Source organism: Methylobacterium iners (assembly GCF_022179305.1).
Taxonomy (GTDB): Bacteria; Pseudomonadota; Alphaproteobacteria; order Rhizobiales; family Beijerinckiaceae; genus Methylobacterium; species Methylobacterium iners.
This window is the reverse complement of sequence record NZ_BPQP01000071.1, coordinates 1-55,035: the sequence shown is the minus strand read 5'-3', so window position 1 is coordinate 55,035 and position 55,035 is coordinate 1. Positions and strand designations below refer to the sequence as shown.

Sequence of the window (55,035 nt, the reverse complement as noted above, 5' to 3'; positions counted from 1 at the left end):
ACGACGCCGTCTCACCCTGGACCGGGATGGGCTACCGCGAGCCGATGACCTGGTGGTCGGCCGGCGCCCGGATGATGATGCGGGCCGGGCTCACCTTCACGCGCCCCTCCTACGGCATCGAGAGCGTGAGGGTCGGCAACCGTGAGGTGCCGGTCGAGGAGGAGGCCGTCTTCGCCACGCCCTTCGGCACCCTTCTGCGCTTCCGGAAGGACGTGGACACCGAGCAGCCGCGGGTGCTCGTGGTGGCGCCGCTCTCAGGGCATTTCGCGACGCTATTGCGCGGCACCGTGCGCACCCTGCTCGCCGACCACGACGTCTACATCACCGACTGGCACAACGCCCGCGACGTGCCGCTGGCCGCCGGCCGCTTCGGCTTCGACGACTACGTCGACCACCTCGTCCAGTTCCTGGAGGTCATGGGCGAGGGCGCGCATCTCGTCGCCGTCTGCCAGCCGGCGGTGCAGGCGCTCGCCGCCGCCGCCGTGATGGCGCAGACGAAGAACCGCGCGCATCCGCGCTCCATGACCCTGATGGCCGGCCCCGTCGATTGCCGGATCAGCCCGACCTCGGTGAACGAACTCGCGACCTCCAAGCCCATCGAATGGTTCGAGCGCAACCTCATCGCCACGGTGCCCGCCCGCTACGCCGGCGCCGGGCGGCGGGTCTATCCGGGATTCATGCAGGTCTCGGCCTTCCTCGCCATGAACGCCAAGCGCCACGTGCAGCAGCACGCGGACCTGTTCTGGCACCTGGCCGCCGACGAGACCGAGAAGGCGCGGGCCATCGAGACCTTCTACGACGAGTATTTCGCCGTGCTCGATCTCGACGCCGCGTTCTACATCGAGACGGTCAAGACCGTGTTCCAGGATTACACCCTCGCCAAGAACCAGCTCACCTATCGCGGCGACCCGATCGACATGGGCGCGATCCGGCGCACCGCCCTGATGACGGTGGAGGGCGAGCGCGACGACATCTGCGCGGTGGGCCAGACCATGGCGGCCCACGACCTCTGCACCGGCCTGCCCCCGCACATGAAGAGCCACCACCTCCAAGCCGGCGTCGGCCATTACGGGGTGTTCTCGGGGCGCCGCTGGGAGAGCCAAACCTATCCGCTGGTCAGGAATTTCATCCAGTCGCACGCGTGACACACCGCTGCGGCCGTCCGCAACGCGGGATCAAGGCGATGGTTGGAACTCGCCCTCGCTTGGTGTATGAGCCTGCGCCAAGTGCAGTTTCTGCGCCGATTCGAGACCGTCTGACGGACGTCCCTCCCGGGTCACTTCCTGGGCCAGGGGCGTTTTGCAGTTTCCCTCGCCGAGCGAGGGGGGGGTCGGGTCCGGCGCCGGGCAGGCAGACAACCCCTCTCAGAGGATCAAGACCGTTGCAGGTACTCGTTCGCGATAACAACGTCGACCAGGCGCTCCGCGTCCTCAAGAAGAAGATGCAGCGCGAAGGCATCTTCCGCGAGATGAAGCAGCGCAAGGCCTACGAGAAGCCCTCCGTGCGCAAGGCGCGGGAGAAGGCCGAGGCCGTGCGGCGTGCCCGCAAGCAGGCGCGCAAGACCGCGATCCGCGAGGGCCTGATCGCCGCCCCGAAGCCGAAGCCCCGCTTCGGTGCCGGCGCGCCGCGCCGTCCGGCAGGCTCGCCATTCGCGCCGAGCGCCCCGTCCGTGCCGAGCGCCGGCGCCGTCTGATTGGCGCTGCGGCCCCGCCGCAGCTCGATCCTTCGAGACGATCACGAGAGAAGCCCGGTCGCGCGAGCGGCACGGGCTTTTGTCGTTGGACGAGGTGTCAGGCCGCCCGCGCTGCGACCGTCGCGTGTTCGGCCTGGACCAGCACGTCGAGGGCGCGCCACGGCTTCTGCAGGTAGACCGCCTCGCGCGGCAGGCGGTCGTTCCGGCTCTCGTCGTAGCCCGAGGTGACCACCACCCGCACGTCCGGCCAGCGGTTACCGACGGTCCGCGCCAGGGCGACGCCGTCCATGGCGCCGGGCAGGCGCACATCCGCGAAGAGAAGGGCCACCGTCACGCCCGAATGCTCCAGCACCGAGATCGCGGCCTCCGCGCTCTCGCAGGCGATGACGTCCAGATCCGTCTCCTCCAGCACCGCCGCGGCCAGGTTGCGGATCGCCGCGTCGTCCTCGACCACGAGTGCGACCGGACAATCGGTGCGAGATGAATCCATGAGGTCCTCCGAATCGGGATGCAGCCCGCCGCGCGGCAGGCCTGGGCGTCGGGATCGTGATGCGTGCTGGCGATGATTCTTGACGAGTGATGCTGCGCCGCCACGGACCGGACGGCAAGAGTCCGATTCGGCCCTCCGTCATGCGCGCAGCGCAGCCGGCTCGCCCCTGATTTCGCCGCATCGCTGCCCGAGCATGGCTCGGCGATCGGGAGCGGGCCCGGACCCTGCTCCGACGAGTGTGTCGGCGACGGTGTGTGGGCCCCGCTTTAACGAAGCGTTCACCCCGCAAACCTGAGTGTTACGGCACGATGACGGTTTGAAGGGGAAACGGCCTGCTCCATGCTTGGCAGCGCTGTCCATGACGTGAGGGGTGTCGACCAGCCATGTGCCGCTTTCTCGCCTATAGCGGTGAGCCGGTCTTCCTGACCGACCTGGTCTGCGCGCCCACCCACTCCCTCGTTCACCAGTCGCTCCACGCGGCCGAGGCGAAGACCGAGACGAACGGCGACGGCTTCGGCATCGGCTGGTACGGCGAGCGGCCCGATCCCGGCCTCTACCGCGACGTCTCACCGGCCTGGTCGGACGAGAACCTCGTCAATCTCTGCCAGCAGGTTCGGGCGCGCGCCTTCTTCGCCCATGTCCGCGCCTCGACGGGCACGGCGACGACGCGGGCCAATTGCCATCCCTTCGCGCATGGCCGGCACCTGTTCATGCATAATGGCCAGATCGGCGGCTACCACCGCATCAAGCGCCGCCTCGAGGCGCTGATTCCCGACGCCCTCTACGATCACCGCCGCGGTGCCACCGACTCCGAGGCGATCTTCCTTCTGGCGCTCGCCAACGGCCTCGCCGAGGACCCGATCGGGGCTATGGCGCAGACCCTCGCGACCGTGCGCGACCTCATGCTGGCGGCCGGCATCACCGAGGCCCTGCGCTTCACTGCCGTGGTGACGAACGGGATCGAACTCACGGCCTTTCGTTGGGCCTGCGACGGCCGCCCGCCGAGCCTCTACTACCGCCAGACCGAATCCGGTCTCATCGTCGTCTCCGAGCCGATCGACGGAAGCCGCGAGGGTTGGACCATCGTGCCGAAGGGCGGCACCCTGCAGGCCACCCGCGGCGCCAACGTTGTGGTGAAGGGTCCGGAAGTAGCGGCGAAGAAGGCGCGGATCGCGGCCTGATCCGCGCTGAGGCTCGGCTTCGCCCACCCCAGTCAAGAAGCACCCTTCCCTCCCCTTGTGCGGAGGAGAGTCGCCTGGGCTTGCGGCCACCGTCATGAGCGCCGAAAACGGGCGCCCGCCGGCGGCACCGCCGGCCTAGGCAGGGTTCGCTTCATGGACTGGGACGTCAGACTGCACATTGCCGGGGAATGGACTGCAGGCTCCGCCTCCGAGACGCTGCCGATCCTCAACCCCGCCACCGGCGAGACGCTGGGCCAACTCGCCATCGCCACCCGCGACGACCTCGATCGGGCGCTCGCCGCCGCCGCGCGCGGCTTTTCGGAATGGCGCAAGGTCTCCGCCTTCGAGCGCGCCAAGATCATGCGCCGGGCCGCCGACCTCTTGCGCGAGCGCGCCGAGGACATCGCCCGCACCATCACCACGGAGCAGGGCAAGCCCATCGCCGAGGCCCGGATCGAGACCCTGGCCGGCGCCGACGTGATCGACTGGTTCGCCGAGGAAGGGAAGCGCGCCTACGGCCGCGTCATCCCGGCCCGCGCCGAGGGTGTGATGCAGATCGTCCTGCGCGAGCCGGTCGGGCCGGTCGCCGCCTTCACGCCCTGGAACTTCCCGATCAACCAGGCGGTCCGCAAGATCTCGGCCTCCCTCTGCACCGGCTGCTCGGTGATCCTGAAAGGACCCGAGGACACGCCGGCGAGCTGCGCCGCGCTCGTGCGCGCCTTCCTCGCCGCGGGCGTGCCGAGCGACACCCTTTCCCTCGTCTATGGCGAGCCGGCCGCGATCTCCTCGTACCTGATCCCGCATCCGGTCATCCAGAAGATCTCCTTCACGGGCTCGACCGCCGTGGGCAAGGAGCTCGCGGCGCTCGCCGGCCGGCACATGAAGCGGGCCACGATGGAGCTCGGCGGCCACGCCCCCGCGATCGTGTTCGGCGATGCCGACATCGACCAGGCGGTGCAGGTGCTCGGCGCCAACAAGTTCCGCAATGCCGGCCAGGTCTGCGTCGCGCCGACCCGCTTCCTCGTCCACGATTCCGTCTACGACCGCTTCGTCGAGGGATTTTCGGGGTTCGCGGAGGGCATCCGGGTCGGAAACGGGCTGGAGCCCAAGACTCGCATGGGACCCCTCGTCCATGCCCGGAGGCTCGACGCGGTGGACGCGCTCGTGTCGGAGGCCGTCGCCGAGGGCGCGTCACTGCGCACGGGCGGGCACCGCATCGGCAACAGCGGCAACTTCTACGCGCCGACCGTGCTGACCGAGGTGCCGCTCACCTCCCGCATCATGAACGAGGAGCCCTTCGGCCCCGTCGCGCTGGTGCGCCGGTTCTCGGAGGACGAAGAGGCCTTCGCGGAGGCCAACCGCCTTCCCTACGGGCTCGCCGCCTACGCCTATACGCGCTCCGCCGCCCGCGCGGCGGAGGTGTCGGCCCGGCTCGAGACGGGCATGCTGGGGATCAACCATCACGGGATCTCGCTGCCCGAGACGCCCTTCGGCGGCGTCAAGGATTCCGGCTACGGCAGCGAGGGCGGCTCGGAGGCGATCGAGGGTTATCTCACGACGAAGTTCGTCACACAGGCGCGGGCGTAGGAGCGACGTCGACAGGCGCAGTCGGATCGAGGCTCGCGCCCTTCCCTCCCTCTTGTGGGGAGGGATAGAGGGTGGGGGTGGTTCCGCCTGGCTCAGTCGAGGGTCACCCAGCCACCCCCACCTCCAACTCGTCCCCACATGGGGGAGGAGAGGCCCAACCCTTCCTCAGAACCGCGACCGGCGCTGCGCGTCGAGGCTCCAGGGGCCGGGGCCCGCCGCGGCGAGGTAGAGGAAGATGAAGCAGTACAGGACGGCGAGTTCGCCGCCGTTCAAGAGCGGGTAGAAGCTCCTGGACGCGTGCGCGAGAAAATAGGCCACCGCCATCTGACCCGACAGGATGAAGGCGGTCGGCCGGGTGAACAGGCCGAGCACGATCAGGGCGCCGCCGACGAGTTCGAGGATGCCGGCGATGCCTGGGAGCGACAGCAGGGCCGGCATACCGCGCTCGCTGACGGCGGGAAAGCCGAGCAGCTTCTGCGTCCCGTGCGCCATGAACAGGAGCCCGGTCATGATGCGAAGGACACTCAGCAGGCGCGGCGCCCAGGTGGTCGAGATCGCGTCGAGATTCATGCGGGCCCATCTCCGTCGAAGGCTGCCGGCGGCAGCGCAGCCGGCGCATCCAGCATGAAACGGAGGGTTGCGTCGACCCGGATTGCGGTGCGGCAGGGCACATTCCGGCTGCCGCTCCCCAGGTGATCCCGGGGAGCGGGCGACGGGCCTACGGCTCCTTGAAGCCGTATTCCGGCACGCCCTCCTCGTTGCCGTAATACTTGTAGGGCAGGAACTTGCCCGACATGCTCATCTTCACCCGGTCGCCCTTGTTGTTGGGCTCGCGCTCCATGGTCATGTTGAAGTCGATCGCCGACATGATGCCGTCGCCGAAATCCTCCTGGATCAGCTCCTTCCAGGTCGTGCCGTAGACCATCACAAGCTCGTAGAAGCGGTAGATCAACGGGTCGGTCGGCGGCATCTGCGGGATCGAGCCGCGATAGGGCGCCTCGTTGAGCATGCGCTCCTCCGCCTGGCTGAGGCCGAACAGCTCCGCGGCCTTCTTCGCCTGGGCCTTGGGCAGCTTCATCTGGCCCATGCAGGCCGCCGTGATCAGGATCGGCGAGATGCCGCCAATCTCCTCCTGGATGAACTTCCAGGTCCAGCCCTTCTCGCGCTTGATGTCGAGAAGCTTCTCGGTGAGGTCTTCGCGCTTCATGGCGGTCTCCAGTTTGTTGGATATGTCGCGAGAATCCCCCTCCCCCTTGTGGGGAGGGGAGGGGTGGGGGTGGTTCCGCTGGCCTCGACTGAGGGTCGCCCAGCCACCCCCACCTCCAACTCCTCCCCACAAGGGGGAGGAGAGTGCGCGCGGTTCAGCCGAGCGCCGCCGCGGCCGCATCGGCCTCGGTGAGCGTCAGCCGCACCACCGGCGGATGGCGCTGGTCGTAGCCGGGCGGGCTCTCGTCGCGCAGGGTCTTCGAGCGGCTGACGAGGAAGTCGATGAGGTGGTTGCGGAGCGCATAGTAGCCGGGCTGGCGGTGGAGCCCCGTGCGGGTGCGGTCCTTCGGCAACGGGTTCTCGACGATCTCGGCGACCTTGGCCCCCGGGCCGTTCGTCATCAGCACGATGCGGTCGGCGAGATAGATCGACTCGTCGACGTCGTGCGTGATCATGAACACCGTCTGCCCAGTCTCGACGCAGATGCGCCGGACCTCGTCTTGCAGCGTTCCACGCGTCAATGCGTCGAGCGCCGAAAAGGGCTCGTCCATGAGCAGCATCTTCGGCTCGATCGAGAGCGCGCGGGCGATGCCGACGCGCTGCTTCATGCCGCCCGAGAGCTCGGCCGGGCGCTTGTGCTCGGAACCGGCGAGGCCGACGAGCGCGATGGCCCGGCGCGCCCGCTCCTCGATTTCGGCCCGCGAGGCCTTCCGCCAGCGCGAGGAGACGGCGTAGGCGACGTTGCCGAGCACCGTCCGCCAGGGCAGCAGGGCGTGACCCTGGAAGATGACGGCCCGGTCGAGGCTCGGCCCCTCGATCGCCTTGCCGTCGGCGATGACGACGCCCTCGCTCGGCGCCTCGAGCCCGGCCAGGATGTTGAGCACCGTGGTCTTGCCGCAGCCGGAATGGCCGATCATGCAGACGAACTCGCCCCGGCGCATGGGCAGCCACAGGTTCTCGAACACGGTGGTCTGCTTTCCGCCGGGCGCCGGGTAGCGCCGGGCGATGCCCTCGATCGAGATGAACTTGTCGGAGGACATGCGGCCGGGTTCCGGGAGCTCGGCGGGGCGCATCGCGCGGCGCGCGGGGAAGGGAATGAGCGCGTTCATCGTGGCCTCACTCCGGGAAGGTGACGAGGCGCTGGGCTCGGGCCAGCAGCTGGTCGAGGATCATGCCGACGAGGCCGATGAGCAGGATCGACGTGATCACGTTGGTGATCGAGAGGTTGTTCCACTCGTTCCAGACGAAGTAGCCGATGCCGGTGCCCCCCACGAGCATCTCGGCCGCCACGATCACGAGCCAGGCGATGCCGATGGAGATGCGCATGCCGGTGAGGATGGTGGGCGCCGCCGCCGGCAGGATCACCGTGAAGGCGCGCCGCAGTGGGCCGACCTCCAGGGTGCGCGAGACGTTGATCCACTCCTTGCGGGTGCCGGAGACCCCGAAGGCGGTGTTGATCAGCATCGGCCACAGGGAGCAGATGAAGATCACGAAGATGGCCGAGAGCCCCGAATCCTTGATCGTGAACAGGGCGAGCGGCATCCAGGCCAGCGGCGAGACCGGCTTCAGGATCTGGATGTAGGGGTCGAGCGCCCGGCTCATGAGCGGCGACATGCCGATGAGGAAGCCGATCGGGATCGCCACCAGCACGGCGAGTCCGTAGCCCAGCGCCACGCGGCCGATCGAGTAGGCGAGCTGGATCCCGAGGCCCTTGTCGTTGGGGCCGCGGTCGTAGAACGGGTTCTTGAGGTGGCCCCAGATCGTCGCCGCGACGTCGAGCGGCCCCGGCATGGCCGACTTGCCGGTGGTGGCCGAGGTGCCCATCAGCGCCGCGTATTCCGGGTCCATCGCCTCGGTCTTGGCAAGTCCGCTCGTGCCGATCTGCCAGGCGAGCAGGAAGGCGGCGAGCAGCCCCAGCGAGACGATGAGCGCCCGGAGGTTGAGGGAGGCGGGGGGCATCGCTCAGATCGCCCGCTTGATCGCGAAGGAGTCAAGGTACTCCTTGGGCTTGGCCGGATCGAAGACCTTGCCCATCACCGAGAAGGTCTTGGTGGTGGAGGCGGGCGGGGTCAGCCCGTCCTGCTGCATCCGCTTGACCGCGTCGGTGGCGAGGAACACGCGCTTGGCGACCGCGTCGTAATCGACGTCGCCCTTGATCTGACCCCAGCGCTTCATCTGGGTCATGATCCAGACGGCGAAGGACTGCCAGGGGAAGGGGTCGAAATCGACCCGGTCCGGCACCTTCTTCACGCTGCCGAGGCCGTCGGCGAAGGTGCCGGTGAGCACCTGCTCCACCACCGTGAGGGGCTGGTTGAGGTAGTTCGCCGGCGCGATCGCCGCGGCGATCTCCTTCCGGTTCTCGGCCTTCGAGGCGTAGCTGGTCGCCTCGATGATGGCGCGCAGCAGCGCCGCGTAGGTGTTCGGCGTCTGCGTCACGAAATCCTGCGAGGCCGCGAAGGCGCAGCAGGGATGCCGGTCCCAGATCTCCTTGGAGAGCATGTGGATGAAGCCGACGCCGTCATAGACCGCGCGCTGGTTGACCGGGTCGGGCGCCAGGAAGCCGTCGATGTTGTCCGCGCGCATGTTCGCGACCATGTCGGGCGGCGGAACGCTGCGGATCTGCACGTCGGCGTCGGGGTCGATGCCGGCCTCGGCGAGGTAGTAGCGCAGCAGGTAATTGTGCATCGAGTAGTCGAAGGGCACGGCGAGCTTGAAGCCCTTCCAGTCCTTCGGGTCGCGCCGGTCCTTGTGCTTGAGGGCCAGCGTGATCGCCTGGCCGTTGACGTTCTCCACCGCCGGCATCGTGTAGGGGGTCGGCGTCGAGCCGAGACCGAGCGAGATCGCGATCGGCATCGGCGCCAGCATGTGGGCGGCGTCGTATTCCTTGTTCAGGGTCTTGTCGCGGATCACCGCCCAGCCCGCGGTCTTCACCACCTCCACGTCGAGGCCCTGCTTGGCGTAGAAGCCCATTGGCGAGGCCATGATGATCGGCGTCGCGCAGGTGATCGGGATGAAGCCGATCTTGAGGGCCTTCTTCTCCGGCGCGCCGGCCTGCGCGAGGGCTTCCGCCGCGAACTTGACCGGGAAGAACTGGCTCACCGCCGCCAGCGCCGTCGCCGCACCGACGCTCTTGAGGAAGGCGCGGCGCTGGGCATCCTGCGGGAACAGCGCCCGCATGACGGCGCCCTCCACCACCCGCTCGATCGCCGCGTCGCCCGCCGGCGCCGCATCGTGCTCGGCCTGGGAGGCGTGGGCGCCGCAAGAGCAGCCGCGCTGCTTGAGCGTGAGCTTGGAATCGAACGGATCGTCGAACAGCGCCATCGTGTTTGCCTCGCCCCGCGGTGACGGGAGGGGCTTGGCAAAGCGTGTGCCAGGGACGGGAAAGGCGGCGCCTCCTCGGGGACAAAGGGTTTAGCTGCCTCCCACCGATTACGGATTTTCGTAGTCTACGAGTTGTCGTAGTTCGTGATACGAGATCTCGTAGGCTGATGCGGAAGGCGTAGATCAGCCAATGGAAGGCTCGGATGTCACCGCATGACACATCAGTGAGCGCGGAAATCTCCTCCCCCTTGTGGGGAGAGGTGGGGGTGGTCCCGCTTGGTGAGCGGGCGGGTCACGCAGCCACCCCCACCTCCAACTCCTCCCCACAGGGGGGAGGAGAGGCGCTCGGCCCCGTCTTCCATGGCGCGCCGGAGGCAATGCTGGTGCTCGATCCGAGCGCCGACGCGATCTGCGACGCGAACCCGGCCGCTGCCCGCCTCCTCGGCTACGATCGCGAGACGCTTCGGGCCATGCGCGTCACCGCGCTCCACCCCGATCAGGTCCCGACCCTCATCGTCTTCACCCAGGCCGTCCAGGCCCGGGGCCGCGACTGGACCCACGCGCTGTCGCCCCGCCACGCCGAGGGACATGGCCTAAACGTGGAATACAGCGGCGCGCTCCTGCCGGGCGATCCGAACCGGATCCTCGTCAGCCTGTTCGATCTCGACGAGCGCCGCCGCCGCCTCGTCGACACGGAGGCCGACGCCCACATGCGCGCGGGTCTCACCGAATGGCAGCGCATGGAGCGGATCTTTCGCGACATCGAGCGCGAGAACCAGCTCATCCTGCGCGCGGCGGGCGAGGGCATCTACGGCGTCAACGCGGAAGGGATCACCACCTTCATCAATCCGGCCGCCGAGCGGATGCTGGGCTGGCAGGCCGCCGACCTCGTCGGGCGCGACATGCATTCCACCGTCCACCACAGCCATCCGGACGGCTGCCACTACCCCCACCACGACTGCCCGATCTACGCGGCTTTTCGCGATGGGGCGGTGCATCAGGTCGACACCGAGGTGTTCTGGCGTCGCGACGGCACGCCGATTTCGGTCGAGTACACCTCGACGCCGATCCGCGACCGCGGGCGGCTGCTCGGTGCCGTCATCGTGTTTCGCGACATCAGCCAGAGGCGCGAGGCCGACGAGCGTCTGCGCAACGCGCTCGCCGAGGTCGATTCCCTGCGCGAGCGGCTGGAGTTGGAGAACGCCTACCTGCGTGAGGAAATCCGCGAGGGCGGGCACCACCAGGGCATCATCGGCCGCGCGCCCGCCACCGAGGCGGTCCGCCGCCAGATCGACCTCGTGGCCGGCACCGACGCCACCGTCCTCGTCACCGGCGAGTCCGGCACCGGCAAGGAGTTGGTCGCCCGCGCCATCCACGAGGCGAGCCGGCGCCGCGACCGGCCGCTGATCCGCGTGAACTGCGCCGCGGTCCCGCGCGAATTGTTCGAGAGCGAGTTCTTCGGCCATGCCAGGGGCGCCTTCACCGGTGCCTTGCGCGATCGCGTCGGGCGCTTCGAGCTGGCCGACGGCGGCACGCTCTTCCTCGACGAGGTCGGCGAGATCCCCCTCGACCTCCAGGGCAAGCTCCTGCGGGTGCTGCAGGAGCGCCAGTTCGAGCGGATCGGCGAGGAACGCACCCGGGCCGTGGACGTGCGCCTCGTGGCGGCGACGAACCGCGACCTCAAATCCGAGGTGAAGCGCGGGCGCTTCCGCGAGGACCTTTATTTCCGCCTCAACGTCTTCCCGATCAATGCGGCTCCCCTGCGCGAGCGGCCCGAGGACATCCCGCTCATCGCGCAGCATTTCGTGCGCAACGTGGCCCGGCGCCTCAACCTTCCAGAGCTGCGCCTCACCGAGGGCGACGTCCGCCGGCTCACCCGCTACGACTGGCCCGGCAACGTGCGCGAGCTCGAAAACATCATCGAGCGGGCCGCGATCCTGGCCGTGCGCGGTCGGCTCCGCTTCGACCTGCCCGAGCCGGAAGCATCCGCGACGGTCGAGCCGGCGCGGCCGGCCGCGCTCGTCCCGACGGCGCCACCGACGGAAGCGGAAAGACGCGCTCGCGATCGCGCCGACATCGCAGCGGCGCTCGCGATCAGCAACGGCCGTGTCTTCGGTCCCGGTGGCGCGGCGGAAATCCTGGGGCTCAAGCCGACCACCCTGGCGTCCCGCATCAAGGCGCTGGGCCTGCGCCGGCGATAGCGCCTCACGCCCAGTCATGCACACGAGGCATGGCGTCCGCCGAATACATAGAATGCGCTCGTTTTCGGAAGCAGCTCACGAACTCGTGACGGGTAGAACGCTACCATCTCAACGAGAGAGCGATGACCGAGCGTCGATCCACCCCCCGCGTGAGGCTCTTGCTGCCAGCCCTGTGCTGGAGCCAGTCCCGGTCCGATTTCTACGCGGTGACCGAGGACGTCGCGCAGTATGGCATCCGCTTCAAGGCCGCGGTCGTTCCCACCGTCGGCGAGACCCTGACCTGCAGCATCCGCCATACCGGCTCGCTGGAAACGCGGGTGATCCGCGTGGCCAGGGAGCGCTTCGCCGTCCGCGTGCTGCGCGCCGAGTACCCGCTGCGCCTCGTCGCGCAGAACCTCCTCGCCCTCGCCGAGGAGCAGAACGCCCTGCCCGTCGCCCAGCGCGCGGCCGAGCGGATCGTGCCTGAGATCGCGGACGTGGTCGTCACCACGCCCTACGGCACCATGATCCCGGGCCGGGTCATGAACGTCTCCGCCACGGGCGCCGCAGTCTCCGTGGACGAGCCCATCGAGGTCGGGACCCTCATCATGATCGGCAGCACGCCGGCCAAGGTGGCTCGATGCTTCGATAACGGAATCGGCGCAGCCTTCCTGGCGCCGCTCCAGGGCGGGCAGGTCGACCCGCGGGTGGTCCTGTAAACCTTCGTCGATCCATTAATCTTCCATATATCCCGCACCGTTACGGTCCCCCCGTGTCCTGAGAGCGGTGGCCGATGCACCTGACGAACAGCGCGGGAATCGAGAGCCGGACGACGCCGCTCGCTCCGGTCAGGTCCGCCATGGCCGAGGCCCTGGCCTTTCCCGGGCTGCTGTCGAAGATCGTCCGCAACCTCATCGAGTCCTGGCCCGACGCCGTCTATCGCGAGCCCCTCGTCGAGGGCCGCTTCCTCGGGCGCCGGACGACCTATGTCTGCGATCCGGCGCTGATCCGGCAACTCCTCGTGGACGAGGCCGACGGTCTCCTGCGCGAGGACTTCATGCTGCGCGCCCTCTGTCCCGCCCTCGGTCAGGGCATCCTGACCGCGGATGGCGCGCGCTGGCGGACCCAGCGCCAAGCGGTCGCGCCGATGTTCCGCCACGACCGGATCGCCCACTTCGTGCCGGCCATGGAGGCGGCCCTGAGCGCCACCCGCGAGCGCTTGCGCCAGGGCGATCGTCGCGTCGACCTGCTCGACGAGATGATGCGGGCGACCTTCGCGATCATGGGCGCGACGATGCTGTCGGACGAGCCGGGCCTCGACGTCGAGGCCTTCGGCCGCGCGCTCACCGATTACCTCGATCAGGTGAGCTGGAAGATCGCGGTCACCATGCTCGGCGCGCCGGCTTGGACACCTCATCCCGGGTACCTGCGCGGCCGGCGCGCGGCGCGCACGCTGCGCAGCATGATCGGCGAGACGATCGCCGCCCGCCGGCGCAGCGGCCGCGACGGCGCGGACCTGCTCGGGCTCATGCTCTCCGTCCGTAATCCGGAAGGGGGCGCGGCCATGTCCGACGAGGCCCTCGTCGACAACCTTCTCACCTTCGTCGCCGCCGGGCACGAGACCACGGCGCTGGCGATGGCCTGGACCTTCCGCCTTCTCGCCGAGCACCCGGGCATCGAGGCGCGCGTCCTCGACGAGATCGCCGCGGCCGGCGCCGGCGCGGCGGAGGCGCTGCCCTATACGCGCCAAGTGGTGATGGAGACGATGCGGCTCTATCCGCCCGCGCCGCTCATCGTCCGCCAGACCCTCCGCCCGATCAGGTTGGGCGGGACGACCCTTCCGGCCGGCCGCTCCGTCCATGTGCCGATCTATGCCGTCCACCGCCACAAGGCGCTCTGGACCTCCCCGGAAGTCTTCGACCCCGACCGCTTCGGCTCGGCCGCGAGCGCCGGGCGCGACAAGTACGGCTACCTGCCCTTCGGCGCGGGACCACGGATCTGCATCGGGATGAGTTTCGCGCTGACCGAATGCGTGACGATCCTGAGGATGCTGCTGCCGGTCTTCCGCTTCGAAGTCGGCCCGGGACGCCGGCCGGAAGCGCGCTTCAAGGTCAGCCTGCGGCCGCATGGCGGGATGCCCATGCGCGTCGTCCCGCGCGCGATGCAGTGATCCGCCATGCCGAGCGAGATCTCCCCCACCAGCCTTCAGGCCGCGCGACCCCTCCCCGAGCTCCTGCGGCGGCTCGCATCCGCCGCGGCGCGGCTGGCGCAGCCTTCGGCCGTCCCGGATCGCTACCGGGTGGAGACGCGGTCCCGCCAGCTCGAGGAGGCGATGGCCCTCGCCAACTACCTCGCCGTGACCCACACCATCCTCGCGCTCGCCGTGCTGGTGCTGTTCTGGAACATCGCGCCGGCCTACTACCTGTTCGGCCAGTTCGTCCTCACGATGCTCGTCGTCGTCGTAGCCGCCTGGGGCGCGCGGAGCTACCGCGCCAGGCCGGCCTCGCCCGAGTTGATCGAGAGTGGGCACCGGGCCGCCCGCCTCCTCGCCCTGATGGTCGGAACCATCTGGGGCCTGATGCCCTTCTTCCTGTTCACGCCCTCCGACGGGGACCATCGCACCCTCGTCGTGGTGATGGTCGCGGGCCTGATCGTGAACGCCTACGTCATCGGGCCGATCCTCGCGCTGTCGCTCCTCGTGACGATCCCTCTCGTCGTGGGCAGCTTCACTGCGCTGGTCCTGAACGGCGAGACGATCGCCGGAATGCTCGCAGCCCTACTCACCATCTACGCGGGCTTCGTCCTCGTGAGCGTGCGGCGGATGGCCGATCTCTCGACCCAGCGCATCCTGGACCAGGTCCGCGTCGCGGAACAGAACGAGACGATCGGCCTCCTCCTGAACGACTTCGAGGCGAACACCAGCGATTGGCTCTGGGAGACCGATGCCGACGGCAACCTCCAGCATGTCTCGGAGCGCATGGCGCAGGTCTCGGGCCGCTCGCTGACGGCGCTCCGACGCGCGCCCTTCGAGGCCCTCTTTGCGGACGGTCCCTCCGCGAACCCGCCCAGGGACATCGCCGACCTCACCGGCTTCGTCCGAAACCGGACGCCCTTCCGCGACCACGTGGTCGAAGTGGCGGTCGCCGGCTCACAACGCTGGTGGCGTCTGAGCGGAAAGCCGATCTACGACAAGGCCGAGACCTTCCTCGGCTTTCGCGGCGTCGGCTCCGACATCACGGCGAGCCGGCAATCGGAGGCGCGGATCGCCTACCTGGCGAGCTACGATGCGCTCACGGGCCTTGCCAACCGCACGCTGTTCCACGACCTCGTCACGGCCGAATGTGCCAGGGCGGCGGACAGGGATCGTGCCTGCGCCCTGCTCTACCTCGACCTCGACGGCTTCAAGATCGTCAACGACACCTTCGGGCACGGCTTCGGCGACACCCTGCTCAGGCGGGTCGCTGCCCGGCTGCACTCGACGGCCCCCGATGGGCGTCTCGTGGCACGGCTCGGCGGGGACGAGTTCGCCATCCTCTGTCCGTGCGCGAAGGTGTCCGAGGCGTCCGATCTCGGTCACGCCGTGATCGAGGCGATCAGCGCGCCCTACGTCATCGAGGGCGTGCAGGTGGAGATCGGCGTCAGCATCGGCATCGCGATGGCTCCGGGCGACGCCGCCGAACCGGAGGGCCTGCTCGGCAAGGCGGACCTCGCGCTCTACCGTGCCAAGACGGGCGGCAAGGGCCAGCTCTCGCTCTTCGAACCCGGCCTCGAAATCGCGGTCCGGACCCGAAGGGACTTGGAGGCCGACCTGAAGCTCGCCATCGCGGCGGGCGAGCTCGAGCTCCACTACCAGCCGCTGGTCGGCCTCGGCGACGGCCGCGTCCATTCCTTCGAGGCCCTGCTGCGCTGGAACCGGCGCCAGCGCGGCTTCGTCTCGCCGGCCGATTTCGTGCCGGTCGCCGAGGCGGCGGGCCTCATCACCACGATCGGACGCTGGGTCCTGCTCCAGGCCTGCAGCGAGGCAGCCCGCTGGCCGAGCGACATCAGCGTCGCCGTGAACATCTCGCCCACGCAGTTCCGGAACTCGGACCTCGTAGACGACGTGAAGGCGGCGCTCGTCACGAGCGGGCTCGACCCTGCCCGCCTGGAGGTGGAGATCACGGAATCGGTGTTCTTCGAGATGAACGCCGTCACGATCGCGAACCTGCGCGAGCTGCGGGCACTCGGCATCCGCATCGCGCTCGACGATTTCGGGACGGGCTACTCGTCGCTCAGCTACCTGATCCGGTTCCCCGTGGACAAGATCAAGATCGACCGCTCCTTCATCAAGGACATGGGCCACCGCCACGAATGCCTCGCGGTGATCGAGACGATCCTGGCGCTCGCCCGGAAGCTCTCGATCACGGTGACGGCCGAGGGCGTCGAGACCGTGGAACAGGCCTTGCTCCTGCAGAGAAGCCGCTGCGACGACATCCAGGGCTTCCTGTTCAGCCCCGCCCGACCGTCGGCGGAGATCGACCGCTTGGTCGAGACGCTGCCGCACAAGTTCCGCTCGCTGCTGAACCCGGAAGAGCCCGTCGCGCCGGTCAGGGCCTGCGCCTGACCCGACGCCTCGTCAGCCGGCGCGCGCGGCCAGCGCCGCCAGGGTGCCGGCCGCGTTGCGCAGAGCGGCGTTCAGCCGTGCCGGATGAATCGGCTTGGCAACGAGACCGAGCGGCCAGGCCGCCTGTGCCAGGTCGCGGGTCCCGGGATCGGTATGGGCGGTGACGAAGATCGAGCGCAGATCGTGGGCCTCCCGCAGGGCCACCGCCGCATCGATCCCGCCTTGCCGGCCGTGGAGCGAGATGTCCATCAGGGCGAGATCCAGCTCGACATGAGCGGCGTGGGCCACCGCATCCTCGGCGTTGTCCACGACCGCCGCGATGACGTGACCGCAACTGCGCACGATCTCCTGCAGGGCAAGGCTGATCAGCGGCTCGTCCTCGACGATCATGACCCGCAGCGGCGGGGTGCGTGAGGCAGACCCCGTCATCGTCCCATTGTACACGCGATTGCTCTCCCCGAACCGCCACTCTACCGCAGCGGCGGGCAAGAAGTTTCCTCGTAAAACGGTCAAGCTCATAGAGGGTGGATCGAGGCTTAATGACTTCGACACAATTGCTGAGGAAAGGGCTTGCGGCGTCCGCAGCGGGCTCGTGTATTCGTGTACGGCAAGTCAAAGCCTAATGACCGTCAGCCTGATCCGCCGGCTTAGCCAGATAAAGCCACCTGCCTCAGTAACGCGAGTTCATGAAAATGAAATGAGTGTCGGACCTCGCGTGCTGCCCCTAATCATTAAACTTTCCGCAAAGAACTTAGCTTCCATTGCAACCGCCTGCAACGATTCCGTAATCAGATCCGCATCCTTAATCATCAGGCGCATCTTGTTACGTTTAGTAAAATAAATCTTGTGAGAATGTAAGTGACTTTATGACTGGCTTCTCATGTGTTCCTGACCAAAGCGGTCGTTTGCATACGGGTTTGACCAATGGGAGGGGGCGTCCTTAAGGCGCGCCGAGCAGTCTTCAACAGCAACGCGACAATCACCAGGGGTGCCGGCGGTAACCCTTGCTCGGCCAAGCTACGTGCCACCAGCGGCAAGACATAGGCGGTCAGTAACACCATCTTTTCCCAGCGGAGCCAGCCGGTGCGCTGGGCTTCCGCTGCTACCCAGGCAAGGGGCAGCGATAGGCAAAGCAGGTCGTAATCCAGAAGAAAAGGCGAGCAGAGCGGCGTGGCCGCTGCGAGCACCGCGCCTTCGGCCATGCCACCGGGTCGACGGCTCGCAACGCGCCAGAGCAGCACGTATGTCGCTAAGGCCACCAGGGCCTGCATCAGGTAGGCAGCGCCCAGTCCTGTGCCCAGCACCCGTGCGGCGGCAAAGACGCTCGGCATCTTCCAAGGCTCAACCAAGCCCTGTTCCATGGTCTCGCGTGCCAATGGGGCAATGGACAGAAAGGCCTTCCATGCTTCCCCTCCGAGAAGAGCCCAGGACACCAAGGTCAGCGCCACGGCAGACGTGATTGCGCCCAGCACTACACGCCAGCGCTGCGCGGAAAGCAGCAGGATCGGAGCGGCCAGAAGCAGGTGCGGTTTGAAAACCAGAACACCCATGCACAGACCTGCCATGAAAGGGTGCCGTTGGATTAACAGCATACCCCAACCCAAACACGCTGCGGTGAGAAACGCGTTCTGCCCGTGCCCAGCATTGATCAGGACAGCAGGGAAGCCAATAATGGGAAGTAGCGCCCAACGCTGAGGTAGGATGCGTCCAAGGCAGGACAGCCACAACGTCAGACCAGCTAACAACCACAATGTCAGTGCCCACAGGTAGGGCAACAGGGCCAGTGGCAAGCATAGGAGCAAGAAAACCGGCGGGTAGAAAAAAGCGTAATAGCCAAGCCGCTCTTGAGGAAACAACGCGTTCTGGCTCGCTGCATGCGCCACCGCGTCGTAGGCGGCGGCGGGATAGCCGGACAGCGCCAAGTGCGAGGCCGTCCAGAAGCTGGCGAAATCCGTGCCCAGAGGCCGGCCGAGCGGATCGATGCCGTTTCGGGAAAGGCCGATCCAGCCGAGGACTGCCAGCACGCTGACGACCACCAGGATCCGACACCACGCCCTCGCTCGGGCGGGATGCAACCACTCGGCGTCGGCGAGCTGGTCGACCAAACGGTGCCGGAAAGATGACATAGTCTGTCCTCGCCATCCTCTCCTTAGGGCTGCTTACATCACCACTCGAAACGCTTGGTTACCTTATCGGCCACCCTATGACTGGCCGGCGATGCTGGCCTACTTCGCCCAGCGCGCGATCCCCGGTGTCGAAGCCGTCGGTGACGGCGCCTACCGACGCACGATCGCGCTGGCGAGCGGGCACGCTGTCTTGACCGTGAGGCTCGGCGAGGGCGATGCGCTGAATGCGACGGTCGTGGGGATCGATGGCGAGGCGCTGCCGGCCGTCGCCGTCCGGCTTCGGCAGATGTTCGATCTCGATGCCGATCCCGCGGCGATCCGGGCCGGGCTCGGCCGGGACCCGCTCCTGGCGGACCTGGTGATCTCGCGGCCGGGCCTGCGGGTGCCCGGCGCATGGGACGGGTTCGAACTCGGGGTGCGGGCCATCCTCGGGCAGCAGGTCTCGGTGGCGGCCGCGACGCGCCTCGCCGCCCGCCTCGCCGCCGCATTCGGCAGCCCCTTCCAGGGCGCCCCGCCCCTTCCCGGGCTGACGCATGTCTTCCCGACCCCGACCGAACTCGCAGGCGCGGATGTCGCGAAGGCCCTCAACATGCCCCGGGCGCGCGGCGCCGCGATCAGCGCCCTGGCGAATGCCGTCGCGGCGACGCCGGACCTTCTGCATCCGGGTCAGGGCCTGGAGCAGGGGGTCGCGCGGCTCAAGGCGTTGCGCGGCATTGGCGAATGGACCGCGCAGTACATCGCGATGCGGGCGATGCGCGAAGCCGATGCCATGCCCGCGGGCGACCTCGGGCTCCTGCGCGCTCTCGACGATGGTGCGGGTCGGCCGAGCCACGCGCAGCTTCTCGCGCGCTCGGCTGCCTGGCGGCCCTGGCGGGCCTATGCCACCCTCCATCTCTGGGCGCACGACGCCGCTCGAAGCGCGACGCCGGGCCTGCCGTCTGCATCCGCCTGAGCTTCGGTATTCGAGAGCAAGCGGCGTGGTGCCGGGTGTGGCACGAAGGGGCATGACGCCCGTCTTGCGGCGGCGATGGACCCCCGCGACATGCCCGTACAGGATGCGACGTCATGCGCAGCGAGGACCAAGCGATTCCAACGACTGGGGAAAGGCCCGACGAGTGGCGGGACCCATCCCGCGAGGCCACGGCCGACGACCCGCGCTGGGAGCCTCTCCTGCGCCGAGACGCGGGGGCGGATGGAACCTTCGTGTATTCCGTGCGCAGCACCGGCGTCTATTGCCGCCCAAGCTGCGCCGCGCGCATGCCGCTGCGCGTGAACGTCGCCTTTCATGCCACGCCCGAATCGGCGGAGGCGGCGGGCTTCCGCCCCTGTCTTCGCTGCCGGCCCAGCGAGGCGAGCCTCGCCGAGCGGCAGGCCGCGGCCATCGCCGCCGCTTGCCGGCTGATCGACGAGGCCGACGCGGTACCGAACCTGAAGACGCTCTCCGCTGCCGCGGGCCTGAGCCCCCATCATTTTCACCGCGTCTTCAAGCGGACCACCGGCGTCACCCCGCGAGCCTACGCCGCGGCAAGGCGGGCCGAGCGCGTTGCCGCCGGGCTGCGCGGAGCCGGCTCCGTCACGGAGGCGATCTACGAGGCCGGCTACAATTCGGCGAGCCGGTTCTACGCCGCCTCGACCGCTCGGCTCGGCATGACGCCGACCGCTTACCGTCGGGGCGGCGCCGGAGCGCTGATCCGCTTTGCCGTCGGCCAGTGCTCGCTCGGCGCGATCCTGGTGGCGGCCACCGAGAAGGGCGTCTGTGCGATCCTTCTTGGCGACGAGCCCGAGGCCTTGACCCACGATCTCCAGGACCGCTTCCCTCAAGCCACGATCGAGGGCGGCGATGCCGGGTTCGAGACCCTGGTAGCGCGAGTGGTCGGGCTGGTGGAGCGGCCGGACGCCGGCGTCGACCTGCCCCTCGACATCGGCGGCACCGCCTTCCAGCAGCGGGTCTGGGAAGCTCTGCGGGCGATTCCCTCAGGCCGGACCGCGACCTACATGGAGATCGCGGCGCGGATCGGCCAGCCCTCCGCCGCGCGGGCGGTCGCGCTCGCCTGCGGAGCGAACGCTCACGCCGTGGCGATCCCCTGCCACCGGGTCGTGCGCTCCAATGGGTCGTTGTCGGGCTACCGCTGGGGCATCGCGCGCAAGCGCTCACTCCTCGCTCGGGAGAGCGAGGCGTGAGCGCTCCTTTGGTGCCGCGTCAGCCACCAGCCCATTCCCCAGGCATCCGATGGCGCCGCTGGTCAGCAGCTGAGGCGTCGACCCTCGCGTCGGCCAAACACTTTGTAATGCGCCGCCCCGGACTCCATCTGGCCCCGGCTCACCGCCCGGCGGACATCCGGATTGCAGCGCAGGTACTCGCCCTCGTCGAACCCGCCCGCACGCTCGTCCCGGTAGGAGCCCCGCCCACGCTCGCGACCGCGGTCATCGTCGTAGCCCCGGCTGCGGCCACCGTACTCGCGCTCACCGCGGCCGCCGTACTCGCGCTCCTCGTAGCCATAGTCGCGACCGCCTCGCTGCGCAGAGGCCGAGTCCATCGCGCTCACTACGCTGAGACCGACTAGCGCCGTAACCCAAAGCATCTTCATCTCGAGCGTTCTCCTATCGGCTGCTGCAAACGTCTTCATGGAAGGATTGGTTCGACCGCCCTACTGGCGGCAGCCACCTGAACCAGACCCCAACACGACTGGTACGCCGGACGATCGAAGGGAACGAGCGCTTCTCGCAAGGATCGCGACCTGCCCGACAGGAGGGACGATCAACGGGCTATCGGCCTCATCCTCCGAACTGCCAGATGCATGAGGACGGCCGCAGCCAGGACGAATGGCGCGGCGACGATCAGTGCCGCCCAAGCCTCCGACCCGATCAGGGCGGCGAGCGCCTTCACGATCGCGCCGAGGAACAGGAACAGCGCCGCGAGGAGCAGGAGGACGCAGGTGGCCAAGAGGGCCAACAGCCCCATGAGGGCGCGGATGTTGCCGTCGACCTCGATGTGCACGAGCGTCAGCGTCTTGACGAGATGCTCGCTCGCCTGACGCAGGGCGGTGGCGAGGAGGCGCAGCGTGCCGTCCGTTGAGTCTATGCGCATGGCGCCCCGCTTCTTCACTGCTCCCGGCGCGAAAGCGCATCGCTCCCAGGGTCGGGAGTCCCAGCAGGGGAGACTGATTGCAACGGGCCCGGGTTCCTGGACCTCAGCAGGGATAGGGAATCAGCCGCGAGTCGCGTCCGATATCCGGCCGATAGCAGAGGCGGGGCTTGCGCGGCAGAACTTCCGGGTGGCGGGACGTCCGGCTGACCCCGTCGCCCGCATGGCGCTGGTGCTGCCACGGCTCGTAACGGCTGCCGTCGCGGTAGGATTGCGCCGCTGAGGGGCCGGCTTGGACGATCAGGATGAGGGCGGAAGTGAGAAGGAAGATGGCAGGCATGGAGGATTCCCGTCCGGTTTCGGTTTCTCCTCAGATGTGGTGCCATCGGTCCGGATTCACCCGCCGCGACCACGCGTCAAGGTGAGCAAGAGGCCTCAACGGTCTTCCCTGCCGGGCTCCCGCTCACCCACCCTGCAGGCTGTCGGCGAAATCGTCGGGCACTTCGCCGAACTGGCCGAGGATCGTCGCGCTCTCCAGTTCGCCGGTCTCGTCGTCGGCAACGATCCGGAGAGCGGCGGTGCCGGGCAGGCGCGTGGCCATCGCCTGCGCCTTCTTGAGCGCTCCGCTCTCGGTGGGCGCCACCTCGCGGTCGCCGGGCGACAACCGCTTGCGCTTGAGCACGAAGGTCTGCACCACGAACGTCGTCTTCATGCCCATGGCACCTGTCCACTCCTCAGGGCGGCGCTCCGATTGCCGCGCGGGTCAGCGCGTCCGCCCCGATGTCGTCGGTGCCAACCATGCCGAGCGCCTCGACGAGTCGACTGCGCGCCCGGCTCACCCGGCTCTTCACGGTGCCGACCGCGACGCCGCAGATCGCCGCCGCCTCCTCGTAGGTGAAATTCTGGGCGCCGACGAGGACCAGGGCCTCGCGCTGACTGTGCGGCAGTTGGTCCAGGGCGGCGCGGAATTCCTGGAGCTCGATCCGGATCTCCTGCTCGGGCAGGCTCGTCAGCCGTCCGGCATGGATGCCGTCGGCGTCCTCCACCTCGCGCTTGCGCTTGCGCTGCTCGGAGTAGAACAGATTGCGCAGGATGGTGAACAGCCAGGCGGTCAGGTTCGTACCGCGTTGGAAGCTGTCGGCTTTGGTCCAGGCCCGGATCAACGTGTCCTGGACGAGGTCGTCGCTGCGGTCGAGATCGTAGGTGAGGGAGAACGCGAAGGCCCTGAGCGCCGGGATCGCGCCGAGCAGAAGGGCCCGCATCTCGGCATCGGCGCCGGAGGGCGTGCCTACGGCAGCGGGCGTCTCCCTCATCGCCCGCTCTCCCCCTCGCCCGTCCCGGCGAGGGTATCGAGCAGGCGCGAAAACCGCTCCGGCAGCGGTTGCTCCAGAACCGGCGCATAGAGGAGGCGGAGGTTGCGCCCGAGACGCGCTCGGGTCTCGGCCGTGAGCGGGGCCGAAGGCTTCGCGACGGCCGTGGCGGGAGGCTCCTGAGCCGGCGGGACCTCGCTGGAGGCCGTCTGGAAATCGCACGTCATCGCTGCCTATGGTTCGGCGAGCGGCCCGCTGTCGGCCGGAGGCGGAGAACCGCGTCTTCCGGCCGGGCGTCTTGAGAAAAGACCGTCGCTGCTTCGACGAACGTGCTAGCGGCTCAAGATTTAACGCGTTCTGAAAAATGCATTCAGCCGTCCTTAATGCAGGACATGCAGCTGCATCCCCGCTTCTCTGGCATATTGCCCAGTATCTAGACGACAATAAGCGTCTCGTAAGCTCGGCAATAACAAAGGTTTATCTGCGCGATCCTGACGCTTTGCTGAACGGAGCGCTTCTCCTCGGGCTTGAACGTCGCATGGCGTCGCCCGGATCGGGTTACAGCAGCCGCGTCCTCGCTGCGGAGAGACGGAGCAATCCTGAGACGATCTGCAGACGCTGCGGAAGGTGGTGCCGGTGGAGAGGATTGAACTCCCGACCTTCGGTTTACAAAACCGCTGCACTACCGCTGTGCTACACCGGCCCGCCTCGCGCTTGCTATCAGCCGGGCCCGACGCGTTCAACCGGCAAGTCGTCGTGCGGACGGCACGTGTCGCGTCGGATGGACGGACTTCAGGCCCTCAGTTCCTCAAGCTTTGTAAACCGGCTCACGATTCCGCGATGGCTTGTGGGATCGGGGCAGGAACTTGTGAAGATTCTTCGCCTAAACCTCGGGCAACCGTCCTTGCAGGGCTCGAAGGCGCGCCCAGAACCATGACCCTCCCGACGATCCGGCGCGGCATCGATGTGCCCGGGATGACGGCGCTGAGGCGCCTCGGCAGCGACACGCGCGGCGTCACCGCCGTCGAGTTCGCGATGGTCGTGGTCCCCTTCGTCGCGCTCATCGTGCTCTTGATGGAAATGGCGCTGGTCTTCTGGATCGGTGCCACCCTCGACAACGCGCTCCAGAACTCGATGCGCCAGCTCTACGTCGGCTCTGCGAGCACGAGCGGCGGCTCGCTCGTGAGTACGATCCACCGCGAGATCTGCGAGGGCGCGCAGGGGCTCGTGAATTGCCAGAACCTCAAGGTCGACGTCGCGGCCCATTCGGCCTTCGGCGAGGTGAAAGTCGTCAGTCCCGTCGACCCCGACACGCGCGAATGGCGGGCGAATTTCGGAGGCCAGCACGGATGCCCGGCCAGAGGCAGCGTCGTGGTCGTCCACGCGGCCCTCGCCCAGCAGAGCTTCTACCGACTCGACTCCGTGCGGACGACCTTCAAGGACGGCAGTCGCCTGATCCAGGCCGCAGCCGTGGTCCAGCTCAACCAGAACCCCGCCGGCGGGGCGGGCTGCTGAGGAATGGATCGCCTCCGCCCAGCTTCGAGATGCCGCTTCCCGCTTCCGGCAGGATCCCTGTGCCGGGCCGGACGGCTCTGGATGCGGCGCTTCGGGCAGGCGCGGGAGGGCGTGGCAATCCTCGAATTCGCGCTGATCCTGCCGATCCTCCTGATGCTCTATATCGGCACGGTCGAGCTCTGCAACGCGCTCGCCAACGCCCGGAAGGTCGATCTCCTGTCCCGCACGATCGGCGATCTGGTCGCCGGGATCTCGACGCCGACCCGCGAGCAGGTCGACGGCATCTTCAGATCCGCCCAGGTCGTGCTCCTGCCCTTCGACGCGACGGGGTCGGAGATGATCGTCAGCGCGGTCGGCGTGTTCGGCAGCGCCGCCGGCGGGCAGATGCGGGTCTGTTCGAGCGTGGCGGCGGGCGCGTCTCCGCGCAGCCGCGGCGACACCCCGCCCGTCGCGCTGCCGGACGGGTTCCGGGTCGAAGGCGTCCGCCTGCTCCTCGTGGAGATCACGATGAACTACAAGCCGATCGCCGCGGAGCTCTTCGCGCGCCTGTTCGGGCAGCGGGTCGACGGCATCGCCTTCTCCAAGCAGGTGTTCTGGCCGATCCGCACCGGACGGCGCTTCGCCAGCCACCATCCCGAGGTGGTGCTGCCGGGCGGGGAGGCCTGCCCGGCCCAATGACGGCGCGAGGCGCGTGAACACTCTCTCAACGCTTTCCCGCCACGGTGGCAGACGATCCTGGGGTCCTCAACCGCGATGCTCGCCCTCATCCTCGACGACGCCGCACTCAACAACGTGCTGATGGCGGAAGCCATCAGGGGCATCCCCGATTGCGAGCCGCGCACCTTCACGAAGCCTTCCGAGGCCCTGGCCTTCGTGCGCGAGAACGCCGAGTCGATCGGCATCGCGATCTCGGACTACGACATGCCGGGCATGAACGGCCTCCAATTCCTGCGCGAGGCGCGGGCGGTCGAGGGCTTCGCGCACGTGCCCGTCGTGATGGTCACCAGCATGGACCAGCGCAGCCTGCGCAAGGAGGCCTTGGAGGCCGGTGCCACCGACTTCCTGGGCAAGCCCTTCGAGGCCTACGAGGTCCGGGCGCGCGTCACCAACCTGCTCGACCTCAACCGCGCCCGCCTCGCCGAGCGCGACCGCGCCGTCTGGCTAGACCGCGAGGTCAAGGCCGCGACGGCGGTGATCGAGGCGCGCGAGCGCGAGATCGTGACGATGCTCATGAAGGCGGCCGAGCATCGGGACACCGAGACGGGCAACCACGTCGCGCGGGTGGCGGCCTACGTCACGCTGATCGCGCGCCAGCTCGGGCTTCCGGAGAGCGAGATCCGGCAGCTCAGCCTCGCCTCGACCATGCACGACGTCGGCAAGATCAGCGTCCCCGACGCGATCCTGCTGAAGCCCGGCCCCCTGACGCCGATCGAGCGAAGCGAGATGGAGCTTCACGCCGAGCGCGGCCGGCGCATCCTCGAGGGCAGCTCCTCGCGCATGGTCCAGCTCGCGGCCGAGATCGCCGCGACCCATCACGAGCGCTGGGACGGGTTCGGCTATCCCTGGGGGCTGCGGGGCGAGGCGATTCCGCTGTCGGGCCGGATCGTGGCCGTGGCGGACGTGTTCGACGCGCTGACCTCCGATCGGCCCTACAAGCGCGCCTGGTCGCGTCAGGACGCTCTCGCCTATCTCCAAACGAATGCGGGAACGCATTTCGACCCGCGCTGCGTGGCCGCGTTCCTGGCCGCGAACGGAGTGGAGATCGACGAGGTGGCCAGCGCCGCCGACGCGCCGATCGCGAGAAGTGCTTAGGATCAGCGGCCGTTCCGCAGAATTTCCGGCTGATCTCGCGAAAACCGCGCAATTCGATTCGAAGATTCGCAAAGGATCCCGCCCATCCTGATGCTCGTGGGAGCATAAGCGATGGTACGTCATCTGGGGGCGCTGGGTCGGGACCGGGGCGGCAACGTGCTGCTGATCTTCGGTCTTGGTCTGCCGGTGCTGATGGGCCTGACCTCGGCGGCCCTCGAATATGGTTCGCTGGTCAAGCGCCGCACCGAGCTGCAGCGCGCCGCCGACGGCGGCAGCATCGCGGGCGTCAACCAGTTCAAGCTCGCCAACACCGACGACGCGGCCGCCATCCGCGCGGCGATCGCCATGGCCCAGGGCCAGGCGCAGGCCTCCACGGACCGCCGGCCGCAGGTCGAGGCCGAGGTGCTGGGCAACCATTCCTCGGTCAAGGTGACGGTCCACGAGAGCGTGCCGCTCGCCTTCGGCAAGCTCCTCAACGTACCGCAGGTGGAGCTCGTCGTGCACTCCACCGCCAAGCTCGCCGGCACCACACGCCTCTGCCTCCTCGCGCTCGACCCAACGCGCCAGGGGGCCTTCCACCTGGAGGCATCGGCCCGGATCACCGCCACCGACTGCTCGCTCTACTCGAACTCGATGAGCGCCAGCGGCATCCAGGCGGAGAACGCCGCGCGCGCCGTCTCCCTCTCGGCCTGCACCGCCGGCGGCTATCAGGGCAGCAGCGCGAACTTCACGCCGCCGCCGGCCACGGGTTGCCCTGCACTGAAAGACCCGCTGGCCAATCGGGCCAAGCCTTCGCCCGGCCCCTGCATCATCCTGCCCGCCTACATGAACCCGAAGAGGGGCGAGGACGGTCCCGACAACCTCGCCTACGGCGCGAACGTGGTGAGCGGCAACGTCACCCTCGACCCTGGCACCTATTGCGGCGGCCTGCAGATCACCAAGGGCGCGCAGGTGCTGCTGCGGCCGGGCGTCTACATCATCAAGGACGGCCCCCTGACGGTCGAGAAGAAGGCCTCCCTCACGGGCACGAACACCGGCTTCTACTTCACCGGCAACCGGGCGGGGCTGCTGTTCGATCAGGACAGCGTCGTCAGCCTCACCGCGCCAAAGGAAGGGGTGCTCTCAGGTCTGCTGTTCTTCGAGGATGTGGACCTGATCGGCGGCGCCGTCGCGCTGCCGCTCCCGAAGAGCGGCAAGGGCGCGGTGCCGCTGCTGCTCGGGGTCGTCAACACCCTGCTGCCGGGCCTGCCATCCGTGACTCCGCTGAGGGAGTACCGGATCATCAGCGACGAGGCGCGCACGCTGCTGGGCACGATCTACCTGCCGGCCGGCCGCCTGATCATCGACTCGAGGAAGCCGATTGCCGACCAGTCCGCCTACACGGTGATCGTGGCCCGGGTGATCAACCTCTACGACGGCCCCAACCTGATGCTCAACGCCCGCTACGCCAGCAGCGACATCCCCGTGCCCGAGGGCGTCGGCCCGAGCTCGTCCGATACGGTGATCTCGCATTAGGGATCCAGGGATAAGTCTCGGACGTCCGTCGAACCGCGAAGAAGCTCGAAGCCATGCCGCTATCGCTGCCGTTCCGTGCCTTCGCCGCCTCGCGCTCGGGGACGACGCTCCTCGTGGTCGCGCTGGCCATGTCGGTGCTGGCCGGCGCCGTGGGTGCGGCGGTCGATTACGGATCCTGGGTCAAGCAGCGCTCGCATCTGCAGGCGGCCGCCGACGCGGCGGCAATGGCGGCCGCGCGCGAGTTGGCCGTCAGCGCCTTCGAGCAGCGGCGCATGCAAACCGTCGCGGAGAGCTGGGCGAAGAAGGCCTTCGTCGATCAGGGCGCCGGGGTCGGACTCACGGTCAGCGTCGCCCCGCAGGACAACGGAACCAGCGTCCAGGTGCAGCTGCGGCACGAGCGCAAGCAGTACCTCTCCGGCATCCTCGCCGTGACGCCGGGGCAGATCGCGGCGACCTCGCTCGCGACCCTGCGGGGCCAGCGCAAGCTCTGCGTCATCGCACTCGATCCCGCGAGCAGCCAGACCATCTACCTCAAGTCGAATTCCTGGCTCACGGCCAGAGATTGCGACATCCATTCCAACGCGACGAGCAGCAGCGGCGTCGAGTCCGACAGCGGCATCCAGGTCACCGCCGAGCGCGTCTGCTCGGGCGGCGGCTTCAAGGGCGCGGGCTCCTTCTTCGCGTCTAAGGTCACCGATTGCCGGAAGATTGACGACCCGATCGCGGATCGCGTGCCGCCCTCAGCCGGCCCCTGTGAGCCGACCAACACCTTCGTGGACAGAGGCAGCGCCGGATCGCGCCACGTGCTCCGGGCCGGCACTTATTGCGGCGGCCTTTTCATCGGCGGCAACTCCTACGTCACCCTGTCGGCAGGCGAATACGTCATCAAGGACGGCCCGCTTGTGATTGATTCGAACGCCGACGTGCGTGGCGACGGCGTCGGGTTCTACCTCACCGGTCCGGGTAGCGTTTTCCAGTTCCTCAGCAACGCTCGGATCAGCCTCGACGCGCCGCGCAGCGGAGCATTGTATGGGCTGCTGTTCTTCGAGGACAGGAGCGCGCCGCTGCTTCGCGAGCACGTGATCAAGACGAACTACGCTTCGAACATGACCGGCACCGTCTACCTGCCGCGCGGCCGCTTCGTCGTGGACGCGACGAACGAGGTCGCCCAGCAATCCGCCTTCACGGTCATCGTGACCCAGCAGCTCCTGCTGACCGCCAATCCGAAGCTCGTGCTCAACACCAAGTATGGGACGACGACGGTCCCGGTGCCCAAGGGACTGGGCCAGACGGACGGCGACATCTATCTCGTGCGTTGATCTCTCCTTGACCCGGGAGCCGTGCCTCGTCTCTTGCGAGGAGAGCGATCGGCGAGCCAGGACTCGGTGTCGCCTAACTCGGGTCAACCTGCGTCGGTGAATGCCGCGGAAACGGCACCGATGCATTGCGGCCCTCGAGCCATAACGATTGCAAAACGTCCTGCTGCTATCGAGGGGGCTGTACTCTGCATTCAGGACCGATCCCGGCCCGGACGCGGTACACGTCCCCGCGTGAACGATGGTCTCGCACCCCTCCAGACGCCCGACGCTCCAGGAATGCGCGTGCACCGGCCTGCGCCCCTTCCTCGCCGATAAGGGCGGGGCGACGGCCGTCGAGTTCAGCCTGATCGCGCTGCCGCTGACCGGGCTGATCTTCGTGATCTTCGAGATCGCGCTGATGTTCTGGATGGGGCACGCCCTCGACAACGCCGTCGAGGTCGGCGCCCGCAAGATCTCGAACAACACGATGCCGCCTCGGACCGCGGCTGCGGGATCCACGCCGAGCGACGCGGTGCGCGCCGAGATCTGCGCCAATGTCGGCGGACTCCTCCCCTGCGACCGCGTCAAGGTCGATCTGCGGACCTTCACCACGCTGGGCACCGCATCGGTCACGCAGCCCGTCGACCCGTCGACCCAGGATTGGCGCGGCGGCTTCGGCACGACCTACGAATGCCCGCGCGACGGAGCCATCGTCGTCCTCCAGGCCGCCTTCGAGTTCATCGGCTTCTCCAGCCTGAGCCTCGGGCAGACCGAGCTCGCCAACGGCAACCGCGTCATCCAGTCGGCCTTCACCTTCCGGATGGAGAACGGCCTCGGCCTTCCGGCCCAGTGCGGCGCGAAGTGAGGCGCCCGGCGCTGCGCGACGCGTGCCGGTTCGACAGGGCCTCCACCCTGGCCTCCCGGTTCGCGGCCGGACGGGACGGGATAGCCGCCGTCGAGTTCGCGCTCCTCGCTCCGATCCTCATTCTCCTCTTCGTCGGCGCCGTGGAGCTGTCCCACTTCGCCAACAACGTCCGGAAGGTCGGCTTCCTGACCCGCGCCGTCGGCGAGGTCGCGAGCCAGGGCGAGACCATCGACTCACGCGGCGCGCAGGAGATCTTCGGGGCCGCGGCGCTGATCCTGCCGCCCTTCGACGGGGCGAGCGCGAAGATCAAGCTGAGCACGATCGGGGTCGCGAGCCGGGATGGCGCCTCGCAGGCCACGGTCTGCTCGGTCGCGGCGAGCGGCAATACCGAGCCGCGCTCGGTCGGCGAGGATCTCACCTCCCTCTTCCCGGGCGAGGAGGAAGGCGCTCGCTTCCTCTACGTCGAGGTGGAGATGCCCTATCGGATCTTCTTCGTCGGCGAGATCCTCAGCGCGGAGGAGGGCGGCGACACGTTGCAGATCAAGAAGGCTCTGAAATGGCCCGTCCGCAAGGGCGTGCGCAAGAATAGCCGCTACCCCGAGATTGTCCTGCCGACCGGCCGCGCCTGCGAGACGTGACCCTGGATCCGGTGCGCAGGCTTAACAGCGTCCTCACCAACGGCGCGTAGGATCGCGCGATCGATGCCGGCGGCGTGAAGGGTCCGAAAAGCGTGCGCAACCCGTTTCGTCAGCGGACCACCTCCCTCGCCGGCCGGCTGGCGCTCGCGGTGTTCGGGTCGGTCGCCCTCGCCCTCGTCGTGGGCACGCTCTTCGGGCTCTGGCAGGAGGTGGCGCGCTACGCCGACGACAAGCGCGACGCGCTGACCGCGGTGGCGGGCGTCTTCGCCGCCTCCGGCGCCCGCGCCACCGCGACCGGCGACGGCAACGCCGCCCGCGAAACCCTGCGCGCGATCGCACGGCGTCCGGACCTCATCTATGCCGGCATCGAGCGGCCCGACGGCTCGACGCTCGCCGACCACGGCCTCGCGATCCGCCTGGCGAGCGACCTCGACCTCGACCGCGGCGTTTCGGTCCTCGACCTCCTGGGGAGCCGTACGGTGCAGGTCCGTCTTCCCATCGTCGAGGGCGGCCGGCCGGTCGGCAGCATCGTGCTCGTCGCCGACACCGCCGACCTCACCGCGCGCCTCCTGGCGATCGTGCGAGCCTCGCTGCTCGCCTCGGTGCTGGCCCTCGGCCTCGGCCTCGCCGTCTCCTACGCGCTGCAGCGCTCGATCACGCGGCCGATCGCGGAGCTCGCCGAGACCATGGAGAGGGTGCGGGCGGACGCGGATTACAGCCGGTACGCCCGGATCGAGCGCCAGGACGAGGTCGGGGTGCTGGCAGGCACCTTCAACAGCCTGCTGGAGACCGTACGCGAGCGCGACGCGCGGCTCGCCCGCCACCGGGACCGGCTCGAGCAGGACGTCGCCGACCGCACCGCCGACCTCTCCGAGGCCAAGGAGGCCGCCGAGGCCGCCAACACCGCGAAGTCGTCCTTCCTGGCGACCATGAGCCACGAGATCCGCACGCCGCTCAACGGCATGCTGGTCATGGCCGAGCTGCTCGCGCAGGCCGATCTGCCCGACCGCCAGAAGCGCTACGCCGAGGTCGTGGCCCGCTCAGGTCAAAGCCTGCTCGCGATCATCAACGACATCCTCGATTTCGCGAAGGTCGAGGCGGGCAAGCTCGAACTCGAGCGCATCGCCGTGAGGCCGGGAGAGGTCGCCGACATCGTGGTCTCGCTGTTCGGCGAGAAGGCCAGGGAAAAGGGGCTCGACCTCGCGGCCTACGTCGCGCCCGCGGTGCCGCGCACCATCACGGGCGATCCGGTCCGCCTCGGCCAGGTGCTGAGCAACTTCGTCAACAACGCGCTCAAGTTCACGGAGGCCGGCTCGGTGCTGATCCGCCTCGACTTCGCGGGCGGCCGCCTTCGCCTCGCGGTCAAGGACACCGGCATCGGCATCCCGTCCGAGAAGCTGCCGACGATCTTCACTGCCTTCTCGCAGGCCGACCAATCCACGACGCGCCGGTTCGGCGGCACCGGGCTCGGCCTCTCCATCGCCCAGCGGCTGATCGAGACGATGGGCGGCAGCGTCGGCGTCGAGAGCGTGGCGGGCGAGGGCTCGACCTTCTGGGCGGAGATTCCGCTCGATGGCAGCGAGATCGAGCTCGCCCCACCACTTGCTCCCGCCGCCGCGGGCATCGTGGTCGCCGTCGAAGGCGGCGCCACCGCGACGGCCCTCCGCCAGAGGCTCTACGATTCCGGCTTCACGGTGCTTCAGGCCGGCTGCGAGGAGGCCCAGGCGGCGCATTGGATCATCGACGCCTCGGCGCTCGCGACCCTGGCCGCGCGCCCGGGCACCGGCGGCATCGTGTTCGCGATCGCCGGGATGGGCGATCCGGCCGCGGGCGCCGTCATCGACGCCGCCTGGGCCGACGACCTTCTGCGCTGGCCCGTCGTCCAGGAGGAGCTCGACGCCGCCATCGCCGCCCTGTCAGCCGGTCTGCGCCCGAGCCGGAACACCGCACGGCGCCCCGCTGCCGCGGGTGCTCTGCCGCAATTCCCGGCGGCGAGAATCCTCGTGGCCGACGACAGCGCGGTCAACCGCGAGGTCGCGATCGAGGCCCTGGCGCGCTGCGGCATCACCGACATCGTCACGGTGGCGGACGGCCAGGCGGCGGTGGAGGCCGTCCAGGCGAGCCGGTTCGACCTCGTCCTCATGGACGGCAGCATGCCGGTTCTCGACGGCTACGCGGCTGCCCTGGCGATCCGCGCCTGGGAGACCGAGGCCGCGCGTCCGCGGCTGCCGATCGTTGCCCTGACCGCCCATGTCATCGGCAGTGCCGCGACGGCCTGGGAAGCGGCGGGCATGGACGCAACGCTGACGAAGCCCTTCACCCTCGCCGGCCTCGCCGCGCTGCTGGGACGTTTCCTCGATCCGGCGGCCGCCTCCGCCTTCGCGCCCGGCGATCGCGCCGGGATCGAGGCGCGGCCCGAGGGCTCCGGCCTCCTCGACGAGGCGGTGCTCGGAGGACTCGTGGAGATGGCGCGCACGGCGGGCGGCGCCTTCGCCGAGCGCATCCTCGGCCTCTACGAGGAGCACGCGCCCCTCGCCCTGGCGGAACTCCACGACGCTTCCGTCCGGACCGACGTGGCCGCGGCCGCCAGCGCGGCGCACAGCCTCAAGTCGATGAGCCTCAATATCGGTGGACGGGCGATCGCATCCACCCTGGCCCGGATCGAGGGCGAGGCCCGATCGGGCGGCGCCTGCCCGACGCTCGACGCGGTTGGCGAGGTCGAGGACCTCCTGGCGCGCACTCTTGCTGCCCTCAAGGGCAAGCTCGGCCCGGGCGCCGGGGCGGATACCGCCCCGTTGCGCGCCGCGGGATAGGGGTCGCTCCCGCTCCCGATGGCTTCTAGCCGAGCAGCGCGTGCGCGGCGATGGCGCCGGCCGCGCCGACGAGGGCGAAGGCGAGGAGGACGAGGCTGCTGACCTGATCGACCTTGTCGATGGTGTCGCCCTGACGGTGTCTCGGCTCTAACGCGGACATGCATTCTCCTTCGTCGCTGACGCAAGACAACGCCCCAGGACCTCTCTCGGCCCCTGCGGACAGCGACGCAGGGCGTGCGCGGGGGAGCCCTCGGCCGCACGAGCACGTGCCGCCCCGCACAGTCGCCCGGACGGCGGACACGTAGGTTCCGATCATGGGCCGCGGCGCAGATCACCTCTCGCGCAATCCGGACCCTCGCCACGGATCGAGCTTCGGAGATGGTCATGAAAGCGCGCCTGTTCCTCGTCGCCGCTGCCTTCAATGTCGGCCTGTTCACCTTCGCCCAGGCCGCGGGTCCGGCCTCCGACGGCGTGAAGGCCGCACCCGGCAAGGCCGCCTCCTATCGCACGGCCAAGTACAGCGGCGGCGAGGGCGCGACCTGGAAGACGGGGCGCGATTCCCACGGCTTCGCCGGCTCCTACGGCGGCTGCCGGTTCCGCGGTCACACCGGCCCCAACGGGTTCACCCTCGACCGCTCCTGCTGAGCGGCTTCAGGCCGTTCCGATCATGCTGATCAGGGCCTCGGGGCAATCCTCGTCCCGTCCCAGGCACGCCGTCGGCGCCCCCGAATGCCGGGCAACGGCCGCCGCAACGGTCCCGACCGGCACTGGCGCGTCGGCGCTCTCGCTCACCGCGATGCCGAGCAGCGGTACGCGGTGGTACCTCAGGGTCTCGACCGCCGTCAGCGCGTGACTGATCGCGCCGAGATAGCTTCCGGACACCAGGAGCGTCGGCAAGGACAGGGCCTTGAGCCAGTCGAGGCCGGTCGCCTCCGGCGTGACGGGGCTCATCAGCCCGCCGACGCCCTCGATGAGGACGAGGTCCTCGGGCCGGGCGTTGGCGAGTCGGGCCTCGCACCAGGCAATCAGCTCGGACAAGGCGACCGCGCGGCCCTCTTTCGCGGCGGCGAGGTCGGGTGCGAGCGGTGCCGCAAAGCGCCACGGCGAGCACGCCTCCACCGCGGCCTCGGTGACCGCCAAGCCTTGCGCCTCCAACAGGAGCGCGGTGTCGCTGACGGCGAAGTCAGGGTCGGAGAGCGGGGGGACGCCGCTCGCCAGGGGTTTCAGCGCCAGGACCCTGCGGCCCTCGCGCCGCAGGCGGCGCGTGAGCGCGGCCGTGACGTAGGTCTTGCCGATCTCGGTTCCCGCGCCGGCGATGAAGACGCCGCGGGCCGGAACGCCGCTCACTTCTCGACGAAGGCTTTTTCGATGACGTAGTGGGCGGCCTCGCCGTGGTTGCCCTCCTCGTAGCCGAGCCCGGTGAGCAATTCGCGGGTGTCGCGGATCATCTCCGGGCTTCCGCAGAGCATGAAGCGGTCGTTCTCGATCGACATGGCCGGCAGACCGACATCGGCAAAGAGCTTGCCCTGAACCATGAGATCCGTGATCCGGCCCGTGTTGCGGAAGGGCTCGCGCGTCACGGTGGGGTAGTAGATCAGCTGCTGCGCGATGATCTCGCCCAGGAACTCGTGGTTGGGCAGGTCCTGGGTGATCGTGTCGCCGTAGGCGAGCTCCTCGACCTTCCGGCAGCCGTGGACGAGCACGACCTTCTCGAAGCGGTCGTAGGTCTCCGGGTCCTTGATGATGGACAGGAAGGGCGCGAGCCCCGTGCCGGTGCCGAGCAGGTAGAGGTGACGACCCGGCAGCAGGTTGTCGAGGACGAGCGTGCCGGTGGGCTTCTTGCCGACCATGATCGGATCGCCGACCTTGAGGTGCTGGAGCTTGCTCGTCAGGGGCCCGTTCTCGACCTTGATGGAGAAGAACTCGAGCTCCTCCTCGTAGTTGGCCGAGACCACCGAGTAGGCGCGCAGCAAGGGCCGGCCCTCCACCTCGATGCCGATCATCGTGAACTCGCCGTTGCGGAAGCGGAACGAAGGGTCGCGCGTCGTGCGGAACGAAAACAGGTTGTCCGTCCAGTGGTGGACCGACAACACACGCTCCTCGTTGTACTTGCTCATCACCCCGTCCTTGCGTCTCGCGCCGTCCCGGCGTCATCTCGCACCTGCGGCATGCCCGTCAAGGCATGGAAGCCGTGCGGCTGCCACAGGGCGCAACTCTCTGGAATCACTCTTCATCGTGCCGCCCGCTAAAGCGGCTTCAGGCCCGCCTCGATCTCGGCTCGGCGCCCTTCGAGGAAGGGCGGGAGCGAAAGGCGCTCGCCCAAGCTGTCGAGCGGCTCGTCGGCAGTGAAGCCCGGACCGTCGGTGGCGATCTCGAACAGGATGCCGTTGGGCTCGCGGAAGTAGAGGCTGCGGAAATAGTAGCGGTTCACCGGGCCGCTCGTCCTCATGTGCCGCTCCGCCAGACGCTCGGTCCAGGCCTCGTAGTCCTGATCCGGAATGCGGAAGGCGACGTGGTGGACGGCGCCTGCGCCCTGGCTCGCCGCCGGCAGATCGGGCTGGCTCAGGAGATGCAGCTCGGCGGCCGGCCCGCCCTCCCCCATGCGGTAGACCCGGACCTCACCCTCGGGCAGCCCGTAGGAGCGGTCGTGAATCATGCCGAGCACCTCGGTGAGAACGGCCTCCGTCCGCGCGATCCGCGCCACGCTGAGGCGGACCGGGCCAAGGCCGCGGATCTGGTGCTCGGCCGGCACCGGGCTGTGCGCCCAAGGATGCGCTTCGCCCGCGCCGCCATCGTCGACGAGGCTCAGGCGCTGGCCCTCCCCATCCTCGAAATCGAGGGTGAGGCGGCCGTCGCGCTCGATCGGAGGCGCGTGGTTCACGCCCTCTCGGGCGAGGTGCTCCCGCCACCACGCGATCGCGTCCGAGCCGGCCACGCGCAGGGCGGTGCGGGTGATGCTGTTCGTGCCCCGGCGCTCCCGGGGGGCGGGCCAGTCGAAGAAGGTGATGTCGGTGCCCGGCGCCGCGATCCCGTCGGCGTAGAACAGGTGGTAGGCGGAGACGTCGTCCTGGTTGACCGTCTTCTTGACGAGCCGCAGGCCGAGCACGCGGGTGTAGAAAGCGAGGTTGTCCGCCGCACCGGCCGTGATCGCGGTGAGGTGGTGAAGTCCGGTGAGCTGCATCGGGCGGGTCCGTCGGGTGCGCTGATGCCGCTCAGATGGGGCGGCGTCGCCGAAATGCCAAAGCCGCGACCCGGCACCCGCCGGCAGTCTTCAGACCGCGCCGACGAGGAGCCCGAGACCGGCGACGGAGAGCATCGCGCCCGTCAGGCGCAGGGCCGGCGCGCCGAGGCGCCGGCTCAGGCTTCCAACGGCGAGGCCGACGCCGATCCCGGCGGCGTGGAGCCCGGCCGTCGCCGCGAGGAAGCCGAGCCCGTAGGCTGCGCCGGAGGCGGCCTCGGGCATCTCGGCGCCGTGGGCGTAGCCGTGGAAGGTCGCGAAGGCGCCGACGAGGATGATGGCGCCGATCACCGGCAGAGCGCGGCCAAGCGCGAGGGCGGCGCCGAGCACGACCACGGAGAGCGCGATGCCGATCTCGGCACCGGGCATGCCGATCCCGAAGGCCCCGAGCGCGCCGCCGAGCGCCATCATGGCGAGGAACGCCGCCGGCACCAGGAGCAGCGCCCGGCCGCCGAGCTGCGCCGCGATCAGCCCGACCGCGACCATCGCCAGCACGTGGTCGAGCCCGGTGAGCGGGTGCAGGAAACCCTGCGCGAGGCCGGCGGCCTCGCCATGTCCCGTATGGGCGAGGGCCGGCGACGCGGCGAGGAGGGCGAGGAGGGTCGCCGCCGGCCGGAGCCCGCGCGCCGATATCTTGCTCGAGCCTCGCGTCATCGTCCCGCCCTGCCTGGTTGCGTGAGCCTCAGAAATCCGTCGGCCGGCCCGCGGCGACGACGAGCATCTTGCCGTCGGCGAAGGTGCGGGCGGCGGCGCGGCGGATGTCGGCCTGGGTGACGTTCGCCACGAGGTTGTTGCGGCGCGCGATGTAATCCATGCCGAGACCCTCGAAGGCGATCTGCACGAGCTGGTGGGCGATCTTCGTCGAGGTGTCGAAGCCGAGCGCGTAGGAGCCGGTGAGATAGTCCTTGGCCTTCTGCAGCTCCTCGTCGGAGGGACCCTCGGAGATGAGCCGGCCGATCTCCTCGGCGATCACCGTGAGGGCCTCGCCGACGCGCTCGTTCTTCGTCGCGGTGTAGCCCCAGGTCATGGAGCAGGCGCGGTGGCTGACGAGCGAGGTGCCGACCGAGTAGGCGAGGCCGCGCTTCTCGCGGACCTCTTGGAACAGGCGCGAGGTGAAGGAGCCGCCCCCGAGCACGTGGTTTAGGACGTAGGCGGGGATGAAGTCGGGGTCGCGCCAGGGCACGCCGCCCATGCCGAAGCGCAGCACGGATTGCGGCACGTCGATGTCGACGACGATGCGACGGCCGAGATCCTGGATCGCGGTCTGGGGCACCGCCTTGAGCGGGGCGGCGAGGTCGAGCCGGCCGAAGGCCCGGTCGAGGGCGTCGGCGAGGCGGGCGCCGTCGATGGCGCCGACCGCCGCGACCTTGATCCCGCCCCGGCCGATGAGCGCCCTGTGCATGGCGACGAGGTCGTCGCGGGTGATGGCGCTCACGCTCTCGACCGTGCCCGAGGAGGGCCGGCCGTAGGGGTGGCCGGCGAAGGCCTCCTTGAAGAAGCGGCGCGAGGCCATGACGCCGGGGTCGTTCTGCTGGTAGCGCAGGCCGGCGATGGTCTGGGCCCGCACCCGCTCGATCGCGTCGGCGTCGAAGCGGGGCTTGGCGAGCGCCAGGGCGAGAAGATCGATCGCCTCGTCGGCGTGCTTCACCAGCATCTTGAGCGAGCCGCCGATCGAGTCGGGGCCGGCGTGAAAGCTCATCTCGATGGCGCGGGCCGCGAGCCGCTCCTGGAAGGCGTCGGAGGAGAGCTCGCCCGCGCCCTCGTCGAGGAGGCGTGCCAGCATCTGCGCGACGCCGGCCTTGCCCTCCGGGTCCTGGGCGGCGCCGCCCTCGAAGGTGAAGGCCAGCGCGATCAGCGGCACGACGGGGGATTCGACGTGCCAGGCCTCGATGCCGGACGCCGTCGCCACGGGCAGGGCCGCGGTCGGGGACGTCGCGGTGCGGGGAGCGGTGTCGACCAGGTTCATGGCAGCCTCGTTGTCCTCATGGGGGGCGCGGCCTTCAGGCCCGCAGCCTCGATCGCGGTCGCGCTCAAGCGGCATCCCGCGCCTTGGTCAGGTAGCCCGTCACGGAGCGCGCGGGCGTCAGGTAGCGCTCGGCCGCCGCGGCGAGGCGGTCGCGCGTCACGCCCTCGATGTCGGCGGGCCAGCGCCGCACCTCCTCGATGGTCTCGCCGATGGCGAGCGCCGAGCCGTAGATGCGGGCGAGCGAGGATTGGCTGTCGGAGGAATAGACCGTCTCGGCCACGAGCCGGGTCTTGGCCCGCTCGGTCGCCTCGGCGTCCAGCGCCTCGGCCGGCACGCGGCGCAGGGTCCGGTCGACGGCCTCCTCCAGGCTCTCCAGGCTCACGCCCTCGGCGGGGATCGCGTAGACAGAGAAGCGGGTGTCGTCGATCGCCGAGCCCATGTACCAGGCCCCCGCATTCACGGCGATGCCCTGCTCCATCACGAGCTTGCGGTAGAGGTAGGAGGTCGAGCCGCCGCCCAGCACCTCGGCCAGCAGCTCCAGCGCGTGGCAATCGCCGTCGCGGGCGGTGATGCAGGAGGGGGCGAGGTAGAGCCGCTGCAGGGTCGGCTGCTCGACCTTGGGGTCCTCCACCGCGAGGCGGCGCAGCGCCTTCGGCTCGGGCTCGCGGGCCCGGAGGCGGGTCGGCCGCGTGCCCTGCGGCGTGACCCGGCCGTAGGTGCCGTCGGCGAGGCGGCGCACCACGTCGGGCGTCACGTCGCCGGCGACGACCAGGATGGCGTTCTCCGGCGTGTAGAAGCGCTTGTAATAATCCAGCGCGTGCTCCCGGTTCAGCCCCTCGATCTCGTGCATCCAGCCGATGATCGGGATGCCGTAGGGGTGGTGCACAAAGAGCGAGGCGGCCATCGCCTCGGAGAGCTGGGCCGAAGGGTCGGTTTCGACCCGCATGCGGCGCTCCTCCAGGACCACGTCGCGCTCCGGCGCGACCACGGAATCCTCGAGCACGAGGCCGGTCATGCGGTCGGCCTCGAATTCCATCATGGTCTCGAGATGGTCGCGGGCGACGCGCTGGAAGTAGGCGGTGTAGTCGTAGCTGGTGAAGGCGTTCTCCTGGCCGCCGAGCCCGGAGACGGCCTTCGAGAAAGCGCCGATCGGGTGCTTCTCGGTGCCCTTGAACATCAGGTGCTCGAGGAAGTGCGCGATGCCCGACTGGCCGAGCGGATCATCGGCCGAGCCGTTCCGGTACCAGATCATGTGCGTGACGACGGGCGCGCGGTGATCGGGCACGACGACGACGTCGAGGCCGTTATCCAGCGTGAAGGCCGACACTTCCGGACCGCCCGCCTCGGATCGCCCAAACGGCGCCGCTTCCGCCCGTCCCGCATTCGACCAGGCGCGCGGGGGGCGGAGGGCGGGTGTGTCCTTCCTGAACAGGTGCATCTCGTTTTCCTTACGGACCGGTCCGTGGGGACCCTCCGTGGCTCACGCGCCCTTTCGGACGCTTGGGGCCGGGCAAATTCCGTACCGGCGGCCGTGGCAGGCCGGCAACGGATTCAGGCTAGTACCGGCTCGGGTTGCGAATATAGGCGCCCGGATCGGCCTCTTCCCGTTCCCGGCTCGGATTGTAGACGGGCTCGCCGTTGGTCTTGGCGACCTTGCGGGGCGCCTTGCGGTAGCCGGTCGGCGGCTGGGTGAGGGCGTCGCGCTGCGGCTCCTCGATCGTCGGCTCGGTTTTGTCCGGCGCGGTGGCCCCGCGCAGCATCTCGAACGGGTTCAGCCAGTTCGATTCGCGGGTGTCGCCGGGCCGGATCACCGGACCGTCCGGGATCTCGGCGCCGGCGCGCCGGCCCGCCCGCATCTCGTCGATCGAGAGCGTCATGTTGTTGTCGTTCATCCGGCCTTGCGCGCCGCGGACGATGGGCTTGCGCGCCTCGACGGCCGCGCGCTCGCGCTGGGCGATCTCGGGGTCCTTCGGCCATTGCGGCGAGGCCTCGGGGCTGCGCGGCGGCGGCAGGGCCTTGGCGTCGAGCTTGGGCGGCATCACGAGGGGCGCCCGCTCGCGATAGGTGATGCTGGGGCGCTCGGGCTCGATGAGGCCGATCCTGCTCAGCGCATCGCGCATGAACACGCCCTGCTCGGCGCGGGGCGCATCCGGGGAGACGACGGCTCCCAGGGCGATGCCGCCGAAGGCCACGAGGAACGCGCGTTGCCCGATCATGCTCTGCCCACCATTCCGGCCGGTCGCCGGGCTCCGGTGAAGGGCCCGGATGGTCACGTTCGAGCGCGATCCGATCCGACCCTGCCGGCCTGATCCCGGTTTCAGGCGAAGGTATGGCGCCTTGACCACACCGCGCCAGGGCCTGGCGCCAAGGATCCTGTGGTGTGGTTTCCAGATCACGCCCGTGGGGACTTTTGATGAAGGTGGGAACCGTATCGCGAGCGAATGCTTGCCCCCGCCCTTTGTCATTCCGGGGCGCCCCCGGATCTGGCCTTCGGCCAGTCCAAGGACAGGCTCCGGCGAGCCCGGAACCCAGAACCATAGGTCGGTCTTCAGTTTGCTCCGTCAGCGGTTCTGGGTCCCGGGCTCCGCTTCGCGGCCCCGGGATGACAAAGGGTGGAGCGAGCCGAGGATCAACTCTCCCCCGCGTATCGTCCTCGCCGCTCACCCCAACAGCCGGTCCAGCGTGATCGGGATCTCCCGCACCCGCACCCCGGTGGCGTGCCAGACGGCGTTGGCGATGGCGCCGGCCGTGCCCGTGATGCCGATCTCGCCGACGCCCTTGATGCCGAGCGGATTCACGTGCGGGTCGTGCTCCTCGACGAGGATCGCCTCGACCGAGGGAATGTCGGCGTTCACGGGCACGTGGTACTCGGCCAGATTGTTGTTCATGACGCGCCCCGAGCGAGCATCGAGCGTCGCGTGCTCGTGGAGCGCCAGCGAGACGCCCCAGATCATGCCGCCGTAATACTGGCTGCGCACGAGGCGCGGGTTGACGACGCGGCCGGCCGCGAAGGCGCCGACGAGGCGGGTCACGCGGATCTGGCCGAGATCGGGATCGACCTTGACCTCGGCATAGACCGCGCCGTGAGCGTGCATCGCGTAGGCTTTCCGCGAGGCCGGCTCGCCGGCCCCCTGCCCCTTCGCCTCGACGGAATCCCTGCCCGCGCGGGCCAGGATCTCCGAGAAGGTCTCGGAGCGGCTTGGATCGTCGCGGCGGCTGAGGCGACCCTCCGCGGCGGTGACGCCGGCATTGCCGGCGCCGTAGAGCGGCGAAGCCGGATCGTTGGTGGCGAGTGCGGCGAGCGCGGCGACGGCTCCTTGCGCCGCGTTGTGGACGGCCGTTCCCGTCGTGGCGGTGGCGGTCGAGCCGCCGGCGAGACCGCCGTTCGGCATGTCCGAATCGCCGATGCGCAGATCCAGCCGGTCGAGGGGCAGACCGAGGCCGTCCGCCGCGATCTGGGCGAGCACGGTCCAGGGGCCCTGGCCCATGTCCTGGGCCGCGGTCTCGACGAGCGCCGTGCCGTCGGCCCGGATCGTGGCCCGCGCCTCGCCCTGGAACATGCCCGCCGGATAGGTCGCGGTGCCGAGGCCCCAGCCGACGAGGAGCCCGTCGGCGTCGCGCATCTGGCGGGGTTCGAGCGGCCGCGAGGCCCAGCCGAAGCGCTCCGCCCCTTGCGCGTAGCACTCGCGCAGGGCCTTCGACGAGAACGGCCGGCCGCTGAGGGGCTCGACTTCGGCGTAGTTCCGCAGCCGCAATTCGAGCGGGTCGATCCCGAGTTCGAGGGCGAGCTCGTCGAGGGCGCTCTCGAGGGCCACGCTGCCCGGGGCCTCGCCCGGCGCGCGCATGAAGAGCGGCGTCGGGATGTCGGCCCGCGAGGCCTCGTGGTTCGTCGCGATGGCCGGACAGGCGTAGAGATGGCGCGACAGCACGCTCGCGGGCTCGAAGAAGTCGTCGTAGGTGCTCGTCAGGGTGAGCGTGTGGTGGCCGTAGCCGGTCAGCACGCCGTCGCGCTTGGCGCCGAGGCGCAGGGTCTGGCGCGTCGAGGCGCGGTGGCCGACGGGGCCGAACATCTGCTCGCGGCGCGTCACCAGCTTGACCGGTCGACCGACGAGCTTGGCCGCCATCACGCCGAGGATCTGGGGCGAGGAGAGAAACCCCTTCGAGCCGAAGCCGCCCCCGAGATAGGGAGAGTGGATCCGGATGTTCTCCGGGGGCAGCCCGAACAGGGCCGCGAGCCGGGCCTTGGCCGGGTAGAGCCCCTGCGTCGGCGTGTGGAGCGTGAGGCGGTCGCCGTCCCATTCGGCGACGCTGGCATGGGGTTCGAGCGCGTTGTGGTACTGCGCCGCCGTGTCGTAGGTCGCCTCGATCCGGGCCTCGGCGGCCGCGAGCCCCGCCTCGAGGTCGCCCGACCCCATCGCGGCGGGGAGCCCGGCGCCGACCATCTGCGGCGTGAAGCGCTCGCCCGCGCCGAGCACGACGCTGGGCGTCTCGGCCTCGTAGCGGGGATTCAGGAGGAGCGCCCCCTCCGTCGCCGCCTCCAGGGTCTCGGCGATCACCACCGCGATCGGCTGGCTGGCATAGCGCACGCCGTCGTTCTGCAGGAGATCGAGGCGGAAGGAGACCGGCCCCTCCTTCTCGTCCGGCGATCGGGCGAGCCGCGGCGCGTTCTCGGGGGTCATGACCGCGACGACGCCGGGATGCGCCTGCGCCGCCGCGAGGTCGAGATGGGCGACCCGGCCCCGGGCGATGGTGCTCACCGCCATCACTGCGTGGAGCAGGCCTTCGGGGTGGACGTCCGCGGCATAGCGGGCGGCGCCCGTGACCTTGTCGGGCCCGTCCCGGCGGGTGAGGGGCTGGCCGATGGAGGAGCCGTGGCGCTCAAGCATGGTGGGCTCCGGCAAAGGGGCTCGCGGGAAGGGCGGGCACCCGCTCCGGCGTGCCGGCGCGGGCGAGCGTCAGGCCGCGCACGACGATCCGGCGGGCGAGCTCGATCTTGAAGGCGTTGTCGCCCGAAGGCTCGGCGCCGGCGAGGGCCGCCTCCGCCGTCGCCCGGAAGGCCTCCGGCGTCGCCTCGCGGTCCGCGAGCGCGGCCTCCGCCTCGCGGCAGCGCCAGGGCTTGAGCGCCACGCCGCCGAGCGCGATCCGGGCCTCGGCGATGCGGCTGCCCTCCATGCGCAGGGCGACAGCCGCCGAGACCAGGGCGAAGGCGTAGGAGGTCCGCTCGCGGACCTTGAGGTAGCGGGCATGCGCCGCGAACCCGGCCGCCTCCGGAGGCAGGCGCAGGGCGACGACGAGCTCCCCCGCCTCCAGCGCCGTCTCGCGCTCGGGCGCGTCGCCGGGCAGGCGGTGGAAGGCCTCCAGTGCCACTTCGCGGCGCCCGGCCGAACCCTCGATCTCGACGACCGCGTCGAGCGCCGCCAGCGGCACGGCGAAATCGGACGGGTTGGTGGCGATGCAATGCGCGCTCCAGCCGAGCACGGCGTGCGCCCGCGTCACCCCGCCGATCGCCTCGCAGCCGCTGCCGGGCGCCCGCTTGTTGCAGGCGCTGGCGACGTCGTAGAAGTACTGGCAGCGGGTGCGCTGCAGGACGTTGCCGGCCGCGGTCGCGGCGTTGCGCAGCTGCGCCGAGGCGCCGGCGAGCAGCGCCTCGGCCACGGCGGGGTAGCTCCTCGCGAAGTCGGGATCGTGGGCGAGGTCGCTGTTGCGCACGAGCGCGCCGATCCGGGTCGCGCCGTCGGGCAGGCGCTCGATGCGGTCGAGATCCGGCAGCCGGGTGATGTCGACGATCCGCTCGGGCCGGGCGATGCCGCCCTTCATGAGGTCGACGAGGTTGGTGCCGGCGGCGAGGTAGGCGGCGCCGGGTTCGGCGCCGGCCGCGATCGCCTCGGCGACGCTGCCCGCGCGGACGTAGTCGAACCGGTTCACGCCGCGTCCTCTCGCAGGTACCCGCCGGGCAGGCCGCTCGCCCCCGCCATGGCGGCGTGGGCCGTCGCGACGGCCTCGGTGATGCCCGCATAGGCGCCGCAGCGGCAGAGATTGCCGCTCATGCCCTCGCGGATGCGCTCGGGGTCGTCGCCGGCCTGGCCCTCCTGGATGAGGCCGACCGCGCTGACGATCTGGCCCGGGGTGCAGAAGCCGCACTGGAACCCGTCATGGGCGATGAAGGCGGCCTGGACGGGATGGAGTTCGCCGTCGCGGGCCAGCCCCTCGATCGTCGTGACGTGCGCCCCGTCGTGGCTCACGGCCAGCGCCAGGCAGGCATTCACGCGCCGTCCATCAAGGAGCACGGTGCAGGCCCCGCACTGGCCGCGGTCGCAGCCCTTCTTCGACCCCGTGAGGTCGAGGCGCTCGCGCAGCAGGTCGAGGAGCGTGACGCGGGGGTCCTCGAGGGCGACCGTGCGGGGGATGCCGTTTACGGTCAGCGTGATGGGGATGCTCATCCTGGCTCCGGGCGGCATTGTCTGGAGCCGTTCCAGATAGCTCCCGGCCCGGCCTCGACCAGCCGCCGCCTTCCCGGAATCTGCCGGTCGCGGCGCCCGCTCAGCGCCTGGCCGCCTCCTTGCGCTTCAGGATCGCCTGCATCTGGGCGATCTCGGTCTCCTGCGCCTTCACGATCTCCTCCGCGAGACGGCGGATCTCCGGGTCCCTGGAATGCTCCAGCGCGACCTTGGCCATGGCGACGGCGCCGCGATGGTGCGGGATCATGCCCGCCACGAAGTCGCGGTCGACGTCGCCGCTGTAGCGGATCGCCATGTCGGCATGCATCCGGGCATTCGCTGCGCGGAAGGCGTCCGTCGCCGCGCCGGGCTTGGCGGGGGCATGATCCCGGTGATCATGACGATGATCGTGCGCGGTACCGTCCTCATGAGCGAAGGCGGCGCCGGCGAGCACCAGGCAGGCGGCGGCGAACCAGGGGGACCATCTCATGCGCGTGCGTGCTCCTTCGCGGCGTTCTTCCGCGGCGTAGATGGGCCGGAAGGCCCGGTTTTCGATGCGCGGTCCAACGCCGCGCCCGCCGGAACGATGGTCCGGCTCGGGTGTTGGCTCTTCAACCGGAGAGGTAACATTATGATGAAGACCATCCTTGCGGGAACCATCCTGGCCGCATCCGTCACCCTCACCGTCCCTGCCTCGGCGCAGCGGATCGACATCGGACCGGGCGGCCCCAGCGTCGACCTGCGATCCGGCGCCCAGCGCGAGCGCGACTACGATCGGGCCGAGATGCGCCGCGACCGCGAGCGCCGCATGTACCGCGAACAGCGCTACGACGATCGCCCGGACCGTTCGCGTCGGCGCGGCTACGATTACTGATCGTCGGGAAGTTCGGCCCTTCCGGGCATGACCGCGGGCGCTCGGCGCTGGCGAAGGGGTCGGGCAACCGGCCCCTTCGTACGTTCGCGGACGCCCGAGGTTAACGATAGCCGCAAACGGATGGGCGGCAGGAACTTGTGATGCGAACGCGTCTTGTCAGAGCAGAGCAAGCACCTTAACTGGCATCCATCGATCCATGTCCGGCTCCAGCCGGGTCGCGCGACCCTCGATCTATCCAAATTTTTCCAGGGCGCCGCTTCGATATCTGACATCCTGAGACCCTGAACGACAGGCCTTCGCGGCAGACCGCTCGGGTCCGCAGGCATGAGCTACGAGGGAGGAACACACCATGAGCACGGGCACCGTGAAGTGGTTCAACGAGACCAAGGGCTACGGCTTCATCCAGCCTGACGACGGTGGCAAGGACGTGTTCGTCCATATCTCCGCCGTCGAGCGCGCCGGCATGCGTAACCTCATCGAGGGTCAGAAGATCTCCTACGAGATCGAGAACGACAAGCGCACCGGCAAGCAGTCGGCCGGGAACCTTCAGGCCGCCTAGACCCCTGCAGCCCGGGGCCATCACGCAAGACGAAGCCGCCTCGGTCGAGGCGGCTTCCATCACTTTCAGAACGCGGTCACGGCCTTGCGAGAGGGCCGATGCCGCGCGACTCCCACCCGCCGGCCGCAGCGCCGAGCGTCATAACGCGCGGCTCCGCCGCGGGATCACACGAGAAAGGTCAGATGGGCGCCTTCGACTACAGGAATTTCGACGATCGCCGTAAGAACTCGGCCAGCGCCAAACAGATGCTGCTGGAAAAATTCAAGGCTCGCCCGCCGGCGGACGATCCGGAGATGATCGCCAAGGCGCAGGCCCGTGCGGAGATCGCCCGCGCCCGCGAGGAGCGCATCCGGGAGCGCGAAGCCGCCCGGATCGCGGCCGAGAAGCAGGCGGCCGAGGAGAAGCGGGCCCGCGAGGAGGCGGAGCTCGCCGCCCAGATCGCCCGCGAGGAGGCCGAGGCGCTCGCCGCCGCCGAGCGCAAGGCCCGCGAACTCGCCGAGAAGAAGGCGGCCCGCGACGCCCGCTACGCCGCACGCAAGGCCAAGGCCCGGCGCTGAGGACCATTCCGCGTCCCCGGCCGCCTCATCCGGGCGATGGCGGATAGGCTCATCGATCCATCAGGCTTCGCGGTGGCGTCCCCGCCTGTGATTCCGGGCCGCGCCCCCCGGGTGACAGAGGTGACGGAACGTCTTGAGAGGCCGGCATTCGCCGGCCTCTTTAGCTTTCCGGCGCGAGGATCGGCCTCGTCTCAGGCCTCGGTTGCGCCCTCGTCCTTGGTCTCGGTCTCCGTCTCCGTCTCGGCCTGCGCCTCCTCGGGCACGGCGTCGGCCTCGGGCCGCGGCCCGGCCTTGAACGAGCGGCGCGGCGCGTTCCCGCGCTTCATCTGCGCCGGCTTCTCGATGGCGCCGAGGCGCTCAGACAGGCGCTTGGCCCGCTCGTTGAAGTCGTCTGTGGTACGCGCCTGGGATGCGCCGCTCTTGAAAGCGTTCGCCACGGGTGCCTCTGGGTTGGCCCTTGGGCACGGAATGTGCGGGGTCTGTGGCGTCCTTAGCACGCTTTGCGCGAGCGGTCGCGGCCGGCGACCGGCCCCGTTGCCGCGCAGGCGGAAGCGGGTGATGATGCCGCTCGAGCGGCGGCAAGCCGCGGCACGGGGAACGGGATCATGGCCAGCGTCGACGTCGAGATGGTGAAGTGTGCCTGCCAGGATTGCGTCTGCGTCGTGCCGGTGGCCGGGGCGGTGACGCGGGACGGCAAGGCCTTCTGCTGCGATGCCTGCGCCGACGGTCACGCCGACCACGCCGGCTGCGACCACGCCGGCTGCGCCTGCCACGGCTGAGCGCCCGTCCTGACGGCGGGGCCTAGAACCGCGCCGTCAGGAAGAGCCGGAGATTCCGCCCGGGCAGCAGGATCTCGTCCTTCTTGAACGAGGCCGCGTTGCGGATCTGGTCGTCGAGAAGGTTGCGGCCCTGCAGGCCCAGCGTGACCTCGCTGAAGCCGTGCACCAGCGGGTCGAGGGTCCGGGTGTGGCTCACCTCGGCGCGCAGGTCGTCCCAGCCCGGCGTGAAGGTCTGGAAGGGTGCGATATCCGTCTGCGCGAAGGCGTGGAGGAGGTTGACGCGCGCGAACCAGCCGTCGGCCCGCAGGAAGACACCGCCGCCGACGCGGTGCGGCGGGATGCGCGGCACGGCGCTGCCGTCGTCGAAGCGGGCGCGCACGAAGTCGTATTGCGCCTCGAGACCGGCAAAGCCGTCGCCGATCGGGAGCACGTCGAGCTGCGCGGCGATCTCGGCGCCGTAGAAGGTCGCGTTGGCCTGCGAGTAGACGATCTGCCGGAGTTCGTCGCCGCTGCCGCAAGAGGCGAAATCGTCGTCGCAGCGGGTGCCGGTCTCGCGCTTGTAGATGAAGCCCGTGTAGCGGGTGTAGTAGCCCGTGGCGTCGAGGCGCAGCGGCCCGACCGCCCGGCGCAGGCTCGCCTCGATGGTGCGGGCGCGTTCCAGCCGCAGGGTCGGATCGCCGATCTCGAAGGTCGCGGTGGCGTCGTGCGGGCCAGCCGAGAACAGCTCGTAGGCGGTGGGTGCGCGCTCGACGTAGGAGCCGTTGAGACTCGCCACGAACCCGTAGGGCAGATCCTGCAGCGCGCCGAGGCTGACGCTCTTCGGAGCGAAGCGGCGGCGCAGCCCGTATTGCAGCGGGTCCTCGCCGGCGACGGGCAGGTAATCGACCGGGAATTGCGTGGCCGTGCTGGTCGAACGCGTGCCCTCGATGCGGCCCGCCGCCTGGAAGCGCAGCCCATTGCCGACCGCGAGCTCCTCGAACAGGTAGACCGCGTCGGCGCGCGATTCGGTCGGCGGCAGGAAGGCTTCCCCTTGGGTCGAGAGCACCCGCCGCCCGCTCTGGAAGCCGAGCGCCCCGGTCAGCGTGCCGAAGCCCGTGAAGACGGGCACGTGCTGCAGCTCGATCCGGCCTTCCGCCTCCCGGTTCTTGAAGGTCGCCTGCACCCCGTCGATGCCGTCCTCGCCGATGCCCCGCTCGTCGTGGCGATAGACCGAGCCGCCGGCCCAGAACCGGATCGCCTCGATCGGACCGGAAAGCGGCCGGTACTCGCCGCGGGCGAGCACCCGGTCCTGCCGGGGGTCGAGCCGCGTCCGGTTCTCGGCGGCCTCGCCGCCGGGGATCTGGTAGAGCGCGTCGTAATGGCTGAACGAGACGCCGAGGAAGCCCCGGTCGCCGATCGCCGAGATGCCGACCGCGCCGCCCTGCGACTCCGTCGCGGAGTTGCGCTGAACCCAGAGCGGCGTGGCGTAGCTGTCGGTCGCCGTCTTGAAGCCGTCGGCGTGGACGGCGATGCCGTCGCCGCCGGCATCGACGCTCGCCGCGCCGAGCCGGCCGTTGTCGACGGAGGAGTAGCCCGTCGTGACCTGCCCCGAGACGCCGCCCTGGGGGATGAAGGTCGGAACCCGGTTGTTCTCCGCCGAGACCACGCCGCCGATCGCCTGGGAGCCGTAGCGCAGGGTGGCGGGCCCCCGGATCACCTCGATCCGGTCGGCGACGAGCGGATTGACGGGCACCGCGTGGTCCTCGCCGAGCTCTGAGACGTCGCCGATGCCGACCCCGTTCTCCTGGATGCGCACCCGGGCGTTGTCGAGGCCGCGGATGATGGGGCGGGAGGCCGCGCCCGGCGCGTAGGTCGAGGACGAGATGCCCGGCCGGTCGAACAGCGCGTCGCCCAGCGTGCGGGGCTGGTCGCGGGCGATCTGATCTCGGGTGACGACCGTTACCGGCGAGAAGGTGCTCGTGACGACGGGGAGCACGCCGGTGCTCAAGGACGGCGCCGCCCTCGGGGCGACCGTGGGCACGATCGGGCTCGGCGAGGTGACGGTGAGCTCCGGCAGCGTCGCCTCGGCGGTCTGCGCTCGGGCGGATGGCGCCGGGCCGAGGCCCGACAGGATGGTCCCGGCCAGCAGGACACTCGATCGCTTGAACCGCATCACGCCTCACTGTCACTCTGATGCTGTGACATTGCGCGTGTGTAACATTATAACAAGTCAGGTTTTCCATCCGCCGGAGGAAGCTTGGCGCCTGTGGCGCAGCGGCATCACTCGGCCCGAGCCTGCGACCACGGCGGCGCTTGCGGTCGCGTCCCCGGCTGCAAACATCTCGTCATGCCTCCCCTCCTCCGTACCGTGCGTCGCTTGCTTCTCCTCCTCGCCATCGTCTTCCTTCTGCCCCTCGCCACCCATGCCCTCTGGTGGACCGTGAAGGGCGGCGCCGCCGACTGGTCCGTGGCCGACTGGTCGAGCGCGGGGCTTCTCGCCCCGGCGCGCAGCTCCGAGCCCGCCCTGGTCCGGGTCTATGCGGCACGCGTCGGCCGCTGGCGGGGCATCTTCGCCCACCATTCCTGGATCGTGATCAAGGAGGCGGGCGCGGCGCGCTACACCCGCTACGACGTCGTCGGGTGGGGGCTGCCGGTGCGGACCGACGGCTGGGCCGCGGACGGGCGATGGTTTGGCAACACGCCCGAGACGGTGCTCGCCCTCGACGGCGCGGCGGCGGAGCGTGCGATTCCCGCGATCCGGGCGGCGGTGGCCGCTTACCCCCATCGCGGCCTCGGCTCCTACCGGGCCTGGCCGGGGCCGAACTCCAACACCTTCACGGCCTACGTGCTCGCGCGCCTGCCCGGTCTCGAGACGGCCCTCCCGCCGACCGCGCTGGGCAAGGACTGGACGCCGCCGGACGGCTTCCTCGCGCGGACGCCGAGCGGGACGGGCTTTCGCCTCAGCCTCGGCGGCTACGCCGGGCTGACGCTCGGATGGGTCGAGGGCATCGAGGTGAGCCTGCTCGGCCTCGTCGCGGGGATCGACCTTCGCCGCCCCGCGCTGAAGCTGCCTGGCTGGGGCCGGATCGGCGTCGCGTGAGCGGGGATCGCGATCCCGCCCGACGGATCAGGCGCCGAAGCCGCCGTCGATCGTGTGCATCGCGCCGGTGATGATCGCCCCATGCGGGCCGATGAGATAGGCCACGAGCTCGGCCACCTCCTCGGAGGTCGCGTGCCGCTTGATCGCCATCTGGTCGTGCATCGCCTGGGCCATCGGCCCGGCGGCGGGGTTCATGTCGGTGTCGACGGGACCGGGCTGGACGACGTTGACCGTGATGCCGCGGGGTCCGAAGTCGCGCGCCAGCCCGCGGGCCAGTCCCTGCACTGCCGACTTGGACATGGCGTAGGCCGCGCCGCCCAGGAAGGGCATGCGGTCGCCGTTGACCGAGCCGATGACGACGATGCGGCCGCCGTCGCGCATCCGCCGCGCGGCCTCGACCGCGGCGTGATAGGGCGCGCGGATGTTGATATCGATCATCCGGTCGATCGCGTCGGGGTCCGTCGCGAGCGGATCGGCGAAGACGGCGACGCCGGCATTGACGACGAGGATGTCCAGGGCGCCGGCCTCCGCCACGGCGGCAATGAGCGCCGATCGGTCCGCGCTGTCGACGCGCGTCGCGCGGGTGCCGGTGCGCGCGGCGAGATCGTTCGCCGCTCCTTCCGCCGAGACGTACGTGAAGGCGGTCTCGGCCCCGAGCGCTGCCAGCCGCGCCGTGATCGCCGCGCCGATGCCGCGGCTGCCGCCGAGGACGAGCGCGCGTTTCCCCTTGAGGTCGGTCATCATGATCTCCTTGCCGCAATTTAGTGGGCGTTACATATATCCGCATGGCTCCTGGCCAAGATCAAATTGTAGCGACCGCTAAAGAAAAATCGCGGCGGCGTGGAAGGCCCCGCTCCTTCGATGTCGGCGCAGCGGTCGAGACCGCCAAGGCGCTGTTCCAGGAGCGCGGCTATGCCGGCGTCGGGATGGCCGACCTGTCGCGGGCCCTCGATCTCGCGCCGCCCAGCATCTACGCCGCCTTCGGCAGCAAGGCCGGCCTGTTCGCGCGGGTCGTCGACCGCTACAGCGCCACCAACGGCGCCTTCTTCGACGCGGCCCTCGCCGAGCCGGATCTCGGGGACGGCATCGCGGCGCTGCTGGGCGGGGCGGCCCGGACCTATGCCGGCTGCGGGCAGGGAGCGGGCTGCCTGATCCTGAACGGCGTGCAGGCCTGCGACGAGCCGGCCGCGCGCGAGGCGGTGGCGGCGGTGAGGGCGCGGGCGCGGGCGCGCGTGGTCGCCTACCTCGCCGATCTCGGACCCGCCCGCGCCGAGCGGCTGGCGGACCTGGTCGGTGTCGCGCTGGCCGGTCTGTCCGCGGCGGCCCGCGATGGAATGGGGGCGCCGGCGCTCGATGATTTCGCCACCGTCGCCGCGCGGGCGTTGCGCTTCGAGGTCGACCGGAGGGATGTTGCTTCGCCCGGTGAATAGGCCCGGGACGTCAGGTCTCAGGTGCAAGCGGAACCGCGGACCGACTGAAGATCTTCCTTGTCCATGTCCGATCCCACGCAAGAACCGGCCGATTCCGAGCAGATCAGCGAGGGGTTGCGCGTCGCCGTCGACCTCAACCGCTGCCAGGCCTACGCCCAGTGCTGCTACGCGGCGCCCGAACACTTCGTGCTGCAGGGCCGCGAGGCGCTGTTCTACCATCCGGCGCCTCCGCTCTCGGCGCGCGACGCCGTCGAGCGCGCCCGCCTCGCCTGTCCGGTTCAGGCAATTCGCGTCGAGGTCGTCACGGATCGCTCCGCGTGAGCGCGAACGGACATGCGGTGATCGTCGGGGCGGCGCTCGCCGGCCTGCGCGGTGCCGAGGCGATGCGGCGGGCGGGCTTTTCCGGCCGGCTCACCCTCGTCGGCGCTGAGCCGCACCGGCCCTACGACCGGCCCCACCTCTCCAAGCACATGCTCACGGGCGAGGTCTCGGCGGCGGCCACAGCGCTGCCGAACCTCGTGCCCCTCGACGCCGAATGGCGCCTCGGCACGGCGGCGACGGGCCTCGACCGCGCGAACCGGCGCCTTAGCTTGGCCGACGGGACGACGCTGCCCTACGACCGCCTGCTCATCGCCGCCGGCACGCGGGCGCGGCCCTGGCCGAACCCGGCGGAGGGCCGTCTTCGTGGCGTCCACACCCTGCGCACCCGCGACGACGCGGCGGCGCTGCGGGCCGCCCTCGTCGCGGGGCCGAGGCGGGTGCTCATCATCGGCGGCGGCTTCATCGGCTGCGAGGTCGCCAGCGCCTGCCGCACCCTCGACCTGCCCGTGACGATCGTCGAGCCGGGCCCCGTCCCCCTGGCCCGGGTGCTCGGGCGCCATCTCGGCGCGGTGGTCGCGGCCCTGCACGAGGCGCGCGGCGTCGAACTGCGCAGCGGCACCAAGGTCGAGCGGCTGGAGGATGACGGCAGCGGCCGCGTCGCCCGGGCGGTCCTGAGCGATGGCGACACCATCGAGGCCGACCTCGTCGTGGTCGCGCTGGGCGCCGTGCGCAACACCGAATGGCTGGAGGGCTCTGGGCTCAAGGCCGACGAGGGCGGCGTGGATTGCAACGCGTACGGACAGGTTCTCGGCGAGGATGGCCGGGCGGATTCAGCGATCGCGGCGGCGGGCGACGTCGCCCGCTTCCCCCACCCGCTCTACGACGGGCGCCGGGTGGCGCTGGAGCATTGGGGTCATGCGGTCGCGCAGGCCGAGCATGCCGGACGGTTGCTCGCCGGAGCCGATCCGGGGCCGGCCTATGCCGAGGTGCCGGCCTTCTGGTCGGCGCAAGGCGGCATCACCATCAAGTCGGTCGGCCTGACCGAGGGCGCGGATGCCCTCGCCATCGCGCAGGGCGATCCGAAGGCGGGGCGCTTCCTCGCGGTCTACGGCGCCAAGGGCCGCTGCATCGCGGCGGTCTCCTTCGATTCCGGGCGCTGGCTGCCGGCCTACGCCGAGCAGATCGCCGCCCGCGCGCCCTTCCCCCCGATCAGGGGCGCCGCCGACCAGGGATCGCTCACGATCCTCGACCCCGCATTTCCCGAGGCGTGACACGCATGAGCGACGGCACCCTGTTCGAGCAGGTCAAGGACCCGAAGAACCGGGCCGACCCCTACCCGCTCTTCGCGCGGCTGCGGGAGCACCCTGTCTCCCGCCAGGACGACGGCACCTACGTCGCCTCCACCCATGCCGCGGTGTCGAGCCTGCTGCACGACCCGCGCGTCAGCTCGCAGAACCTGCCGCCGGCCGACCGGCCCAAGACCGGCAACCCGCTCAGGGACTTCGTCGAGAAGCCGATCCGGGACTGGATCGTCGACACGCACCGCCCTTTTATCTTCCGCGATCCGCCCCAGCACGACACCCTGCGCGCCGCGGTGATGCACCAGTTCACCCGTGAGCGGGTGATGGCCATGCGGGGCCGCTCCCACGAACTCGTCGATGAACTCCTGGCGAAGTGCTGCGGTACCAAGGAGATCGACCTCGTCGACGACCTATCCTATCCGCTGCCGGTCACCGTCATCTGCGAGCTGTTCGGCATTCCGCACGAAGACGAGCCGAAGTTCCACGGCTGGGCGACGCAGCTCGCCACGGCGCTCGAGCCCGACAGCCTCCACGACGACGAGAACCGCGCCAAGAACAGCGCCACCTTCGACGAGATCTCCGCCTACATGGCCGATCTCATCAAGCGGAAGCGCCGCGACCCGCAGGACGACATGCTCTCGGGCCTGGCGAACAAGGACGCGCCGGAAGCCCCCCGCATGGGCGATTACGACCTCATCGCCACCTCGGTGCTGATGCTGGTGGCCGGCCACGAGACCACGGTAAACCTCATCACCAACGCCATGCTGACGCTGCTGCGCCATCCGGACGAGATGCAGCAGCTCCGCGACGGTCTCTGCCGCGCGCCGCGCATCGTCGAGGAGGTGCAGCGCTACGATCCCCCGGTCCAGTTCCGCACCCGCCGGGCCCTGGCCGACATCGAGCTCGCCGGTATCACCATCCCCGAGGGCGCCGATATCGCGCTCCTCCTGGCCTCGGGCAGCCGCGACCCGGCGGTCTTCCCGGACGCCGATCGCTTCGACCCCGACCGCGGCGACAACCGCCATTTCGGCTTCGGCGGCAGCCTGCATTACTGCGTCGGCGCGCCGCTCGCCCGGTTCGAGGCGGAGGCGGCGCTCCAGGCGCTCGCGCGCCGCCTGATCAACCCGCGCCTAGTGGAGGACCCGCCACCCTACCGCCCGGGCTCGGCGCTGCGCGGCCCGAAGCGGCTGAGGCTCGCGATCGATGGGATCCGGTAGCACCTATCGAATCAGACTTGCGCTTCATCGCTTGATTTT

General features: G+C 69.8%; 57 protein-coding genes and 1 tRNA gene (1 of these 58 only partly in view). 28 read left to right on the top strand and 30 right to left on the bottom strand.

Going from position 1 to position 55,035, the window contains the following annotated elements; genetic code table 11:
* Together MFF55_RS20595 and rpsU are read left to right on the top strand one after the other, a co-directional pair.
* Positions 1-1,145: the 3' portion of a polyhydroxyalkanoate depolymerase gene (locus MFF55_RS20595; RefSeq protein ID WP_238245980.1), read on the top strand. 70 nt of this gene lie to the left of the window's left edge; only the last 1,145 of its 1,215 coding nucleotides appear in the window; the start codon falls outside the window, past its left edge; its stop codon occupies positions 1,143-1,145.
* Positions 1,146-1,381: 236 nt separating this feature from the next.
* Positions 1,382-1,693: a 30S ribosomal protein S21 gene (gene rpsU, locus MFF55_RS20590; protein WP_238245979.1), complete on the top strand. Its 312-nt coding sequence runs from the start codon at positions 1,382-1,384 to the stop codon at positions 1,691-1,693.
* Between the two features lie 97 nt (positions 1,694-1,790).
* Here rpsU and MFF55_RS20585 read toward each other — a convergent pair whose 3' ends face one another.
* On the bottom strand, positions 1,791-2,183 hold the full coding sequence (locus tag MFF55_RS20585) for a response regulator (RefSeq protein ID WP_238245978.1): 393 nt from the start codon (positions 2,181-2,183) through the stop codon (positions 1,791-1,793).
* 383 nt (positions 2,184-2,566) lie between these two features.
* Between MFF55_RS20585 and MFF55_RS20580 the strand changes: the two genes are divergently transcribed.
* Both MFF55_RS20580 and MFF55_RS20575 read left to right on the top strand, forming a co-directional pair.
* A complete protein-coding gene (locus tag MFF55_RS20580) occupies positions 2,567-3,364 on the top strand; it encodes a class II glutamine amidotransferase (RefSeq protein WP_238245977.1) in 798 nt (265 codons plus the stop codon).
* A gap of 153 nt (positions 3,365-3,517) precedes the next feature.
* Entirely contained in the window at positions 3,518-4,951 is a 1,434-nt protein-coding gene (locus MFF55_RS20575) for an NAD-dependent succinate-semialdehyde dehydrogenase (protein WP_238245976.1), read from the top strand.
* A gap of 165 nt (positions 4,952-5,116) precedes the next feature.
* On the opposite strand, the gene MFF55_RS20570 is transcribed toward MFF55_RS20575, so the two are convergent.
* The 5 genes from MFF55_RS20570 to MFF55_RS20550 all read right to left on the bottom strand — a co-directional run bounded on the left by MFF55_RS20570 (position 5,117) and on the right by MFF55_RS20550 (position 9,478).
* Positions 5,117-5,521: a DoxX family protein gene (locus MFF55_RS20570; protein WP_238245975.1), complete on the bottom strand. Its 405-nt coding sequence runs from the start codon at positions 5,519-5,521 to the stop codon at positions 5,117-5,119.
* Between the two features lie 148 nt (positions 5,522-5,669).
* Complete coding sequence (gene cynS, locus MFF55_RS20565; RefSeq protein ID WP_238245974.1) at positions 5,670-6,158, bottom strand: cyanase; 489 nt, start codon at positions 6,156-6,158, stop codon at positions 5,670-5,672.
* Between the two features lie 154 nt (positions 6,159-6,312).
* Positions 6,313-7,266 (bottom strand): ABC transporter ATP-binding protein, encoded by a 954-nt coding sequence (locus MFF55_RS20560; RefSeq protein WP_238245973.1) that lies wholly within the window; start codon positions 7,264-7,266, stop codon positions 6,313-6,315.
* Between the two features lie 7 nt (positions 7,267-7,273).
* Positions 7,274-8,116 (bottom strand): nitrate ABC transporter permease, encoded by an 843-nt coding sequence (ntrB, locus tag MFF55_RS20555; protein WP_238245972.1) that lies wholly within the window; start codon positions 8,114-8,116, stop codon positions 7,274-7,276.
* A gap of 3 nt (positions 8,117-8,119) precedes the next feature.
* Positions 8,120-9,478 carry a CmpA/NrtA family ABC transporter substrate-binding protein gene (locus MFF55_RS20550; protein ID WP_238245971.1) on the bottom strand — a complete coding sequence of 453 codons (1,359 nt, stop codon included), beginning with the start codon at positions 9,476-9,478 and terminating at the stop codon, positions 8,120-8,122.
* A gap of 266 nt (positions 9,479-9,744) precedes the next feature.
* Here MFF55_RS20550 and MFF55_RS20545 point away from each other — a divergent pair, with 266 nt between their 5' ends.
* The 4 genes from MFF55_RS20545 to MFF55_RS20530 all read left to right on the top strand — a co-directional run bounded on the left by MFF55_RS20545 (position 9,745) and on the right by MFF55_RS20530 (position 16,261).
* Positions 9,745-11,679: a sigma 54-interacting transcriptional regulator gene (locus tag MFF55_RS20545; protein ID WP_373874847.1), complete on the top strand. Its 1,935-nt coding sequence runs from the start codon at positions 9,745-9,747 to the stop codon at positions 11,677-11,679.
* A gap of 122 nt (positions 11,680-11,801) precedes the next feature.
* Positions 11,802-12,377 (top strand): PilZ domain-containing protein, encoded by a 576-nt coding sequence (locus tag MFF55_RS20540; protein WP_238245970.1) that lies wholly within the window; start codon positions 11,802-11,804, stop codon positions 12,375-12,377.
* 74 nt (positions 12,378-12,451) lie between these two features.
* Entirely contained in the window at positions 12,452-13,828 is a 1,377-nt protein-coding gene (locus MFF55_RS20535) for a cytochrome P450 (protein WP_238245969.1), read from the top strand.
* A gap of 6 nt (positions 13,829-13,834) precedes the next feature.
* Complete coding sequence (locus MFF55_RS20530; protein ID WP_238245968.1) at positions 13,835-16,261, top strand: putative bifunctional diguanylate cyclase/phosphodiesterase; 2,427 nt, start codon at positions 13,835-13,837, stop codon at positions 16,259-16,261.
* A 12-nt stretch (positions 16,262-16,273) separates the two neighbouring features.
* Here MFF55_RS20530 and MFF55_RS20525 read toward each other — a convergent pair whose 3' ends face one another.
* Entirely contained in the window at positions 16,274-16,690 is a 417-nt protein-coding gene (locus MFF55_RS20525; RefSeq protein ID WP_238245967.1) for a response regulator, read from the bottom strand.
* Positions 16,691-17,139: 449 nt separating this feature from the next.
* On the bottom strand, positions 17,140-18,387 hold the full coding sequence (locus MFF55_RS20520) for a glycosyltransferase family 87 protein (protein ID WP_238245966.1): 1,248 nt from the start codon (positions 18,385-18,387) through the stop codon (positions 17,140-17,142).
* Positions 18,388-18,478: 91 nt separating this feature from the next.
* Here MFF55_RS20520 and MFF55_RS20515 point away from each other — a divergent pair, with 91 nt between their 5' ends.
* Together MFF55_RS20515 and ada are read left to right on the top strand one after the other, a co-directional pair.
* Positions 18,479-19,339, top strand: a complete 861-nt coding sequence (locus MFF55_RS20515) for a DNA-3-methyladenine glycosylase family protein (RefSeq protein ID WP_238245965.1) — start codon at positions 18,479-18,481, stop codon at positions 19,337-19,339.
* A gap of 113 nt (positions 19,340-19,452) precedes the next feature.
* Entirely contained in the window at positions 19,453-20,568 is a 1,116-nt protein-coding gene (gene ada / locus MFF55_RS20510; RefSeq protein WP_238245964.1) for a bifunctional DNA-binding transcriptional regulator/O6-methylguanine-DNA methyltransferase Ada, read from the top strand.
* 62 nt (positions 20,569-20,630) lie between these two features.
* Here the strand turns inward: ada and MFF55_RS20505 are convergent, their stop codons facing one another.
* From MFF55_RS20505 to MFF55_RS20475, 7 genes are all read right to left on the bottom strand, one after another.
* Entirely contained in the window at positions 20,631-20,975 is a 345-nt protein-coding gene (locus MFF55_RS20505) for a hypothetical protein (protein WP_238245963.1), read from the bottom strand.
* A 170-nt stretch (positions 20,976-21,145) separates the two neighbouring features.
* A complete protein-coding gene (locus tag MFF55_RS20500; RefSeq protein ID WP_238245962.1) occupies positions 21,146-21,475 on the bottom strand; it encodes a phage holin family protein in 330 nt (109 codons plus the stop codon).
* Between the two features lie 103 nt (positions 21,476-21,578).
* Complete coding sequence (locus tag MFF55_RS20495; RefSeq protein ID WP_238245961.1) at positions 21,579-21,812, bottom strand: hypothetical protein; 234 nt, start codon at positions 21,810-21,812, stop codon at positions 21,579-21,581.
* Between the two features lie 123 nt (positions 21,813-21,935).
* The gene (locus MFF55_RS20490) at positions 21,936-22,190 is read right to left on the bottom strand and encodes a hypothetical protein (protein ID WP_238245960.1); all 255 of its coding nucleotides are present in this window, start codon (positions 22,188-22,190) and stop codon (positions 21,936-21,938) included.
* Between the two features lie 16 nt (positions 22,191-22,206).
* A complete protein-coding gene (locus MFF55_RS20485; protein WP_238245959.1) occupies positions 22,207-22,785 on the bottom strand; it encodes a sigma-70 family RNA polymerase sigma factor in 579 nt (192 codons plus the stop codon).
* Positions 22,782-23,009: a NepR family anti-sigma factor gene (locus MFF55_RS20480; RefSeq protein WP_238245958.1), complete on the bottom strand. Its 228-nt coding sequence runs from the start codon at positions 23,007-23,009 to the stop codon at positions 22,782-22,784. Before MFF55_RS20480 ends, MFF55_RS20485 begins: the two co-directional genes overlap by 4 nt.
* 401 nt (positions 23,010-23,410) lie before the next feature.
* A tRNA-Thr gene (locus tag MFF55_RS20475) sits at positions 23,411-23,485 on the bottom strand.
* A gap of 230 nt (positions 23,486-23,715) precedes the next feature.
* Between MFF55_RS20475 and MFF55_RS20470 the strand changes: the two genes are divergently transcribed.
* The 8 genes from MFF55_RS20470 to MFF55_RS20435 all read left to right on the top strand — a co-directional run bounded on the left by MFF55_RS20470 (position 23,716) and on the right by MFF55_RS20435 (position 33,238).
* On the top strand, positions 23,716-24,297 hold the full coding sequence (locus MFF55_RS20470) for a TadE/TadG family type IV pilus assembly protein (protein WP_238245957.1): 582 nt from the start codon (positions 23,716-23,718) through the stop codon (positions 24,295-24,297).
* A gap of 81 nt (positions 24,298-24,378) precedes the next feature.
* Entirely contained in the window at positions 24,379-24,975 is a 597-nt protein-coding gene (locus MFF55_RS20465; protein WP_238245956.1) for a TadE/TadG family type IV pilus assembly protein, read from the top strand.
* Positions 24,976-25,050: 75 nt separating this feature from the next.
* Positions 25,051-26,109: an HD-GYP domain-containing protein gene (locus MFF55_RS20460; protein WP_238245955.1), complete on the top strand. Its 1,059-nt coding sequence runs from the start codon at positions 25,051-25,053 to the stop codon at positions 26,107-26,109.
* Positions 26,110-26,220: 111 nt separating this feature from the next.
* A complete protein-coding gene (locus MFF55_RS20455; RefSeq protein ID WP_238245954.1) occupies positions 26,221-27,624 on the top strand; it encodes a Tad domain-containing protein in 1,404 nt (467 codons plus the stop codon).
* Between the two features lie 53 nt (positions 27,625-27,677).
* Positions 27,678-28,943 carry a pilus assembly protein TadG-related protein gene (locus tag MFF55_RS20450; protein WP_238245953.1) on the top strand — a complete coding sequence of 422 codons (1,266 nt, stop codon included), beginning with the start codon at positions 27,678-27,680 and terminating at the stop codon, positions 28,941-28,943.
* 238 nt (positions 28,944-29,181) lie between these two features.
* The gene (locus MFF55_RS20445) at positions 29,182-29,787 is read left to right on the top strand and encodes a TadE/TadG family type IV pilus assembly protein (RefSeq protein ID WP_238245952.1); all 606 of its coding nucleotides are present in this window, start codon (positions 29,182-29,184) and stop codon (positions 29,785-29,787) included.
* Positions 29,784-30,425: a TadE/TadG family type IV pilus assembly protein gene (locus MFF55_RS20440; protein WP_238245951.1), complete on the top strand. Its 642-nt coding sequence runs from the start codon at positions 29,784-29,786 to the stop codon at positions 30,423-30,425. Before MFF55_RS20445 ends, MFF55_RS20440 begins: the two co-directional genes overlap by 4 nt.
* 74 nt (positions 30,426-30,499) lie before the next feature.
* Positions 30,500-33,238, top strand: a complete 2,739-nt coding sequence (locus MFF55_RS20435; protein WP_238245950.1) for an ATP-binding protein — start codon at positions 30,500-30,502, stop codon at positions 33,236-33,238.
* 25 nt (positions 33,239-33,263) lie between these two features.
* Here the strand turns inward: MFF55_RS20435 and MFF55_RS26885 are convergent, their stop codons facing one another.
* Positions 33,264-33,398, bottom strand: a complete 135-nt coding sequence (locus MFF55_RS26885; protein WP_283206777.1) for a hypothetical protein — start codon at positions 33,396-33,398, stop codon at positions 33,264-33,266.
* A gap of 224 nt (positions 33,399-33,622) precedes the next feature.
* Here MFF55_RS26885 and MFF55_RS20430 point away from each other — a divergent pair, with 224 nt between their 5' ends.
* The gene (locus MFF55_RS20430) at positions 33,623-33,883 is read left to right on the top strand and encodes a hypothetical protein (RefSeq protein WP_238245949.1); all 261 of its coding nucleotides are present in this window, start codon (positions 33,623-33,625) and stop codon (positions 33,881-33,883) included.
* 6 nt (positions 33,884-33,889) lie between these two features.
* Here MFF55_RS20430 and bioD read toward each other — a convergent pair whose 3' ends face one another.
* The 11 genes from bioD to copM form a co-directional block, all read right to left on the bottom strand.
* Complete coding sequence (gene bioD, locus MFF55_RS20425) at positions 33,890-34,585, bottom strand: dethiobiotin synthase (protein ID WP_238245948.1); 696 nt, start codon at positions 34,583-34,585, stop codon at positions 33,890-33,892.
* Positions 34,582-35,355 carry a ferredoxin--NADP reductase gene (locus MFF55_RS20420; protein ID WP_238245947.1) on the bottom strand — a complete coding sequence of 258 codons (774 nt, stop codon included), beginning with the start codon at positions 35,353-35,355 and terminating at the stop codon, positions 34,582-34,584. The genes bioD and MFF55_RS20420 overlap by 4 nt, the downstream gene beginning before the upstream one ends.
* A 128-nt stretch (positions 35,356-35,483) precedes the next feature.
* A complete protein-coding gene (locus tag MFF55_RS20415) occupies positions 35,484-36,419 on the bottom strand; it encodes a ring-cleaving dioxygenase (RefSeq protein ID WP_238245946.1) in 936 nt (311 codons plus the stop codon).
* A gap of 90 nt (positions 36,420-36,509) precedes the next feature.
* Complete coding sequence (locus MFF55_RS20410) at positions 36,510-37,130, bottom strand: HupE/UreJ family protein (protein WP_238245945.1); 621 nt, start codon at positions 37,128-37,130, stop codon at positions 36,510-36,512.
* A 28-nt stretch (positions 37,131-37,158) separates the two neighbouring features.
* Positions 37,159-38,442, bottom strand: coding sequence for a M16 family metallopeptidase (locus MFF55_RS20405; RefSeq protein WP_238245944.1), 1,284 nt, complete (start codon positions 38,440-38,442; stop codon positions 37,159-37,161).
* 64 nt (positions 38,443-38,506) lie between these two features.
* The gene (locus MFF55_RS20400; RefSeq protein WP_238245943.1) at positions 38,507-39,880 is read right to left on the bottom strand and encodes a M16 family metallopeptidase; all 1,374 of its coding nucleotides are present in this window, start codon (positions 39,878-39,880) and stop codon (positions 38,507-38,509) included.
* A 118-nt stretch (positions 39,881-39,998) separates the two neighbouring features.
* Positions 39,999-40,658, bottom strand: a complete 660-nt coding sequence (locus MFF55_RS20395; protein ID WP_238245942.1) for a hypothetical protein — start codon at positions 40,656-40,658, stop codon at positions 39,999-40,001.
* Between the two features lie 444 nt (positions 40,659-41,102).
* Positions 41,103-43,328: a xanthine dehydrogenase family protein molybdopterin-binding subunit gene (locus tag MFF55_RS20390; RefSeq protein ID WP_238245941.1), complete on the bottom strand. Its 2,226-nt coding sequence runs from the start codon at positions 43,326-43,328 to the stop codon at positions 41,103-41,105.
* Positions 43,321-44,367, bottom strand: coding sequence for an FAD binding domain-containing protein (locus MFF55_RS20385; protein ID WP_238245940.1), 1,047 nt, complete (start codon positions 44,365-44,367; stop codon positions 43,321-43,323). Before MFF55_RS20385 ends, MFF55_RS20390 begins: the two co-directional genes overlap by 8 nt.
* Positions 44,364-44,882 (bottom strand): (2Fe-2S)-binding protein, encoded by a 519-nt coding sequence (locus MFF55_RS20380; RefSeq protein WP_238245939.1) that lies wholly within the window; start codon positions 44,880-44,882, stop codon positions 44,364-44,366. The genes MFF55_RS20385 and MFF55_RS20380 overlap by 4 nt, the downstream gene beginning before the upstream one ends.
* A 100-nt stretch (positions 44,883-44,982) precedes the next feature.
* On the bottom strand, positions 44,983-45,369 hold the full coding sequence (gene copM, locus MFF55_RS20375; protein ID WP_238245938.1) for a CopM family metallochaperone: 387 nt from the start codon (positions 45,367-45,369) through the stop codon (positions 44,983-44,985).
* A gap of 141 nt (positions 45,370-45,510) precedes the next feature.
* Between copM and MFF55_RS20370 the strand changes: the two genes are divergently transcribed.
* The 3 genes from MFF55_RS20370 to MFF55_RS20360 all read left to right on the top strand — a co-directional run bounded on the left by MFF55_RS20370 (position 45,511) and on the right by MFF55_RS20360 (position 46,869).
* Positions 45,511-45,753, top strand: coding sequence for a hypothetical protein (locus MFF55_RS20370; protein ID WP_373874846.1), 243 nt, complete (start codon positions 45,511-45,513; stop codon positions 45,751-45,753).
* A gap of 349 nt (positions 45,754-46,102) precedes the next feature.
* A complete protein-coding gene (locus tag MFF55_RS20365; protein ID WP_238245937.1) occupies positions 46,103-46,312 on the top strand; it encodes a cold-shock protein in 210 nt (69 codons plus the stop codon).
* Between the two features lie 182 nt (positions 46,313-46,494).
* Complete coding sequence (locus tag MFF55_RS20360) at positions 46,495-46,869, top strand: DUF6481 family protein (protein WP_238245936.1); 375 nt, start codon at positions 46,495-46,497, stop codon at positions 46,867-46,869.
* Positions 46,870-47,060: 191 nt separating this feature from the next.
* On the opposite strand, the gene MFF55_RS20355 is transcribed toward MFF55_RS20360, so the two are convergent.
* Positions 47,061-47,306 (bottom strand): hypothetical protein, encoded by a 246-nt coding sequence (locus MFF55_RS20355; RefSeq protein WP_238245935.1) that lies wholly within the window; start codon positions 47,304-47,306, stop codon positions 47,061-47,063.
* A 168-nt stretch (positions 47,307-47,474) separates the two neighbouring features.
* Between MFF55_RS20355 and MFF55_RS20350 the strand changes: the two genes are divergently transcribed.
* The gene (locus tag MFF55_RS20350; RefSeq protein WP_238245934.1) at positions 47,475-47,648 is read left to right on the top strand and encodes a metallothionein; all 174 of its coding nucleotides are present in this window, start codon (positions 47,475-47,477) and stop codon (positions 47,646-47,648) included.
* A gap of 22 nt (positions 47,649-47,670) precedes the next feature.
* Here the strand turns inward: MFF55_RS20350 and MFF55_RS20345 are convergent, their stop codons facing one another.
* On the bottom strand, positions 47,671-49,800 hold the full coding sequence (locus tag MFF55_RS20345) for a TonB-dependent receptor (protein ID WP_238245933.1): 2,130 nt from the start codon (positions 49,798-49,800) through the stop codon (positions 47,671-47,673).
* A 195-nt stretch (positions 49,801-49,995) separates the two neighbouring features.
* Between MFF55_RS20345 and MFF55_RS20340 the strand changes: the two genes are divergently transcribed.
* Positions 49,996-50,727 carry a DUF3750 domain-containing protein gene (locus tag MFF55_RS20340; protein ID WP_373874848.1) on the top strand — a complete coding sequence of 244 codons (732 nt, stop codon included), beginning with the start codon at positions 49,996-49,998 and terminating at the stop codon, positions 50,725-50,727.
* Positions 50,728-50,754: 27 nt separating this feature from the next.
* Here the strand turns inward: MFF55_RS20340 and bdcA are convergent, their stop codons facing one another.
* Positions 50,755-51,468, bottom strand: a complete 714-nt coding sequence (gene bdcA / locus MFF55_RS20335; RefSeq protein WP_238245983.1) for an SDR family oxidoreductase — start codon at positions 51,466-51,468, stop codon at positions 50,755-50,757.
* 44 nt (positions 51,469-51,512) lie between these two features.
* Here bdcA and MFF55_RS20330 point away from each other — a divergent pair, with 44 nt between their 5' ends.
* The 4 genes from MFF55_RS20330 (at position 51,513) to MFF55_RS20315 (ending at position 54,996) form a co-directional block, all read left to right on the top strand.
* Positions 51,513-52,157: a TetR/AcrR family transcriptional regulator gene (locus MFF55_RS20330; RefSeq protein WP_238245931.1), complete on the top strand. Its 645-nt coding sequence runs from the start codon at positions 51,513-51,515 to the stop codon at positions 52,155-52,157.
* A 63-nt stretch (positions 52,158-52,220) separates the two neighbouring features.
* Positions 52,221-52,478, top strand: coding sequence for a ferredoxin (locus MFF55_RS20325; protein ID WP_238245930.1), 258 nt, complete (start codon positions 52,221-52,223; stop codon positions 52,476-52,478).
* Positions 52,475-53,749 (top strand): NAD(P)/FAD-dependent oxidoreductase, encoded by a 1,275-nt coding sequence (locus tag MFF55_RS20320; RefSeq protein ID WP_238245929.1) that lies wholly within the window; start codon positions 52,475-52,477, stop codon positions 53,747-53,749. The genes MFF55_RS20325 and MFF55_RS20320 overlap by 4 nt, the downstream gene beginning before the upstream one ends.
* A 5-nt stretch (positions 53,750-53,754) precedes the next feature.
* On the top strand, positions 53,755-54,996 hold the full coding sequence (locus MFF55_RS20315) for a cytochrome P450 (RefSeq protein ID WP_238245928.1): 1,242 nt from the start codon (positions 53,755-53,757) through the stop codon (positions 54,994-54,996).
* The last annotated feature ends 39 nt before the right edge of the window (positions 54,997-55,035 follow it).

Coding starts and splice junctions, on each gene's coding strand:
- MFF55_RS20470 (WP_238245957.1), top strand. CDS start 23,716: ATGACCCTCCCGACGATCCGGCGCGGCATCGATGTGCCCGGGATGACG.
- MFF55_RS20525 (WP_238245967.1), bottom strand. CDS start 16,690: ATGACGGGGTCTGCCTCACGCACCCCGCCGCTGCGGGTCATGATCGTC.
- MFF55_RS20430 (WP_238245949.1), top strand. CDS start 33,623: ATGAAAGCGCGCCTGTTCCTCGTCGCCGCTGCCTTCAATGTCGGCCTG.
- MFF55_RS20585 (WP_238245978.1), bottom strand. CDS start 2,183: ATGGATTCATCTCGCACCGATTGTCCGGTCGCACTCGTGGTCGAGGAC.
- MFF55_RS20535 (WP_238245969.1), top strand. CDS start 12,452: ATGCACCTGACGAACAGCGCGGGAATCGAGAGCCGGACGACGCCGCTC.
- MFF55_RS20445 (WP_238245952.1), top strand. CDS start 29,182: ATGGTCTCGCACCCCTCCAGACGCCCGACGCTCCAGGAATGCGCGTGC.
- MFF55_RS20390 (WP_238245941.1), bottom strand. CDS start 43,328: ATGCTTGAGCGCCACGGCTCCTCCATCGGCCAGCCCCTCACCCGCCGG.
- MFF55_RS20495 (WP_238245961.1), bottom strand. CDS start 21,812: ATGCCTGCCATCTTCCTTCTCACTTCCGCCCTCATCCTGATCGTCCAA.
- MFF55_RS20330 (WP_238245931.1), top strand. CDS start 51,513: ATGGCTCCTGGCCAAGATCAAATTGTAGCGACCGCTAAAGAAAAATCG.
- MFF55_RS20505 (WP_238245963.1), bottom strand. CDS start 20,975: ATGAAGATGCTTTGGGTTACGGCGCTAGTCGGTCTCAGCGTAGTGAGC.
- ntrB (WP_238245972.1), bottom strand. CDS start 8,116: ATGCCCCCCGCCTCCCTCAACCTCCGGGCGCTCATCGTCTCGCTGGGG.
- MFF55_RS20345 (WP_238245933.1), bottom strand. CDS start 49,800: ATGCGGTTCAAGCGATCGAGTGTCCTGCTGGCCGGGACCATCCTGTCG.
- MFF55_RS20485 (WP_238245959.1), bottom strand. CDS start 22,785: ATGAGGGAGACGCCCGCTGCCGTAGGCACGCCCTCCGGCGCCGATGCC.
- MFF55_RS20410 (WP_238245945.1), bottom strand. CDS start 37,130: ATGACGCGAGGCTCGAGCAAGATATCGGCGCGCGGGCTCCGGCCGGCG.
- MFF55_RS20500 (WP_238245962.1), bottom strand. CDS start 21,475: ATGCGCATAGACTCAACGGACGGCACGCTGCGCCTCCTCGCCACCGCC.
- MFF55_RS20315 (WP_238245928.1), top strand. CDS start 53,755: ATGAGCGACGGCACCCTGTTCGAGCAGGTCAAGGACCCGAAGAACCGG.
- MFF55_RS20325 (WP_238245930.1), top strand. CDS start 52,221: ATGTCCGATCCCACGCAAGAACCGGCCGATTCCGAGCAGATCAGCGAG.
- MFF55_RS20415 (WP_238245946.1), bottom strand. CDS start 36,419: ATGCAGCTCACCGGACTTCACCACCTCACCGCGATCACGGCCGGTGCG.
- MFF55_RS20515 (WP_238245965.1), top strand. CDS start 18,479: ATGCTGGCCTACTTCGCCCAGCGCGCGATCCCCGGTGTCGAAGCCGTC.
- MFF55_RS20405 (WP_238245944.1), bottom strand. CDS start 38,442: ATGAACCTGGTCGACACCGCTCCCCGCACCGCGACGTCCCCGACCGCG.
- MFF55_RS20540 (WP_238245970.1), top strand. CDS start 11,802: ATGACCGAGCGTCGATCCACCCCCCGCGTGAGGCTCTTGCTGCCAGCC.
- MFF55_RS20520 (WP_238245966.1), bottom strand. CDS start 18,387: ATGTCATCTTTCCGGCACCGTTTGGTCGACCAGCTCGCCGACGCCGAG.
- MFF55_RS20575 (WP_238245976.1), top strand. CDS start 3,518: ATGGACTGGGACGTCAGACTGCACATTGCCGGGGAATGGACTGCAGGC.
- MFF55_RS20490 (WP_238245960.1), bottom strand. CDS start 22,190: ATGGGCATGAAGACGACGTTCGTGGTGCAGACCTTCGTGCTCAAGCGC.
- MFF55_RS20360 (WP_238245936.1), top strand. CDS start 46,495: ATGGGCGCCTTCGACTACAGGAATTTCGACGATCGCCGTAAGAACTCG.
- ada (WP_238245964.1), top strand. CDS start 19,453: ATGCGCAGCGAGGACCAAGCGATTCCAACGACTGGGGAAAGGCCCGAC.
- MFF55_RS20530 (WP_238245968.1), top strand. CDS start 13,835: ATGCCGAGCGAGATCTCCCCCACCAGCCTTCAGGCCGCGCGACCCCTC.
- MFF55_RS20580 (WP_238245977.1), top strand. CDS start 2,567: ATGTGCCGCTTTCTCGCCTATAGCGGTGAGCCGGTCTTCCTGACCGAC.
- MFF55_RS20365 (WP_238245937.1), top strand. CDS start 46,103: ATGAGCACGGGCACCGTGAAGTGGTTCAACGAGACCAAGGGCTACGGC.
- MFF55_RS20400 (WP_238245943.1), bottom strand. CDS start 39,880: ATGCACCTGTTCAGGAAGGACACACCCGCCCTCCGCCCCCCGCGCGCC.
- MFF55_RS20370 (WP_373874846.1), top strand. CDS start 45,511: ATGATGAAGACCATCCTTGCGGGAACCATCCTGGCCGCATCCGTCACC.
- MFF55_RS20550 (WP_238245971.1), bottom strand. CDS start 9,478: ATGGCGCTGTTCGACGATCCGTTCGATTCCAAGCTCACGCTCAAGCAG.
- MFF55_RS26885 (WP_283206777.1), bottom strand. CDS start 33,398: ATGTCCGCGTTAGAGCCGAGACACCGTCAGGGCGACACCATCGACAAG.
- MFF55_RS20570 (WP_238245975.1), bottom strand. CDS start 5,521: ATGAATCTCGACGCGATCTCGACCACCTGGGCGCCGCGCCTGCTGAGT.
- MFF55_RS20480 (WP_238245958.1), bottom strand. CDS start 23,009: ATGACGTGCGATTTCCAGACGGCCTCCAGCGAGGTCCCGCCGGCTCAG.
- MFF55_RS20460 (WP_238245955.1), top strand. CDS start 25,051: ATGCTCGCCCTCATCCTCGACGACGCCGCACTCAACAACGTGCTGATG.
- MFF55_RS20395 (WP_238245942.1), bottom strand. CDS start 40,658: ATGATCGGGCAACGCGCGTTCCTCGTGGCCTTCGGCGGCATCGCCCTG.
- MFF55_RS20455 (WP_238245954.1), top strand. CDS start 26,221: ATGGTACGTCATCTGGGGGCGCTGGGTCGGGACCGGGGCGGCAACGTG.
- cynS (WP_238245974.1), bottom strand. CDS start 6,158: ATGAAGCGCGAAGACCTCACCGAGAAGCTTCTCGACATCAAGCGCGAG.
- MFF55_RS20450 (WP_238245953.1), top strand. CDS start 27,678: ATGCCGCTATCGCTGCCGTTCCGTGCCTTCGCCGCCTCGCGCTCGGGG.
- bdcA (WP_238245983.1), bottom strand. CDS start 51,468: ATGACCGACCTCAAGGGGAAACGCGCGCTCGTCCTCGGCGGCAGCCGC.
- MFF55_RS20560 (WP_238245973.1), bottom strand. CDS start 7,266: ATGAACGCGCTCATTCCCTTCCCCGCGCGCCGCGCGATGCGCCCCGCC.
- MFF55_RS20420 (WP_238245947.1), bottom strand. CDS start 35,355: ATGAGCAAGTACAACGAGGAGCGTGTGTTGTCGGTCCACCACTGGACG.
- MFF55_RS20465 (WP_238245956.1), top strand. CDS start 24,379: ATGCGGCGCTTCGGGCAGGCGCGGGAGGGCGTGGCAATCCTCGAATTC.
- MFF55_RS20380 (WP_238245939.1), bottom strand. CDS start 44,882: ATGAGCATCCCCATCACGCTGACCGTAAACGGCATCCCCCGCACGGTC.
- copM (WP_238245938.1), bottom strand. CDS start 45,369: ATGAGATGGTCCCCCTGGTTCGCCGCCGCCTGCCTGGTGCTCGCCGGC.
- MFF55_RS20350 (WP_238245934.1), top strand. CDS start 47,475: ATGGCCAGCGTCGACGTCGAGATGGTGAAGTGTGCCTGCCAGGATTGC.